Origin of the sequence: Aquibium carbonis (assembly GCF_003970795.1) — a bacterium.
Taxonomy (GTDB): Bacteria; Pseudomonadota; Alphaproteobacteria; order Rhizobiales; family Rhizobiaceae; genus Aquibium; species Aquibium carbonis.
Window position 1 is genome coordinate 1 of the sequence record NZ_RWKW01000042.1, and the last position, 56937, is coordinate 56937.

The following is a 56937-nucleotide window of genomic DNA, read 5'->3' on the forward strand; positions in this document are numbered from 1 at the left end:
ACATCGACCCGCGCCATCCTTCTCGTGGATCACCTCGCCAAACGAGAAACAGAATGAATCGGTTTGGGCGCGACACGCTCTAGGCGAACGGAACCGCGGTGGTGCCCGGCGGCAGCTTGGCCTCGTCGTCCGGCTCGACATGGATGATGACCCGCACCGACGGGAGTTCATCCTGGAGCGCCGTCTCGATCCGGTCGCAGATCACATGGCTCTCGCCGACGGTCATGGTGCTGTCGACCACGAGATGGAACTCGATGAAGGTCGCCCGACCCGCGATGCGGGTCTTCAGATCGTGGACCTCGAGCGCGCCTTTCGAATTGACCGAGATGATATCGCGGATCTTGCGCGTCTCGACCGGATCGGCGGCGACGTCCATCAGGCCCTGCACCGACTGGCCGATCACCTTCCAGCCCTGCCAGAGGATGTTCAGCGCGACGATGATGGCGAGCAGCGGGTCGAGGATGGCCCAGCCGGTGAGGATGGCGCCGACGAGCCCCACGATCACGCCAACCGAGGTGACGACGTCGGTCATGATGTGGCGGCCGTCGGCTTCCAGCGCCGGCGACCGCTCTTTCCGGCCCGTGCGGATCAGCACCGTCGCCCAGACGGCATTGGCCACGGCGGCCGCGCCGTTGATGGCCAAGCCAAGCGCCGGTTCTTCCATCATGCGCGGCGCCTGCAGGGCCGACCAGGCCTCACGCATGATGAGGAGGCTGGCAAGAACGATCAGTACGCCTTCGAGCACCGCGGAGAAATACTCCGCCTTGTGGTGCCCATGCGGGTGGTCTGCATCCGCAGGCTTGTGGCTGACGCGGATCGCCCAATAGGCGGCACCGGCCGCGATCACGTTGACGATCGATTCCAGCGCATCGGAATAGAGCGCGACAGACCCCGTCACCCGCCACGCCGCGAATTTGAGCGCCATCACGCCGAAGGCAACGAAGATCGAGGCGAAGGCGAGCCGCCGTATGCGCTGCTTGACCGGCATCGTCAGTTTCTCCAGGCACCGGCGCCCGACAGGCCGCCCATCGTCACGCCGCCTTGACCTTGGCCTTGCGCGGCAGGTGCGCCACGACGTTCTCGATCATCCGCATGCCGGCGTTCTGGCCCAGCGACATGATGGATTCGGGATGGAACTGCACCGCAGCGATCGGTTCGCGCTTGTGCTCGAAGGCCATGATGACGCCGTCCTCGGTTTCCGCCGTGACCATGAACTCGTCGGGAAGCCGAACCGGATCGGCGAAGATGGAGTGGTAGCGGCCGACGGTCACCTCCTTCGGCAGACCGGAGAAGACGACGCCCGGCTTCGTCACCCGGATGCGCGACGGCTTGCCGTGCATGGGGATGTGGAGCTGGCGCAGTTCGCCGCCATAGGCCTCGGCCAGAGCCTGCAGCCCGAGACAGACGCCGAAGATTGGAAGGTCCCGCCCGCGCGCCTTGCGGATCGTGGCCGCGCAGTCGAAGTCCTTGGGCGAGCCGGGTCCGGGCGACAGTACCACGAGGTCTGGCCGAACCGAGTCGAACACCTCGTCGGCGACCGGCGTGCGCACGGTGGTGACGCTGGCGCCGGTCTGGCGGAAATAATTCGCGAGCGTGTGAACGAAACTGTCCTCGTGGTCGACGAGCAGGATACGCACACCCTCGCCCACCCGCGCGGTCTGGCGTTCCTGGCGTGCGGCGTTGCTGGAGCCGGCTTCGCGGATGGCCGACAACATGGCCGAAGCCTTGAGTTCCGTCTCGGCCTCTTCCTCGTCGGGCACGGAATCGTACAGGAGCGTTGCGCCGGCCCGCACCTCGGCGATACCGTCCTGGATGCGGATGGTGCGCAGCGTCAGGCCCGTGTTCATGTCGCCGTTGAAGTGGACCATGCCGATCGCCCCGCCGTACCAGCAGCGCGGGCTTTTCTCGTTCTGCTCGATGAAGCGCATCGCCCAGAGCTTCGGCGCCCCGGTCACGGTGACCGCCCAGGCATGCGAGAGAAAAGCGTCGAACGCGTCCATGCCTTCGCGCAGCCGTCCCTCGATATGGTCGACCGTGTGGATCAGGCGGGAATACATCTCGATCTGGCGGCGCCCGATGACGCGCACCGATCCGGGCTCGCAGACACGGCTCTTGTCGTTGCGGTCGACATCCGAGCACATGGTGAGCTCGGACTCGTCCTTCTTCGAGTTCAGGAGCTTCAGGATCTGCTCCGAATCCGAGATCGCGTCGTCCCCGCGCTTGATCGTGCCCGAGATCGGGCAGGTCTCCACGCGCCGGCCCGAAACGCGCACGAACATTTCGGGCGAGGCGCCGATGAGATACTCGCCCTGGCCGAGATTGATGAAGAAGGAATAGGGCGACGGGTTGATCGCCTTCAGTCGGCGCGAGATTTCCGACGGCTGGGTTTCGCAGCGTTCGTAGAACATCTGCCCCGGCACGACCTCGAAGAGGTCGCCGCGGCGGAAGCTTTCCATGGCCTTGCGCACGAGCTTGGCATATTCGCCGGGCTCATGATCGCCGCGAGGCGGAACACGCTCGCTCGGCCGGAACGGCTCCTCGACCGAATCGCGCGGCAGTCCTTCCGTGGTCCAGCCGTCACCAGCGTAGTCGTAGCGGTCATGCCATGCTCGCGCGGCATGGTGATCGACCACCAGAACCTCGTCGGGCAGGAACAGCACCATGTCGCGCTGGCTCTCCTTGCGCTCCAGGGTGTGCTTGACCGGATCGAACTGGAAGGCGAGATCGTAGCCGAACGCGCCGTAGAGACCGAGGCTCGGGTCATTGTCGGTGCGAAACAGGCCGACGATGGCCCGAAGCACGGTGAACACCGAGGGCACCCGCGAGCGTTCCTCCTCGGCGAAGACACGCCCCGGCACGGCGATGTCCATCGCCAGCAACCGGGCGCCACGCTCGCTGACGGTGATCTCGGGCAGGCCGGCAACGACGTCGGCGATCGCGGGCAGCATGGCCTCGCCCCTGCCGTTCAGCGCCTCGATGCGCATGGTGCGCTCACGCGAGGAAATCACCAGCGGCGGGTCGATGATGGCCGTGTCCCAGCGCGTATAGCGGCCGGGATACTCGTAATTGGACGAGAAGACCGCGCCGCGCCGCGTATTGAGACCATCGACATAGGTCTCGATCGCGCCGCCGTAATCCGTTTCATGGCGCCGGCGGGTGATCGCGACGCCTCCGGCGGTCAGGAAACGCTCCGCCCCGTTTTCAAGCACTTCCACCGTCATTTCCGTCTCCATCGTGGTTGGCGGAAGCGCCGGGAGCCCAAAAAATCGAAGGCCGCCCGGAGTATCCGAAGCGGCCATATCGTTTTACGTGAACGCGCGTCGATGGCCGCTAGTTTGCGGGCCACCACCAGTTCGCGATCGTCGAAGCGTTGTTCATGGCTGCATGCTTAGCGGCGGATCGTCGACCGCGCAACTGGGATTCTCGCGACCCCGACGAAGCGCGTCCGCGTCCGCGATCCGGTCGCTTCGTCACGAGCCGGAAGGCCCCTGTCGCCAGGCGCGCAACCCCGTCACCACCAGCCATGCCAGACAGGCCCAGGATACGCCGAACGCCCATCCGGCGGCGACGTCCGACGGCCAGTGGACGCCGAGATAGACGCGGCTCACGCCGATGCCCAGCGTGAGAAGCAGGGCAACCACGAGCACGTAGGCACGCACGGCCATGCTGTCGACGAAACGGATGATGACGGTCGCGAGAGTGAGGTAGACCACCGCGCTCATCGACGCATGACCGCTCGGAAAACTCGGCGTCTGGACGCTGACCAATTGCTCGACGAGATCGGGCCGCGGACGGTCGTAGAGCAGCTTGAGGCCATGCGACAGGGACGTGCCGAGCACGATCGACAAGATGGTGTAGAGCGCTGGACCGTAGCGTTCCGACACGACGAGAAAACCGGCGACGGCGAGAACGATGAGGGTCAGCAGCGGATAGCCGCCGAGCGCTGTCAACTCGATCATGAATTCCTCGAGCCATGGGGGACCGATGGGATCCGCCATGTCCCCGGGGGTTCGAAACGCCAACAGGAGCCAGCGGTCGAACTGGCCGAGTTCCGCCTCCGACACCTCCTCCGCGATCTGGAGAAAGGCGAAGACACCGAAGCCGAAAAGCGCTGCGACGGCCACCGGCAGTGTGGCCAGCCGCATGTCGCGCATACCTCGAACGAGCTCCCGAAGGGCAGCCACATTGCTCACGCCAGAACCTCCGCCGCTGCTTTCCTGACCCGCTCCCTGTCCGGGTCGAACGTCATTGCATGCTCGGCCCGACCGAGCGCCATCCGGCTGTGGCGACCCGCGGCCGTCCTGCACCGCCCGCCTTGCTGCCTCGCCAGCGCGCCGAACGCCTTCTGCAGACGGATCTGCACCTCGACGATGCCGGCGCCGTCTCGCGCGATCGGCGTGAACACGTCATCGAGCAGTTCCTCCGTGGTCAGGGCGGGTACGAAGAGCCGGGGATAGGCAGGCGTGCCGCTCACCTGGGCCTTGTCCCACACGGTGAGAAGCCGGATCGCCCTCGAGATCACGTCGATGGCCGTTCCGGGGTCGTTGATCGCCGGCGACAGCGCCCGGGAAGCGATCTCGGCGAGCACGGAGAAACCGAAGCGCGGATCCTGGTCGAAGCTGCGTTCCTTGCCCAGCATGAAAACCTCGCAAATGGCGGCGACGTCGTCGTCGTCAGGAGCGAACGTCAGATAGGCGACCGGTCTCGTTGGATCGACCAGCGTGCCCGGGAGGGCGGCCACACTGACGGTTGCCTGCCTTGCATCCGCCCATTCCGCCAGCGCGGCCACGTCGATGTGTCGGACGTAGCCCACCGCCGGTATGAAGACGGGATGGTCATGACCCACCTGCCGGTCCGCTTCGGCGGGAAGCGACCCTCCGCCGAGATTGGGACGCTCGATCCAGGCAACGAGCGCCTTCTCGGTCGCCTCTTCCACCTCGCGGGTCGTCTCGTTGACCCGGCCGAGGCGCACCACATAGTCGATCCACCGGACCAGCGTGACAACGATGATCATGACGACGATGAGCGTGAAGACGAACAGCACGAGACGGCCGTTCTCGCCCTGCAGGTTCATCGCCAGCGTGATGATGCCGACGAGACTGAAAAGGAAGGAGCCGAGAAACGCCGCCAGCACGTTCTGCGACGTCGTGTCTTCGATCATCAGCTTCGTCGCCCGCGGGGTGACGCTGGTGGTGGCCGCGGAATAGGCCGAAACCATCGTCGTCAGCGAGAATGTCGTGACCGCGAGCATGCTCGACGCGAGGATGTCGAGGATCTGCCCGACGGAATCCGCCCCGATCTTCTGGGACACGCCCGAAGGGATGTAAGGGCCGGTCAGGATGGCCACGATCGGGGCGAGGACGGCCAGGAGGGAAATCAACGCCGCCCTGAACCAGAGTTGTCGCCCCAGCAGGGACACGAGCCAGGACCAGCGCGACGTCATGTATTCATCCCCGAATTTCCGGTTGGAGCGTGCCCGAAACTAGCGCGTCCGGCCCGAAATCAAAGGCCGGACGCATCTCCGAGGGGATTATTGTAACGAAACCAGGTCAGAAAAGGCCTTCGATGTAGCCCTGATCGTTGAGGAAAATCTTTTCCGACGAAGGGCTCCTCGGCAGACCCGGCATGGTCATGATCTCACCGCAGATCGCCACGACGAAGCCGGCGCCGGCCGAAAGACGGACCTCGCGAACCGGCACCGTGTGCCCCGTGGGCGCGCCGCGAAGATTGGGATCGGTCGAGAAGGAATATTGCGTCTTGGCCATGCAGACCGGCAGGTGGCCATAGCCCGCCTCTTCCCACTGCCTCAGCTGGTCGCGCACGCTCTTGTCGGCAATGGCCTCGGAGCCGCGGTAGATGCGCTTGACCACGGTGTCGATCTTCTCGAACAGGGACATCTCGTCGGGATAGAGCGGCGAAAACTGCGCAGCACCCGACTCGGCGAGGGCCACGACCTTGCGGGCCAGATCCTCGATACCCGCCGATCCATGCGCCCAGTGCTTGCACAGGATGGCCTCAGAGCCCTGGCCGGCGACGTATTCCTTCATCGCCGCGATCTCGGCATCGGTATCGGTGGTGAAATGGTTCATCGCCACGACCACCGGCACGCCGAACTGCTTCACGTTCTCGATGTGGCGGCCGAGATTGGCGCAGCCCTTCTTGACCGCCTCGACGTTCTCGGCGCCCAGATCCTCCTTCTTGACGCCGCCATTCATCTTCATCGCCCGCACCGTGGCGACAATGACCGCCGCCGCCGGCTTCAGGCCGGCCTTGCGGCACTTGATGTCGAAGAATTTTTCCGCGCCGAGATCAGCGCCGAAGCCTGCTTCGGTCACGACATAGTCGGCGAGCTTGAGCGCCGTCGTGGTGGCGATCACCGAATTGCATCCATGCGCGATGTTGGCGAAAGGGCCGCCATGCACGAAGGCCGGATTGTTCTCCAGCGTCTGCACGAGGTTGGGCTGCATGGCGTCCTTGAGCAGGACGGCCATCGCCCCGTCGGCCTTGAGGTCGCGGGCATAGACCGGGGTCTTGTCGCGACGGTAGGCGACGATGATGTCGCCCAGCCGCTTTTGCAGGTCCTTCAGGTCCGTCGACAGGCAAAGAATGGCCATGACCTCGGACGCCACGGTGATGTCGAAACCCGCCTCGCGCGGATAGCCGTTGGCGACGCCGCCGAGCGAACAGATGATCTCGCGCAAGGCGCGGTCGTTCATGTCCATGACGCGCCGCCAGACAACGCGGCGGGTGTCGATGCCGAGGTCGTTGCCCCAGTAGATGTGATTGTCGATCAGCGCCGACAGGAGGTTGTGGGCGGTGGTGATCGCATGGAAATCGCCGGTGAAATGGAGGTTCATGTCCTCCATCGGCACCACCTGCGCATAGCCGCCGCCGGCAGCCCCGCCCTTGACGCCGAAATTGGGTCCAAGGGACGCTTCGCGAATGCAGGTGATGGCGCGCTTGCCGATTCGGTTGAGCCCGTCGCCGAGACCGACGGTGGTCGTCGTCTTTCCCTCACCGGCCGGGGTGGGGTTGATCGCCGTCACGAGAATGAGCTTGCCGTCCGCACCGCCCTTCTTCGAGGCGATGAACTCGGCGGAAATCTTGGCCTTGTCATGCCCGTAGGGCAGCAGGTGCTCGGACGGTATGCCGAGCTTTGCGCCGATCTCCATGATCGGCTTCTTCTTCGCTGCGCGCGCGATCTCGATATCGGACTTCACGTCGGCCATTGCGTCTCCCCCGCATTCGTTGTCCGAGCGGAGACCTCCCTCCGCCCGGCCGCGATAAGAGCGCGGGCAGCCCAGCGCCGCCGTCCCAAAACAGCCGCCCAATGCGCCGATTGCGACAGGCCGGCCGGTCGACGGCGACGAATCGGCCGTCGCGGGCTGCGTGTCGTCAGCCGACGCGTCCCCACATCTCCGCTGCCTTGATGGTGGCCTCGACGCGGTTGCGCACCTGGAGCTTCTGGAGGATGTTGGTCATGTAGTGCTTGACGGTCTTCTCCTGGAGATTGAGCGAGCGTCCGACCTCCTTGTTGCTCAGGCCCTTGGCCACGAGGCGCAGGATCTGCTCTTCCCGCGCCGTCAGTTCGGTATTGGCCGGCCCGCCATTGGTGCGGGTCCGCATGCCGACGAGAAGCCGGGCCGCGAGGCCGGGCGCGACATAGGACTGGCCCGCCGCGATTCCCCGGGCGACCCGCACCAGTTCGGGTCCGCCGATCCCCTTCTGGATGTAGCCGGCCGCCCCCAGATCGAGCGCACGGACGATGTCGTCGTCGGCCTCCGAGACGGTGAGCATCGCGATGCGCGTGCGCGGAACGACCTCGGCGATGCGCTTGGCCGCCTCCAGCCCGCTGCCGGGCATGGAGATGTCGAGGATGATCAGGTCGGGCTTGTGAAGCATGGCCAGCTGCACGGCGTTGGCGGCATCGCTGCCCTCCGCCACCACGTCGAAGCCTCCGTCGTCCTCGAGCGTTCGCACGACGCCGCTCCGGTAGAGCGGATGATCGTCGACGACGATGACGGTGATCTTCCTAGTCATCAAGTTCTCCCGTTCCGAACGGCAAAGCCATCCACATTTCCACCGGTGCGTCCTGCCTTGCGGAAAAGCCGAAGGTTCCCCCCAGCACTTCCACGCGCTCGCGCAGCCCAATCAGGCCGAGCGGCCGCTTGTCCTCGTCGAGGCAAGGGCAGACCGCCGGACCATTCCTCAGCAGGATGAAAAGCTCGCCGTCGCGTGTTCCGCACTCGATCGACTGGTCGCGCCCTTCAGCATGCCTGTAGGCATTGTTCAGCCCTTCCTGAACGAACCTGTATGCGCAATATTTCATAGAAGGTGCAACGAACCCGTCGATTTCGCCGATTTCGATCGAGACGCGCGTGTCCGTGCGCCTTTCGTGGGCCTGGGCGGCCTTGCGGATGACCGCGCCGAGGTCGAGCCCGCCGATTTCGGGCAGCGACATGCCAGAGCAGATGGCGCGGATCTCCCGCATGGCCTCGTCGAGCGTCTGCTTGATGGTCGTGCATTCAGCTTCCCAAGCGGGCGGCACGTCCTTGAGGCTGCTGATGCGCAACGCTGCGAAGCCGATGAGCTGCGCGGGACCGTCGTGGAGATCGGCGCTCAGCTGTCGCACGTGGCGCTCGTTCAGGGCGAGGCCCCGGGACGCCGCTCGCTGGACGCGAAGCCGCAACTCCCTGTTGACCTCCGAGACGCGCTCGGCCTCGTCGGTGCGGGCCCGAAGATCGTGGCGCTGCCGTTCGATGGTCCGGCTGGCCTGATGCACGATGCCGAACAGGGTCGTTCCGATCAGGAGCGTCGCGCCGATGGTGATGGCGATCACCAGAAGCGTCGCCTGTCGAAGCGTCTCGCGAAGGCCGCTGGCGTTCTCGTAGAACTCGGCAACACCCAGGACACGCCCCGTCCATGGATCGCGGATCGGCGTGTAGACCTCAAGAAGCGGGACGCCGAGCCGCCGCTCATAGGCGCTTTCTTCGTGATCCAGTTCCTCGATTTCGGCCACCAGCTCCCCGCGCAGCGAGCGCTCCAGCGCATCGAACAGCGGGAACTTCCGGCCGATCAGGCTCGGGTCATGCGAATAGGCGACCACGCCATCCGGCCGCCACAGCTTGATCGAATGGATCCGCCCGCCGAGCGCACCCCTCGACAGCAGATCGCGCAGCGCCTCGCTCGGATTGATCGGCAGGGTCTTGGTCTCTTCCATCTCGCGGGCGATCGGCAGCAGCAGACCGTCCATCACGATCGCGGTCGCCGCCGCCGCGTTCGAGATCGCACTTTGTGTGATGACCCTGTTCACCACAGTGCCGGCGATGAGGCCGGAGAGCGCCATCGCGACAGTCACCGCGATCGCAAAACGCGTCGAGAGATTCATCGTGAACGCGCCACGATCAAACAGGCTGGAAAGCCTCGGAACCGGCCTGCTCATGATCTCGTCACGGCCACCGCTGCTAGGCCGGCGCGATTGGCCGGCGCGGGCCGCTCCGCACGCGTATCAGGCCTCGAGCCGCACTCGCGAAGAGACGGAGGATGCAAGGCTCGTCTCTTGCGCCGCGACGGTCGGATCAGCACGAGAGATCCCATCAACGACGCAGGACGGCCCGCAGCACGTCGCGGACCCCGATCGAACCGATGAAGCGGGCTTGTTCGTCGAAGATCGCAACGGGCGCGGTCTGCGATTGATGCATGGCGTGCATGACCGTCTTCAAGGAGGTTCCGGGCTTGGCCCAGAAGACCGGCGGACGCTCGCGCGGCAACGTCTCCACGTCGTCGCACGACGACCATATGGCCGGCTCGCCGTTGTTCTCGGCGGCCACCACCAAGTAGTTTTCGTCGAGCTGGAACCGCGTCGTCTGCCGCCTGTCCAGCCAGACCCAGCCGTCGCCGGCCGTCGTCAGGTCGCGCCGGTCGCGCATCACGTTCCAGGCGGTCAGGACCGACAGCGGATTGACGTTGGCGATGAAGTCGCGAACGTAGTCGTTGGCGGGATTGAGCACGATGTCCTCGGGTGCGCCGGACTGGACGATGCGCCCGCTCTCCATGATGGTGATGCGGTTGCCGATCTTGAGCGCTTCCTCGAGGTCGTGGCTGACGAAGATGATCGTCTTCTTCAGATCGGCCTGAAGCTGGAGCAGTTCGTCCTGCAACTTGGTCCTGATCAGTGGATCGAGCGCGGAAAACGGCTCGTCCATGAGCAGGATCGGCGCTTCCGTGGCGAAAGCGCGGGCCAGGCCCACGCGCTGCTGCATGCCGCCCGAGAGTTCGTGCGCGTACTTGCCTGCCCATTGCGAGAGGCCGACGAGATCGAGCTGCGCTTTCACCCGCTCGCGCCGCTCCTTTTCGGGAACGCCGGCGAGTTCGAGGCCGAAACCGACGTTCTCCGCCACCGTGCGCCAGGGCAACAGAGCGAACTGCTGGAACACCATCGCCACGCATTCGCGGCGGATCTTTCGCAGCTTGTCCGGCCCGCAGGAAACGACGTCGGCCGACCAGTCGCCGTCATGCACGATCACCTCGCCGCGCGTGACCTCGTTCAGACCGTTCACGGCCCTGAGCAGGGTGGACTTGCCGGAGCCCGACAGCCCCATCAGCACGGAAATCTCGCCCTCTTCCACCGTCAGGTTGCAGTCGGCGCAGCCGAGCACCGAGCCGGTCTTCTCGAGGATTTCCTGGCGCGTGGAACCGCCGTCGAGAAGCTCCAGCGCCCCCCGCTGGTCCTCGCCGAAGATGATGTCGACGTGACGGAACTCGACGGCCGTGCTCATTTGGCGCCTGCCGTCCCGATGCGCGACATGCGGTCGAGCGAGATGGCGAGGATCACGATGGCCAGCCCCGCCTCGATGCCGAGCGGGATTCCCCGCGGCCCGGAATTCAGCGCCCTGACCACCTCCGTGCCGAGGCCGCCCGCTCCGATCAGCCCGGCGATCACCACCATGGACAGGCAAAGCATGATACATTGGGTCAGGCCCGCCATGATCGTGGGGAGCGCTGCGGGCATCTCGACCTTCCAGAGCAACTGTCGGCCTGTCGCGCCGAACGCCTCGCCAGCTTCGATCATCGGTTTCGGCACCGAGGTGATGCCGAGATAGGTGAGCCGGATCGGCGCGGGCGCCGCAAAAATGATGGTCACGATGACACCGGGCGCGACCCCGAGGCCGAACAGGATCAGCACCGGAATGAGATAGACGAAGGTCGGCATGGTCTGCATCAGGTCGAGCACCGGATTCAGCCATCGCCAGACTTTTTCGTTGTGCGCGGCCCAGATGCCCAGCGGCACGCCGATCGCCATCGACGCGGTGGTGGACGCCACGACGAGCACGAGCGTCTCGACGGTCTGTTTCCAAAGGTCCTGGTTCACGATGAAGAGGAGGCCGACCAGAATGCCCAGAGCCAGCTTCCACGAGCGCTGAAGATACCAGGCCAGACCGGCGATGGCCAAGGCGAGCAGGACCGGCGGAACCGCGAGGAGCACGCCGGCCAGGCCCTCGAGAACCGACTTGAGCGCATCGGCGATCGAATCGAAGAACCACTCGAAATTGTCCGTCAGGAAGTCGAAGAACTGCTTGCCCCATCGACCGATCGGAATCTTGTAACCGGCGATCCAACCCGAAACCGGATCCATGTCGACCTGCCCCTCGTGGTCCTTCGTGATCGAGCGGCGACCGGACCGAAATCGGGCCGCCGCGCGCTTTCAGTGAATGTTGCTCACATGCCCAGCGAAGACTTGACTGCCGCCATGGCGTCGCCACCATCGAGCGTCGTCACGCCCTCGAGCCAGGGACCGACCGCCTCGGGATTGGCCTTGAGCCAGTCCGTCGCGGCATCGGCCGGATCACGGTCCTCGTCCAGGATGGCGCCCATGATCTCGTTTTCCATATCGAGCGAAAAGACCATGTTGGTCAAGAGCTTGCCAAGATTGGGGCATTCCTCGACGAGTCCCTTGCGGACATTGGTGTGCACGGTCGCACCGCCGTAATCCGGGCCGAAGACGTCGTCGCCACCCGAAAGATATGCCATCTCCACGTTGGAGTTCATCGGGTGCGGTTCCCAGCCGAGGAAGACGATGTCCTTCTGTCCGCCGGCCGCCTTCTTGACCGCCGACAGCATGCCCGCCTCCGAGCTCTCCACCACGTCGAACCCGGCAAGGTCGAACTGGTTCGCCGCGATCATGTCCAGGATCAGGCGATTGCCGTCGTTGCCGGCCTCGATGCCGTAGATCTTGCCTTCGAGCTCGTCCTTGAACTTCGCGATGTCGGCGAAGCTCTGCAGGCCCTTGTCAAACGTGTATTTCGGCACCGCCAGCGTGTATTTCGCGCCTTCGAGATTGGTCACCAGGGTGACGACAGAGCCGTCATCGCGATAGGGCGCGATGTCGGCTTCCATCGTCGGCATCCAGTTCCCGAGGAAGACGTCGATGTCGCCGCTCTTGAGCGACGCGTAGGTGACCGGCACCGACAGGATTCGGGTCGTCGGCGCATAGCCGAGCGCTTCGAGCACGACGGATGCCGTCGCCGTCGTGGCGGTGATGTCGGTCCAGCCGACGTCGGAGAAGGTCACGTTCCGGCAGCTTTGCGGATCGGAGGCATAGGCGGCGGACGCCATCGCCGCCGTCAGCCCGATCGCGAGCGCGGTGGTCCTTGCGTGAATCATCGAGGTTACTCCCATCGTTCGGATATCGAAAAGGACGGAACGTCCACATGCTGGCATTGCATGCGTGGAGCCAAACACCATTTAGTCGACGTTTCAAGCCGCATACCGCCATGTGGTGGCCATCTTACGCCAAGGATCGCGATCAGCCCGCATTTGCCCGTGGATGACCGCCGGCCAGGCCGACTTCGTCGACCCGACGGACTCCCCTCCCCGCGGATTCTGCGCTTTAAGGCGCCATGGCCAAGCTCTACTTCCACTACGCGACGATGAATGCCGGGAAATCGACAATGCTGCTGCAGGCGTCGTACAACTACCGGGAGCGCGGCATGTCGACCATGCTTTTCGTCGCCGGCCACTACCGCAAGGAGGATGCAGGCTACATCTCGTCCCGGATCGGCCTCGAATCGGACGCCCGTCTGTTTCGGGACGGCGACGATCTGTTCGCCGCCATCGCCGAGCATCACGAGCACGCTTCCGTCCATTGCGTGTTCATCGACGAGGCACAGTTCCTGGAGGATGCACAGGTGTGGCAGCTGGCGCGGGTCGCCGACAGGCTCGGCATTCCGGTCATGTGCTACGGCCTGCGCACCGACTTCCAGGGAAACCTGTTTTCCGGCTCACGCGCGCTTCTGGCGATCGCCGACGAGTTGCGGGAGGTGCGCACCATCTGCCGCTGCGGCCACAAGGCGACCATGGTCGTCCGGCTCGACGCGAACGGCAAGGTGGCAAGACAGGGCGAACAGGTGGCGATCGGCAAGGAGGTCTATGTCTCGCTGTGCCGAAAGCACTGGGAGGAGGAGATGGGCCGCTGGGCGCCGGAAGATTTCATCGGCTTTGCAGGCGGTTGACGACGGTCGGCCCCGATCCCTGGTTACCGCGAATTAATGGAACGATCCGAGCCGGAACGCGTAAATGGGGTCTAGGGACATCGCTTGGAAAGGTACATCATGAAAAAGTTCACGACAGCGCTTTGCGCCACACTCGCATTTGCCATGGCGGCATCGTCGGCGGTTCCCGCTGCTGCGGCTCCGGTGTTTTCGCCGAGCGTTCCGCAGGCCAGCAACGACATCACGCAGGTTCAGTCCCGCCGTGACGCCCGTCGTGGCCAGGAACTGCGCCGCGGTGACCGCAACCGGAACAACCGTGGCCGCTTCGAACGCCGTGGCAACTATGCCTACTACAACAACCATCGCGGCTATCGCGAGCGTCGCCCCGGCTATCGCCAGCACAACGGATTCTGGTTCCCGCCGGCTGCCTTCATTGCGGGCGCCATCATCGGCGGCGCGCTGAGCAACAACGTGGTGCGGCCGATGGGCAGCGCGCATGTGCAGTGGTGCCACAACCGTTGGCGGTCGTATCGCGCCTCGGACAACACCTACCAGCCGTACAACGGTCCGCGTCGCCAGTGCGTGTCGCCCTATAGCTGACCCGCAGCATCGCAAGGATTGATGCCAGGCCCGCCCCTCGCCGAGGGACGGGCCTTCTCTTGCGTGGCGGCATGAGTCGGCTCGACCGAAGGCGGTCTTTCAATCGATACGTTCGATCCATATATTCGCCCCACAGAAGCACCCGGCTGGAGGGGATCCATGGCGACGCTGCAGAAATTCGATGCCGAGATTGCGCGCACCAAGCAGGTGGTCGACGAGATGCGATCCCGCATCGAACAGTCGGGCATCGTGCTCGAAAAGTTCGCAACCGCGGACCAGGCCATCGGCGACGCCGACTTCGACATCGAGAACGCCCGCATCCAGGACGTGCTCAAGCAGCAGAAGGTGATGGAAGGCAACATCGCCGACCTCATCATCGGGCTGGAGGACGCGACCAATGTCTTCGGCTCCGAGTTCGAGAGCATGAAGAACTACACCGGCTGGGAGAGCTTCGTCGGCATCTTCTCCAAGCAGCGCCAGCAGCGCATGCGCACGGAGCGCGTCCGCAACATGTCGCTGGCCGGCAATCTCCAGGAACTGCTGGCGAAATCGGACACGATCGTCGGGATTCTGAAGGCGCAGAAGCAGGTGCTGGACCAGCGATACGCAACGTCCGAAGCCAGTCTTTCGCAGGTCATCGAACGGCGTAAGGTGACGATCGCCAACCTGACCGCCACGCAGAAGCGCATCGAGGAGTTGAACCCGATGCTGCTCGACATCGAGAACCGCATCGCCGCCTCGACCGACCAGACCATGCGCACGGAACTGGAGGCCGAGCGGTCGAAGCTGGCGACCGAATACAATGAGCGGCAGGCCAAGGAGCAGGAACTTTTGGCCGAGAGCCAGACGCTCGAGCGTTACACCTCGATGTTCCAGACCTTCGTGGATTCGCTCAACAACCAGATCGCGGCGCAGAACACGCTGATCAACAAGCTGACCATCGACACCGAGCAGCGCATCGTTCTCTACAAGGCGCTGGAGGACTCGCTGAAGACCGCCGCCCAGCAGGACGTGGCCCACAAGATCAACACGCTCGGCAGCCAGGTCGACACCACCGCCGAGCAGACCATGGCGGGCATCGGCGCCGCCGCGCAGAAGCACATCGGCGACCTGCTCGAACTGCATGAGAAGAACATGGTCGCCACGGCCGACATCCAGCGCCGCAAGAAGCTCGCCGACGACGCCTTCGCGCGCCGCTTCGAGGAGGTGCTGCGCAAGCACAACGCCGCCGACTACGTGAAGACGGGCGCCTGAACAGCAGCAGCCGGGCTCACAGAAATGGCGACGCCATGACACCCGCCGACACGGCCGCCGGCCGCTATTTCGACGCGATCGCGGCCGCCCTCGCCGGACTGGACATCTTCCTGCGCGACGAGCGCTCGAAGCTACAGGCCCACGGCCTGATCGCGCAGATCGTCTCCGAGTACATCGTGCGACTGGAGAACTCCTTCGCCTGCTGGCGAAACCGGCTGGGGTTCACCGAGAGTTTCCGCATCTCGCGCGCCGAGAGCGGCTTTCCCGTGTTCCAGAACGTGCTGGAGCTGGAGAACGACCGGCGCACGGCCGACAAGCGGTTGGCCGGAATTCCGCAGCCCGGCGAACTGCGCGCCGAGATGGTGGACTTCATCCTCCGCCACAAGGAGTTTCCAAGGACGCTCCAGCGCATGATGGCCGAGCGGCTCTATCTGGAGGAGGCGAGCACAGGGCTCGTCTTCGCGCCTTTCGTGCTGCCCAAGACGGTCCGCGTCTCGGTCAATCCCAAGACCGGCCGACCCTTCTACCTCGTCCACTGGGGCGCGTTCGACGGGGCGGCCAACCTGCCCTTGGTCTACATGGCGATGGTGGAAGACAGCTCGCCCGACCTGACCGCCATGCTGGTGACGCGCGATGGCAAGCTGAACGACAAGATTCCGATCCCGTTGCCCGTCGAAGGCCTGCTCAACCCGGCTCTCGCCCGCCGTTTCGACGATTTCGCTGAGCGGAATTCGGCCTACTCGCTGTCGCCGGCCACGATCGCGGGCAATCTCGACAAGGACTTCGAGAACCTGCACCCCAAACAGTTGCGGCGCGTCGTGCTCGGCCCGTTCTATTCGGCCGGGATCACCGAGCACAACTCGACCGTGGCGGCGGTGCTCGACCGGGTGCGCCGCCCGCAGAACGCCTGGCTGCTGACCTGGACGATACAGGAGGTGTTTTCCAGGACCGAGAAGCCGGCACGGCGCGGCCTTTGGTCCAGCGAACCGGCACGCGAGGAGTTCCATATCGAAACCGACGATCTGCAGGCGGCGCGCCAGGGCGTTTCCGCCTACGAGAAGCACGCGCTGATCCCGCACGAGGCCTATCAGGCGCTCTATGCAGCCGGCGAGGCGCAGAAGATTTTTTCGGGCTACAAGGTTCATGTCCTGTCGGGCTCCGGCGTGATCAGCGATGTGTAGCCCGTCGGGAAGGGAGTGACGCTCATGGACGCCGGCCTGACCACCATCACCGAGAAGGACATCGAGAAACACCGCGCGACCGCACAATCCCTGGTCACGCGCATCATCGTTCTGGAGGACGATGGAGGGCGTTCGGCCACCGCGCTCGCCGGCACCGGGCGGCGCTTCGTCTCGACGGTCTCGACTGGCGGCGCAAGGCGCACGCGCGAGGTGGAACTGGGCAAGACGATCGCGGCGCTGCGCCCCGGCGACCAGTTGCTGTCGATCCCGCAGCACACGCTGCTCTTCCGCGCCCGTCGCGGTCTGGAGGTGTCGCTGGCCATTGGCGACGTCTTCGCGCAGGCCTCCGACCTCGAGAGCCTTCAGGCCCGGAACCTGCACGCGCCGCTGCAGGGCGAGGACGCGGCCCGCTACAAGAAGCTTCTGTCGGCATCGGCCTATGTCGCCGCCTTCGCCTTCGCCTCCTACCTGCTGCAACTGGTCGACGGTGAGAGCGAACCGGTCAACGACACGGTCGAGCCCGACTTCCTGTTCGACACGCAACAGGACGCGCTGAAGTCGATGGTCTCGGGCCTGGACCGGGCCATCGCGGGAGCGAAGGACGAACAGGAAATGACGGCGCGCGCGCGCGCCTTCGCCCGGGAGGCGATCGAGGGGCTGCTCGCCCGCAAGGGCCGCTTCGACGGGCTGGGCGCTTTCGAGGACGCGCATATCCGGCTCGATGCCGACGACTTCACGCTCGATGGCTTCGACGTGACGCCGGGACAGAAGCGCAAGCCTTTGTCGATGACCTTCAAGAAGCCGGAAGACATCGTCGGCAACCAGATCGCCAAGTACCAGGCGATGCGGCTGGCCAAGATGATCATGGCCTATGATTTCGACCGGCAGATGAACCCTTTCGTGGAACTCGGCGGCTTCCTCTTCACTTTCATCGGCGACGGCGCGCCCGGCACCGGCAAGACCATGCTGATCCAGATGACCGCGGGCCTGATCAACGACTACTGCCAGGTCGCCGGTTATCCGTTCCACTACGAGAATTTCGGCGTCGACCAGATCTCGTCCTATCAGGGCAAGTCGGGGCAGAACTGCCGGCAATTCGTCAACAACATCATCAACCCGCGCGCCATCGGCTTCGGCACCATCGACGACATCGACCAGGTGGCGGCCAAGCGCTCCGACGACCGCGCGTCGGCAGGACAGCACGAGATCACCGGCGTCTTGATGGCGGCCTTCGCCGGCGCGGAGACCGTGGTGCGGGGCAACTGCTCGTTCGGCATGTTCTCCAACTATCCCGAGAACGTCGACGACGCGCTGCGCCAGCGCGCTGGCGCCCGCTGGCTGGTCGACGGCCCGCAGACCCGCGACGACTACATCGACATTTTCGTGCTGCTTGCCGGCAAGAACCACAAGATCCCGCTTGGCGACCATGCCCTTCTCCAGAACCAAGCAATCCAGAAGGCGGTGTCGGTGGCTTACAAAGAGCACGCCAAGCCGCAGGAAGAGGGTCTGCGGAAGGTTTACGACCGCTTCCTCGACCGGTTCGGCGAGCCGAAGACGATGGCCGACGTCGGCACCTACCTTCACATGATCCGGGAGGCCGAGCCCCGCTTCACGGGCCGCGCGATCAAGAACGTCACCGACGCCATCAAGATGCGCGCCATGGATTTCGACCTGCCCGACGAATGGTTCGAGGCGCCCGACGCGTTCATGCGCAAGCCCTACGACGAGAAGAAGGCGATGATCGAAGACCTGCGCGGCCCATTCTCGATGGATATGGTCATGCAGGAGATCAACCGCTACGCCGACTCGGAATTCCGCTACTCCGACCGCTCGGACGACACGGCTGTGTCGAAGATCGTGCGCGACGCGAAACTGCGCGAGCGGGCGATCGGCGAGATCGAGGCTCTGAAGGCGAAAGGGCTGTGGGGCTAACCTCCTTCTCCCCGTGAACGGAGAGATGGGGAGTTCGGCGGGCGCGGATCGCGATTGCAGAGGTCGATCCGAGGCACTAGATTCTGGCGTGGCTGGCTAGAAGGGCAAGGACATGCACGAGGTCGGGACACTGGAAGCTCGCAACTCGCTGAGCGCGCTCTTGGAGCGCGTGGAGAAGGGCGAGGAGATTACCATCACGCGGCACGGCAAGCCCGTCGCGCGGCTGGTGCCGCCTGCGCGGTCCGAGGAGCAGAAGGCCAGGGCACGAGAGGCCGCTCTTGCAATCATCGAGATGCGCAAAGCAGTAAAACCCGATCCCGACGGACTCACGATCCGCGACTACATCGAGATGGGTCGGCGCTATTGACCATCGTCGTCGACAGTTCCATCGCCTTGGCCTGGTTCCTGCCGGACGAGAACAGTCCTTTGGCCCTAGATGTTCTGATGCAGGTGACCGAAAGCGGGGCTCTGGTGCCGCAGCACTTTCAGGTCGAGTTTGGAAACGCGTTGGTGATCGCCGCCCGCCACAAGCGGATCGACCGGGACTATCGGCGCCGGACATTCGAACGCATATCGGGTTTGGAATTGACGACCGATCGCGCAGGCAGTGATAGGATGTGGATCGATACAGTCGAACTGGCGGATGAGCACGGGCTTACGCTCTATGACGGGGTCTACCTGGAACTCGCCCTCCGCACGGGACTGCCGCTTGCAACCCTCGACAAACGGCTCGCGAAGGCAGCACTCGACGTCGGCCGACTCCGCAAATGACAGGGTGGCGAAATCCGGCATGAACTTGCTCCGCGACAGCGAACTCATCTACGGCCGCCTCCTCACGGTGGAGGAGCCGCACCTCATCGCGCGTTACAACAAGGCGCTGGCGGCGTTCGGCCTCGCGCCGACGAAGCTCGAAAGCTTCGAGATCGACCGCACCGGTTTTTCGCCGCAGGTGGCGGAGGACCTGGGCGACTACGGCTATCTCGATCCGAACGGGGTGAACCGGCGCTTCATCGTGCTGACACCATCCCAGATCGAACTGCCGGTCGTGCACACCGCCTTTTCGAACACCTCGCAGCTCATGTACGAGTTCCTGACGCGCAACCGACGCGCCATCGACGCCCTGACCATCAAGGACGTTATCTACGGCGAGATCGAGGATGCGGTCGCCAAGGTAGGCGACATCGAGGACCTCCTGTCGATCAACCAGGTCGAGTTCAAGGTGCTGTCGGCCGAAGACGTGCTGGGCAAGGCCGCTGAACTCGGCCGGCTTGCCGACCGACTGAAGCAGGAGCCGGAGGCCTGGCGCGACAGCGCCATGCTGGAGAAGATGGTGGAACTCGCGAAGGTCTGCGGTGACATCCGCGAGAATGCGCTCGTCCCCGACCAGGTGATCTTCCGCCACAACGCCTACTGGACGAGCCATTTCGGCGGTCTCTACGTCTTTGTCGATCCGGACATGACGACGGTGATTTCGGATCCTTCCGCGCCGGGTTTTCGCCGGTCCCGTCCCTGGCAGGTGAGTTACCTGTCGATCCACGACGCCGATCGGGTCTTCCAGTTCCTGCTGTCGACCGGCCGGCTCGACCTTCCGCGGGAATCCTGGCTCGACGAGTCGGGCTACCTGGAACACCGTGCGGACATGGCGGTCCGCAACCTGGTCCGCCGCACCGATCCGGACGCGGAACTCGCCAAGGCCGACAAGGTGTGGCTGCAAGCCTGGATCCACGGCCGCGCCGATCTCGTCAATCGCGAGGGCACCTTCCCCTTCCTCAATGCGGCGAAACGGCAGGCGGCCCGCACCGGCCGGGTGGATCTCGACGAAATCGACCCCGCACGGCGTTTCCTGGTCGTACGCGCCAAGCCGGAGCATCCCGACGCCTGGCTCACGAACATGCTGATCTCCGACTTCGTGCCGGACGATTTCATCTCCCGCTACGTCTTTAACAAGCAGGCATTCTACAAGGATTACGAATCCTACGAGCCGAACTGGCGGCGCCACGTTGTGGACACGCTCAAGACCGCCTATCTCTCCGACAAGGCCGGTCTTCGCCGGAAGCTCTACGGGCTGACCGACTAGGGGGAACGAATGCTCGATCCGATCGTCGACTTCTTTTCGCGGGTCTTCCAGGCCATCGGCCGCGGTATCGGCTGGGTCGTGGGCATCATCCTGTGGCCCTTCATGGCGGCAAGCCGCTGGTATGCACGACGCGGTTGGCTGATCAAGGGGCCGATCGGCATCGTGCTTCTCGTGCTGTTCGCGCTTTATGCGAACTTCTTCTACCAGACCCAGCGCTGGGCGGGCTTCGATCCCGACTACGTCCAGGCCTATGACCTGACCACCCGCAACGTGTCAGCCGGCGAACAGATCACCGCCGGCGGTGCCGGGGACACGACCAGAACATGCGGCCGCTCCGCCATCGCCGACGTGACGGCCGACCTGATCGACTTCAACGTCAACGAGAACTCCTGGATCTCGTCGATGCTGCTCTACAAGATGGGCTTTTTCGGAATCCGTTGGGACAACACGCCCTTTCTCGACAACCAGGCCTCTTTCCAGCGCGGCGTGAACCAGGCGATCCGGCGCACCTCGATCGAACTGGTCGATTCGCTCGGACGCATTCGCGGCACGTCGCAGATCGATGGCGACCTGCAGAAAGCCCGCGAGAACATGCAGTTCAGCGAGGACGCCTGGTATTTCGGCATCAACCCGTTCGGCCCCAAGACCCCGACACCGAGCTTCTACCGCACGGCGATCGGTTCGCTGCGGGTATTCAACGACCGGCTGGAGCGTTGCCAGGCGGTGTTCGACGCCCGCGCCGACAACCTGATCCAGTTCATCGACCGCATCGCCAACGACATCGGCTCGACCTCGGCGATCCTGCGGGAACGCTCGGAAAACTACGACCTCGGCTGGTTCGATACCCGCGCCGACGATCGCTTCTGGTTCGCCTACGGCCAGCTCTACGGCTATTACGGCATCCTGCATGCGGCCGGAGCCGACTTCGAGGATGTCATCGCCCAGCGCTCGATCAAGCCGCTTTGGGACACGACCGAGGACCAGCTTCGCTCGGCGCTCAGGATCCAGCCCTTCATCATCTCGAACGGCAACGAGGCCGGCTGGATCATGCCGACCCATCTCGCGACCATGGGTTTCTACGTCCTTCGAGTCCGCTCGAACCTGGTCGAATTGCGTTCCGTCCTCGACCGCTGAGGAAAAACCGGGGCCGGCTTGGCCGGCCCGCCATCCTCGTCATGCGAATGGCACCCGGCCGAGCCGATCGCTTCGTGGCCGATCTTGCAAAAGCGACCTCGCTGCCGCTACGATGAGACGATATTGTTTTGCTTCATAACATTCTGGGAGGACATCTCATGGACGCATCGGGTCAGGTCGCCATCGTTACCGGCGGTGGTTCGGGTCTCGGCGAGGCGACGGCGCGTGCTCTTGCAGCGCGCGGCGCCAAGGTTGCCATCTTCGACGTCGGCATGGAACGGGCCGAGAAGGTGGCGGCCGACATCGGCGGCATCGCGGTCAAGTGCGACGTCTCGAGCGCAGAGAGCGGCGAAGCCGCCTTTGCCACCGTCGTCGAAAAGCTCGGCACGCCGCGCATCCTGGTGAACTGCGCCGGGATCGCCATCGCCATGAAGACGACGAGCAAGGACGGCGTTCACCCGCTCGACATGTTCAAGAAGGTCCTCGACGTCAACCTCGCCGGTTCCTTCAACATGATCCGCCTGTTCGCCGGGCTTTGCGAGAAGTCGGAGCCGCTGGACGGCGGCGAGCGCGGCGTGATCATCAACACGGCGTCCGTTGCCGCCTATGACGGCCAGATCGGCCAGGCCGCCTATTCGGCATCGAAGGGCGGCATCGTCGGCATGACCCTGCCGGTTGCGCGCGACCTGTCGCGCGCCGGAATCCGCGTCTGCACCATCGCGCCCGGCATCTTCAAGACGCCGATGCTGGCGGGTCTGCCGGAAGACGCGCAGCGGTCGCTCGGCCAGCAGGTACCCTTCCCGTCGCGGCTGGGCGAGCCGTCCGAGTATGGCGCGCTCGCCTGCCACATCGTCGAGAACCAGATGCTGAACGCCGAGACGATCCGCCTCGACGGTGCCATCCGCATGGCGCCGCGCTAGGCGCGACATGCCATGGGGGAGGAGAAGCGGACCGGCCCGCTCGCGGGACTGAAGGTCATCGAGATGGCCGGGCTCGGCCCGGTCCCGCTTGCGGCCCTGATCCTGGCGGAGATGGGGGCGACGGTTCTCCGTGTCGACCGGCTGAAGGCCGGCGCTTCCTTCCTCAATCTTCCACCCGAATTCGATCTCGACCGGCATGGTCGCGAGACGCTCCGGCTGGACCTGAAGGCGCCGGACGGCCTCGCCCTCATGCGCGACCTCGCCGCCGGCGCCGATGTGCTGATCGAAGGATTTCGTCCAGGCGTCATGGAGCGGCTATCGCTCGGCCCCGACGATCTGCTTGCCGTCAACCCCGGACTGATCTTCGGCCGCATGACGGGCTTCGGCCAGGAGGGGCCGCTCGCTGAACGCGCCGGCCATGACCTGACCTATCTGGCGTTGAGCGGCATGCTGCACGCCATCGGCCCCAAGGGGGGCAAGCCCGTGCCGCCGCTCAATCTCGTCGCCGACTATGGCGGGGGAACGATGTTCCTGATCGCGGGCGTTCTGGCCGCGCTCTTCGAGCGCTCGCGATCCGGTCGTGGTCAGGTCGTCGATGCCGCCATGATCGATGGCGCCGCGACGCTCGGCAACCTCCCCTTCGCGCTCCTGGCGGCCGGACTGTGGCAAGACCGGCGCGGCAGCAACCTGCTGGATTCCGGCGCTCCATTCTACGACACCTACGAAACCGCAGATCGAAGACACATCGCCGTCGCCTGCCTGGAACCGCAGTTCTTCGACGCGTTCGCGCGCCTGCTGCCGCTGGACGAAACTTTTGCCAGGTCCCAGTACGACGTTCGCCTGTGGCCCGCCATGCGCGTCGCGATCGCCGCGCGCGTCGCGGAAAAGAACCGCGACGAATGGTGGGCCGTGTTCGCCGATACCGACGCCTGCGTCGCCCCGGTCCTGTCGATGGGCGAGGCTCCCGACCATCCGCACAATGTGGCGCGCGGAACCTTCCGGCGCGCAGGCAAGCTGGTGCGCGCAGCTCCCGCGCCCCGTTTCTCTCGGTCGGCCTCGACGCCTGCCCTCGAGCCTGCGAGCGGGCGCGGGCGTATCACCACTCTCGAAGCGTTCGGCATTGCACCGAGCCGCGCCGAGGCCCTTGCCATCGGCGGCGTGATCGGAGAATAAGGTGAGCAAACGAGTCTTCTTTTAAGAGTCCTCACGACACGAACCGTGCTGGACCCGTGGAGCCGGAGTTCGAGACGTGACAGACCAGAAGAAGGACGTGTTGCGGCCTACGGACGGCGACGCGATCCGTCTCGCGCGGCGTCTCCTGCGCGCGTCCCGCTTCGGATCGCTCGCGGTGCTGGAGCCCGAAACCGGTGCTCCCTCGGCCAGTCGGGTCGCGACCGCCACCGATCCAGACGGCTCGCCGCTGATCCTCGTCTCGACCTTATCGTCCCACACCGGCGGCCTGATCGCGGATCCGAGATGCTCCCTCCTGCTCGGGGAGCCCGGCAAGGGCGACCCTCTGGCGCATCCGCGCATCACCATCGCCTGCGTGGCGGAGAAGCTCGACCGCGAGAGCGAGGACGGAAAGAGGGCGCGGCGGCGTTTTCTGAACCGCCACCCGAAGGCCGAGCTCTATGTCGACTTCGGCGACTTCTCGTTCTTCAGGCTCGCGCCGCAACGCGCCAGCCTGAACGGCGGATTCGGCAAGGCCTATGCCCTGACCCGCAGCGATCTGCTGGTCTCGGGCACGGCGATCGACGAGATCGCAGCCGCCGAACAGGGCGCCATTTCCCACATGAACAGCGACCACCGCGACGCCATCGAGCTCTACGCCCGCCATTTCGCCAAGGCCAAGCCAGGCGACTGGATCATGACGGGGCTGGACGTGGACGGGTTCGACCTCGCCTGCGGCGATGATTCGCGCCGCGTCTTCTTCCCCGAGCCGTTGACGGGCGTGGCGGCGATGCGGAAGACCCTCGTCTCCATGGCCAGGACCGCTCGTGAAAGCGAATAAGTCCCGCGCCATGCAGTTGCCAGCGGAAAATCGCCAAGGGTGCGCTTCCACCCGGATTCGATCTGGACTAAAATTTGTTAAGTTTGCGATGGGAGGCTCCGCGAACGGAGAACTTCGGACAACTCGTGCGCCAGCCACGCGCCACGAGGTGGCATGATCGCAGGAGGCAGTGTTTGAGCATGGACGATTTGCGCTTGCATGCGGACGAAGCAGCGGTGTTTCTCGCTGCGTTCGCGAATGGAAAGCGCATACAGATCATCTGCGAGCTGCTCCAATCGGAACTGCCCGTCGGAGTGATCGCGGAAAAGGTCGGCCTCAGCCAATCCGCGCTGTCGCAACATCTGTCGCGCCTGCGCGGCCTGCGCCTCGTGACGACCCGGCGCGACAAGCAGACCATTTACTATTCGTGCACCTCCGAACAGGTTCAGCGGCTCTTCGGAACCCTCGACGACATCTTCGTCGCCCACGGCGCCGAGTTGAGCGTGCCCGCCTGATTGGCCTGCGATCCCGGATGAGCCGCCCGGATGCTCTCGACCTGCCGTCGCCGGATCGCCCCTTCCGGCGCTCCGAATCCTTCACGGAAAGGGTCATGCCCTGATGCGCCACGCGAAAAGCATCAGCACGGCGCCGAGGCCGCGTCGGAGTATGCCGCGCAGTGCCTGACATCATCCGCATCGACGACCCGGGCGACCCCCGACTGGCGGACTACCGGCACATACGGGAACGGGATCTCGTGGGGCGCGAAGGACGTTTCATCGCGGAAGGGCGCGTCGTTCTCAACGTTCTTCTTGGGGCTTCCCGTTTCCAGGCGGAATCGCTTCTCCTCTTGGAGAATCGGTTGGATGGGGCGTCCGACCTGCTCGAGCGGGCAGCGGACCGTCTGCCGGTCTATGTCGCAAGCCAGCCGGTTCTGGATGCGATCGCGGGATTTCACGTCCATCGCGGGATCCTCGGCATCGGACGCCGAACGGACGAGCCCAGCCTGGACGGGTTTCTCGCCGAACTGCCTCCCCGGGCGCTGGTCCTGGTACTGGTCGGCATCTCGAACCACGACAATGTCGGCGCCATCTTCCGCAACGCATCCGCATTCGAAGCCGACGCCATCCTGCTCGACGAGACGAGTTGCGATCCACTCTATCGCAAGGCGATCCGCGTCTCCGTCGGCGGAGCGCTGAAGGTTCCATACTGGCGCGGCGGCTCCGTCGACGCCATTCTCGCCAGCCTGGGGGACAGAGGTTTCGATTGCCTGGCGCTGAGCCCGGCCGGCGCGACGGACATCGCGGCGTTTCAGGCTGGGGAACGTACCGCGCTGCTGCTCGGCAGCGAGGGCACCGGACTTCCGCCGGAACTTCTGGGACCTCTCTCGACCATCCGGATCGCCATGTCGAAAGGGTTCGACAGCCTCAACGTGGCGACCGCCGCCGCTATCGCGCTGCACCGGCTGTGGGCCGGCGCCCTGGTTCGGGAATGATGCAACCCGGGTCCGTTGCGCCCTTCAGCGCGCGGCCGCAGCCTGCTTGAGGGCACGAACACGCTCGGCAAGGCTCGTCGGCCGGGTCTCGCCGGGCGAAGCGGATCGTGCGGGTTCCCTCGCATCGAGCGCAAGGGCCGCGGTGATAGCCGACTCCGGCCCGTCGAGCGTTTCGGTCAAGCGCACGACCTCGGCGGCGAGATCATTGATCTGTTCGCGCAGCATCGCGTTTTCGCGTCGCTGCTGGTCCCAGTCCTCCGACTTGTCGCGCTCGTAGATCGCGAGATCGGCCTTCAGCTTCTTGTTTTCCCGCAGGAGCGTGCCCAGGCGCTCCTCCAGCCGGTCCCGCTCCTCGTTCAAGGTCGCCATCGCCTTTTCGACGTCGCCGCCCGTCGCATTCGACAACAGGGTCGACATCTGAAGGGTGAGGTCGGCGAGGTCGGCCTCGAGCTTGACGCGCTGGCTTTCGGAGGCCGACAGGCGCGCGTTGAGATCGCTCTCGTTGCTGGCGCCGTTGCGAGCCTGCTCGCGAAAACGGGCGAGATCCTTCTCGCGCCGATCGAGCCGTTCCTCGCGATCGGCAAGCGTCGATCCCAAGCGGTCGACCTTCTTTTCGAGCTCCGTGACCTTCAGTCGTTCCGCCTTGAGCAGATCCTGGTTCTGCTTGTTTTCCAACTGCGCCTCGCGCAACTGGCGTTCGATGTCCCTGCGCTTGCCGCGCAAGGCATCGAGGTCGCCGGTCATTCGATCATATTCGGCTTCACGCGCCACCAGTTCGATCTGGCGTGTGCTGGAGTTGAAGGCCGCGTCATCGTAGAGGCGGCCGAGCTTGTCGAGTTCGAGCGCCTTCTCGTCGATCCTTCGGGTAGCTTCATCGAGCCGGCCGGACAGAACCTGCAACTGCTCTTCCCGCCGGCGCAACTCGGCCCTCAGCTCGCTGCCCTGGCTTTCCAGGGCCGTGATCGACGCGTTCTTCTCGGCGATTTCGTCGGTCAGTTCCTTCAGCTGCGACTGATGACGATTGATCTCGACGATCTGGCTCGACGCCTTGTCGCGGAACGACTTGATGCTCATCTCCAGGCGGCGCGTCGACATCGCGAACTCGGCCCGCATGCGGTCCTTGTCGGCCTGGATCTCGTTCAACGACAAGGGAACGGAAGCCTCGATGCGCTTCCTCGTCAAGACGACCGCGCGCCGCCAGATGGCCGGCGCGACCATGAGGGCCAGAAACCCGGCGCACAAAAAGCCGAGCGAAAAGAACAGAATGGATTCAATCACGCCAAACGTCCGCCCATCGCCAAACCGCGGTCCACAATGTGCGCCAAAGCAGCGCGCAGTGGAGCCATATCGTGGGTTTTTACTTTGCCTTAACGTTGAGCGCCAGCGGCGGAGAACTTTTCTTCGCCTTGCGGAGCACTCGAACCCTCAGAACGGGTTCCAGGTCGGACGCGACGTGATCTTCAGATAGCCGATGTTGACACCAAGGCGAGCGCCGACGCCGGTGCGCACGGGAATGAGGAGCACGTTGCCGCTGCGCATGACGTTGAAGCCGACCCCCGCCACGAGATAGGCCGAGCCCGCCACGCCCACGAAGCGGCGGTAGATCTCGTCGATGCGGTTGAGATCGTAGACCAGCATCATGGTCCGCGACCCTTGCCCCCCAAAATCCCAGCCGATCGACGGCCCCTGCCAGAACAAGGTGTGATCGCCCGCGTTCTTGGTGAAGAGCGTGCCCTCGCCATAGGTCAGGCCACCGACGATGGCGCCGGAGCCTTCCTCCCCCAGAATGTATCCGTTGGGCACGCCGTAGCGGGCGAAGATCGTCTCGATCGCGGTAGCGACGCCCCCGGACGCCGCCCCGAAGAACGTGTGGCCCTGATCGATGATTTCCTGAGCCGTATATTCGGAGGACGCCTGCGCCGGAGCCGGGGCGAGATGCGCTGCCGCGAACATCAATCCGAGCGCGAGGAGCGTATGCCGAACCTTCTGCGCCAGTCTCGAGAGTGCCATGTCCATTCTCCTTCCGAAGCTGCTGCCGCGTGCAGCCGTGCTTCTTCGGTCGACGCCCGTCCACCTGCCTGATTCACCATGAAACTAGGCCTAAATCGTTTTCCTTTCGTTAAGCATCTTTGCGTCACAGCGGCCGTCCATCGATGAGCGAACGAGAGGGATGATCGGCAATTCTTGCGACCGAAGCCGCCTTGTGTAACGTCGAGGCCCGGCAGGTACGCTGATTCGAGTGGCGTGCCGCCGCGCATTTTTCGCATCACGAGCCGATTGCGCTGGAGACCCGTATGTCCGAGCTTTTTTCACTGTCCGCGCCCGACCTTGCGGCTCTTCTGTGCAGCAAGGTGTGCCACGACATCATATCGCCGGTCGGCGCGCTCAACAACGGGCTTGAACTGCTGGACGAAGGCGGCGCGGACGAAGACGCGATGAAGCTGATCCGTGCCAGCGCCCTGACAGCGTCCGCACGCCTCCAGTTCGCGCGGATTGCCTTCGGCGCGGCGGGTTCGGCCGGCATGCAGATCGACACCGGGGATGCGGAGTCGGTCGCCACCGCCTATTTCCGCAACGAGAAGCCGAACCTCGAATGGTCGGGGACCCGCGCGTTGCTGCCGAAGAACATGGTCAAGCTGCTCCTGAACATGCTTCTCATCGCAGCCGGCGCCATCCCGCGCGGCGGTACGATGAAGGTCGAACTGCTCGACCTCATGACGGAACCGAAGTTCACGATCATCTCGACCGGGCCGATGGTGCGGGTCCCGCCGAAGTTTCTGGAACTCCATTCGGGCTCCCGCCCGGACGAGCCCATCGATGCGCACACGGTCCAGCCGTACTACACGTTGCTGATGGCGCGGGAGGCCGGGATGACGATTTCCATTCATGCTTCGGCAGAAGAAATCACGCTCACGGCGGCTTGATTTCGTCTTTGGGCAGACGACGAGGCCCTTGTTTCGAAGTTTACCGATCTGTTTCGGCTTTTATTTTCACATCCTGATTACTCTGCAACCTGGGGCAGAAAAGGGTTTCCGCATGATGCGGTCGCTACTCAGGGAATGTGAACATGAAACGCTGCATGATCGTCGATGATTCCAGTATCATCAGGAAAGTGGTGAAGCGCATCCTGGGCGGCCCCGACATGATCGTCGTCGAGGCCGGAAACGGGCGCGACGCCCTGGCCATGTGTGCGGCGGACCTCCCCGACGCCATCATTCTCGACGGCACGCTTCCCGACATGCAGGCGCCCGAGTTCATTCACGCGTTCAAGGCGATACCCGGCGCCAAGGACGTGCGCATTCTCGTCGCCATCCTTGAATTCGACATCGGCGCCATCATGCGCGCCAAGCGCGCCGGCGCACACGGCTACATGCTGAAGCCCTTCAACCGGGCCCAGCTGATGGATCGTTTCCGCGAACTCAAGATCGCCGCCTGAGCGATCGACCCGGCCGGGCGAACAGCCACGCGCCGGAACAATGAAAACCGCCCGCCGATCGAGAGCGATCGCCGGGCGGCACGACTTTCGATGGATCGAAACTCAGGCGCTGACGCGCACGTCCTCCGGCTCGCGCAGCACGTAGCCGCGCCCCCAGACCGTCTCGATGTAGTTCTGTCCGCCCGAGGCCGCGTCGAGTTTCTTGCGCAGCTTGCAGATGAACACGTCGATGATCTTGAGTTCGGGCTCGTCCATGCCGCCGTAAAGGTGGTTCAGGAACATTTCCTTGGTGAGCGTGGTGCCCTTGCGCAGCGAGAGCAGCTCGAGCATCTGGTATTCCTTGCCGGTCAGATGCACGCGCTGGCCGCCGACCTCGACCGTCTTGGCGTCGAGATTGACGATCAGATCGCCCGTCGTGATGACCGACTGCGCATGCCCCTTCGATCGACGCACGATTGCGTGGATACGAGCAACCAGTTCGTCCTTGTGGAAGGGCTTGGTCATGTAGTCGTCGGCGCCGAAGCCCAGGCCGCGCACCTTGTCCTCGATGCCGGCCATGCCCGACAGGATCAGGATCGGCGTCTTGACCTTCGACAGGCGCAGCGTGCGCAACACTTCGTAGCCGGACATGTCCGGAAGGTTCAGGTCGAGGAGAATGATGTCGTAATCGTACAGCTTCCCGAGGTCGACGCCCTCTTCGCCTAGGTCCGTCGTGTAGACGTTGAAGCTCTCCGACTTGAGCATCAACTCGATGCTCTGAGCCGTGGCACTATCGTCTTCAATCAGCAGGACGCGCATTTCAATCCCCTCTTCTGCAGCCGAGCCGGGTATGCCGACATGCCGGCCCGGGAGCAGTCGTTACGTGACTCGAAAGCTGCCACGAAATGGTTAACAAAATCTGATTCCGCATTGCAAGCGCAATCGTCATCCCGAAGTATCAAACCCACCCCATTGAATCCAAACATGAATCTTCACGTGAATTCGTTAAGGTTCAAGCTTAAGAAACTGCGTCAACCGACTCTGGCGACTCGCCTTGTCGATTTCCGGAAAAGGCGCACGGCTTTTTTTACCGCCCCTTAAGCCCTCGACGTTATGATTAACGGTGCGCGTAAACGAATGGTTACCGACATCGAAAATCCTTACGATTTCGTTTGCCATGGACCGTTGTCGTGCAGAGGCGTGGGTCGGGCGTGACTTTTTCCGGCTGGGTACGCGTATTCGGGAGTAAGCGGACATGAAGTCACGTGGAAATCTGGTTCGATTGAAGCAATTTCAGGTCAATGAGAAGCGCCGGCAGCTGGCGCAGCTGGACATGATGATCGCGGAATTCGACCGAATGGCCGCCGAACTCGACGCGCAGGTCTCCATCGAGGAGAAGAAGTCGGGAATCACCGACACCAGCCATTTCGCCTATCCGACCTTCGCCAAGGCGGCCAGGCAGCGGCGCGACAACCTGAACAACTCCCGTCTGGACCTGCTCCAGCAGAAGGGCGCAGCAGAAATGGCCCTGGAGGAAGCCGAGGCGGAACTGGCGAAGGCCGAACAGCTCGAGAATCGCGATGCGCGCGTGCGCGACGCCGAAACCGACCTGCGCCGCGCCGTGGCGGGCTGACGCACGCCGGCACGCCGACCACGACCGCCCCGGACGCATTGCCCCGCAGCATCCTTCCGAAGCGACCCGTCTTCATCTATAGGGCGCGAATGCGCCTGGTCCCACCCATCCTCCTGTTTCTTGCGACGGTTGCCTTTGCGCTCGGCGTCACCTTGCCGCTGATCCGTGTCGAACGGCTCTATTTCTTTACTGAGGAACCCTCGCTGGCCGGCATCATCGCGGCGCTGTGGCGCGGCGGCGACCCGTTCCTCGCCACCGTCATCGCGCTGTTCTCGGTTGTCTTCCCGTCCATCAAGCTTCTGTTGCTGCATGTCGCCGCGCATTCGGGACGCGCCGCCCACGACCGTCTTCCGGCCTGGCTGCGTGGCTTGTCGAACTGGTCGATGCTGGATGTGGTGCTGGTGGCGCTGGTGATCTTCACCGCCAAGACGAGCGGCCTGGCAACGGCCTTTACCAGGCCCGGACTGTGGTTCTTCGCGCTGTCTGTGGTGCTGACGGTCGCGGTCTCGGCAACGCTTCGACGCGAGCAACCGGGAGACGACACTCGCGCCGACTGACCCGGTTCCGCTGCATCGAGCGTGGAGCCAGCGTCCACGCCAAGATCGAGGTCGATGCCTCGGCAAGCCTGTGGAGCCCCGCCGCGAACCTCCGGGCCAGCGCTACCACGAGCGAGGCCTGTACGCTCAGGGCGGCGGACTAATGTCTGTATTGCTGGATGCGGGTGGTGCGAAGGCCGGCCAGGCCATACTCGTCGATCGAGGCCTGCCACGAGAGGAATTCCTCGACGGTGAGCTTGTAGCGCTGACAGGCTTCCTCGAGGCTGAGGAGGCCGCCCCGAACAGCGGCGACGACTTCCGCCTTGCGACGGATGACCCAGCGACGCGTGTTGCTCGGCGGCAGATCGGCTATCGTCAGCGGGCTGCCATCTGGCCCTATCACGTACTTGACCCGCGGTCTCACCAGATCGGTCATTTTACTCTCTACACCCGACACAAACTCGGCACCAACAGACTGCACACTACCGGCCTAGCTTTAAAAATTGGCTAAGCTCGCGGTAAGTGAATCGTAACGAATCGGGACTTGCTAAAATGCGATGGATTCGCAGGCCCGCCAGCATCATTCCGGGCGCGATGCTGGTATCCCGACAATTCTTGACCTATCTGTCGAACATGGGCATTGGACCCCTGATCTAGACAGAAAGAAGCGAACCAGCCGATGAACAGCCTGGACCTTCCCGGCCGTCCGGAAGACACCCGCGTCGTCGTGGCGATGTCGGGCGGCGTCGACTCGTCCGTCGTTGCGGGCCTGCTCAAGAAGGAAGGCTACGACGTCGTCGGCGTGACCTTGCAGCTCTATGACCATGGCGCAGCCGTCCATCGCGCGGGTTCGTGCTGCGCGGGCCGCGACATCGAGGATGCGCGCCGCGTCGCCGAGACGCTCGGGATTCCGCATTACGTGCTGAACTACGAGCAGCGCTTTCGCGAGGCCGTCATCGATCCTTTCGCCCGCAGCTACCTGTCGGGCGAGACGCCGATTCCGTGCGTGGCCTGCAACCAGACGGTCAAGTTTGCCGACCTGCTCGGCACCGCCCGGGATCTCGGCGCCGAAGCGCTCGCCACCGGCCACTACATTCGCAGCCGCGCCAACGGCGCGCACCGGGCGCTCTACCGTCCGCTCGATGCCGATCGCGACCAGAGCTACTTCCTGTTCGCGACGACGCAGGACCAGCTGGACTACCTGCGCTTTCCGCTCGGTAGCCGGTCCAAGCCCGAGGTTCGCGCGATGGCCGAGGAGATGGGGCTGTCGGTCGCCGGCAAGCAGGACAGCCAGGACATCTGCTTCGTGCCCCAGGGCAAGTATTCCGACATGATCGCCAAGCTGAACCCGAATGCGGCCACGGCGGGCGACATCGTCCACATCGACGGACGACTGCTCGGCCGCCACCAGGGCATCATGCACTACACGGTCGGCCAGCGCCGCGGCATCGGCATCGCGGCGGGCGAACCGCTATACGTCGTGCACCTCGACGCCAGTGGCGCGCGCGTGGTCGTCGGCCCGCGCGAGGCGCTGGAGACACGTCGCCTTTCGTTGCGGGATTTCAACTGGCTCGGAGACGGCCCCCTGGCCGATCTCGCCGGCTCCGGTCTCGAGCTGTTCGCCAAGGTCCGGTCGACCCGTCCGCCACGGCCGGCGATCCTGCATGTCGGGCCGGACGGTCGCGCCGAAGTGGAGCTTGCCGATGGCGAGACCGGCGTCGCACCTGGGCAAGCCTGCGTGCTCTACGCGGACGATGGCAACGAAGCGCGCGTCCTTGGCGGCGGCTTCATCGAGCGGGCCCGCCGCTCGGGTGCGGCGGAGTCCATGCTGGAGAAGCTCGCCGAGAATTCGCTCGCCTGAGCGCCGGCGCGGAACGACGCGCCACCCCATCGATCACGTCGACTGGCCGGTTATCCAACCTTGCGATGTTGATCCTCTCTCCGGAGGGCGTTATCGTTCATGTCTCCGAATGTTCGATCTGAGGGGATTCAATGCTTGCGATCAACTCTGCGCTCGGCGAAGAACTCGTCGGTCACGCGGTTCGCAGCGTCGAGGCCGCCGAAACCTTCAGCGACCCGTTTCCGCACATTTTCTTCCGCGATTTCTTTCCCACAGACTTCTACGCACGTCTGCTCGAGGCTTTCCCACCAGACGACCGCTTCGACCGCCTGAAGGGAGACGGGACGCGCCTTGCGCTACGGCTATACGGCGATCACGTCGATCGGATCGACAACGAACAGCGCGCGCTCTGGTCGGCGGTTTCGGCCGTCCTCGTCTCCGAGCGCCTGGAAGCTGCCGTGCGCGCGAAGCTCGCCGAGGGGCTGGAGATCCGCCGAAGGGGCGAAAAGGTCGCAAGCGTCGATGACCTGCGCACGATCGCCAAGCCGGTGATCTACAAGGATGTCGATGGCTACGAGATCAAGCCGCATCCGGACACGCGCAAGAAGGTCATCACGATGCAGCTCTACTGTCCGGCGGACGAGAGCCAGATGGACCTTGGCACCACCCTCTATCGCGCCTCGGCGAAAGGGTTGCTCAATCCGGGTTCCTATTTCCTGGAACCGACGAAAACCCTGCCCTTCGCGCCCAATGTCGGCTACGCTTTCGTGGTCCTGAAGGCCTACCACACGCTTACACGCATGAGCTGGCATGGCCGTCCGAAGATCACGGCGCCGGTCGAGCGGCCCCGCATGTCGATCCTGAACACGTTCTACACCGACGAAACGCTCGGCTTTTGAGTGGGCGAGGCCGCATGCGGCCCGGATGGCGCGCCGTGCGTGCCGTGCCCACCCTCGGGACGGGTCAATCGTGGATGACGCTGCCGGCAGTGAGGATGCGAAGCACGGTGATCGCTTCCTCGCCGCTCGTGCGCGGCTCGGCGCGCGTTTCGATGCACTCGATGAAATGTTCGAGCTCGCGCGTCAGCGGCATTCCTGAATTGTCGAAATCGACATAGGCCGGCTCGTTGGCCGTAAACGCCCATTGCCCGCTATCCTGCCAGACCGCGTGCCGGTAGACGGCGAGCTTGCGCGGCCCGGGCTCCACGTCGTCGAACACCGCCATGGCCTTGGTGCCGACCACCGTGAGCCGCCGCTCGCGATAGGGATTGAGCCGCGAGGTGAACAGGTGCCCGCGCACGCCGCCGGGAAAACGCATGTGGAGATGCGCGAAGTCGCTGAGATTGTCGAGGATAGCCGCCCCCTCCCCGCGCACCTCCAGCGGCGCCTGGCCGGTGATGGCCAGGATCATCGACAGGTCATGCGGGGCGAGATCCCACAGCGCATCGTTCTCGGTGTGGAATTTTCCGAGACCGAGCCGGTGCGAATGGATGTACTTGACCTCGCCGAGTTCGCCCGCGTCGATCAGCGCCTTCAGCTTCTCGAACGCCGGATGAAAACGCAGCACATGGCCGACCATGAAGATGCGGCCGTTCGCCTTGGCCGCCGCCACCGCGCGTTCGGCATCGCTCACCGTCAGGGCGATCGGCTTCTCGACCAGCACATCCTTGCCGGCTTCGACGGCGGCGACGGCGAATTCGGCATGAAACTGCGGCGGCAGCGCCAGCACGATCGCGTCGACCTCGTCGCTGCGGACGAGATCCTCCGGCGCGATGGCCAGGCATTCCTGCTCCGAGGCAAAGCCTTCGGCGCGCGCGGCATTGGCGTCGGAAACGGCGTAGAGAGCATCCAGCGACTTCAGGGTGCGAATGTGGTTGCTGCCCCAGTAGCCACAACCGAGGACTGCTAAACGTGGCGCCATGTGCGAAATGTCCGAAAGAATCTGGCCTGACATATCGGGCTGCCCGTGGGAACTCAACCCCCGTGCGGCCCCGGGACGAATCTGAAGCCGTCAAAACGCAACGGAGCGTTGCGGCAAGGCGTTTTCCGGGCCGGCTGGTTCCCACATCGGCCGCCCCGAGCAGCACGCGCGGGACATCTGCCGATTAACGCCGTGCAAGACGCGGCAGCAGGGCGCCGATGTCGTCGATCCGGCACAGTTCCGTGCCCGGCGTCATGGCGGCGGCGGCGCCGGCGGCGATGCCGAAGCGGAACGCCTCGATTGCGTCCTGCCCTTCCATCAGCGCCCAGACCATACCGGCCAGGAAGCTGTCGCCCGCCCCGACCGCCGAGCGCACCCTGACAGGGATCGTCGGCAGGCGGGTCACGCCATCCCGGCCGGCCAGGATCGCCCCGTCGGCGCCGAGCGTCACGGCGATGAACTCGGCGCCACCTCGCGAAACGATGTCGGAAGCAACGCCGGCCGCGTCGTCAGGCGCCAGCCGGCGTCCCGCGAAATGCTCCAGTTCGCTCAGGCTTGGCTTGGCGAGGAAGACCCTGGTGCGTTCGAGCGTGGCCTTGAGGGCAGGGCCGGAGGTGTCGAGAACGAAGCGGGCGCCGCGGCGGGTGGCGGCCTGCGCGGCTCGGGCATAGAAATCCTCCGGCGCGCCGGCTGGAAGGCTGCCCGAACCGACCACGTAGTCGCTGTCATGGTCGGCCACGACGGCCAGCACATCCTCAAGCCGGGCTGCCGGGACGGCCGGGCCTTCCGGCACGAATCGGTATTCGAGGCCCGTCGAGGTTTCATGGACGATGAAGCCCAGCCGCGTCTGCCCGTCGATGGCGATGCGCCGGGTAGCAACGCCTTGTTCGGCCAACAGCCGATCGAGCATCTGGCCCACCTCGCCGCCCGCCAGATAGACGGCTTCGACCGCCCTGCCGAGCTTCGCCGTCACGCGCGCGACATTGATGCCGCCGCCACCCGGATCGAAGCGTCCATGGGTGGTGCGCACCTTGCGCACCGGGCGGATCACCTCGGCGTCTCCGGAAACGTCGACCGTGGGGTTGAGCGTGATCGTGAGGACCTTGGCCATGCGTGTTCCTGTCTGCCTGTGTTCCACCAACCCGGCGATGCGGCGCAATGTTCCGTCCTCGTGGGCGCGAACCGGTCCTGCCGCTCCCCGGCAACCGAATCCTGCTGAAAAGGCCGCTCCGCATCCGATCGTTTCGGTTGTCGACGCGTCGCCGCGATGACGCCATCAAGCGCACTTGACCTCGTGGAGCATTGATTGCGGTCAAGTTGCGGGCCGGCAGGCTTTGACCCGGATCAAGGTCGCCTGGCCCGTATTTGCTAGGAAGCGAGGCCGGAAGGCAGCGGCAGCCGCCGCCGCGAACCGGCGTTTGGACAAGGGAGAACCAGCATGAAGGCCGGGGACATCATGACGGCGGGCGCCGCCACCATCGGCGCCGAGGCAAGCGTTGCCGACGCGGCGCAGATGATGGTGCGGCACCGGATCAGCGGCCTTCCCGTCGTCGATGCGGACGGCCAGCTGATCGGAGTGGTGACCGAGCGCGATCTCCTGCGCCGTGCCGAGCTCGGCACCGAAAGGCAGCGGCCGCGCTGGTTCGACCTGTGGGTGATGCCGGGCGACGCCGCCGACGACTACGTTCACGCGCACGGTCGTTCGGTGCGCGACGTGATGAGCCGCCAAGTGGTTTCCGTCGCCGCGGAGACCCCGCTGGAGGAGGTCGTTTCGATCATGGAGAAGCGCGGCTTCAAGCGCTTGCCGGTTCTGCGTGACGGAAGGATCGTCGGCATCGTCAGCCGCGCAAACTTCCTGGTAGCCCTGGCGCACCGGCTGTCCGACGACGAACCGCCCGCCGCCGACGACCTTGCCGTGCGCCGCATGATCCTCGACGAGATCGAGGACCAGACCTGGAGCGGACTTGCCATGGTCGACGTCGAGGTGGTCGCCGGTGCGGTCTCCCTGCGCGGCACCGTCACCGACGAGCGCGTTCGCCGCGCCGTGGTCGTGGCGGCACAGACCGCGGCCGGCACCCGACCGGTGACCGACAGCCTGACCGTGGTTCCCTTCACGCCGATCGGCGTGTAGAGGCGCGCCGCCGCCCGGGCGCGCGAGCCTCCGAGACGGGGTTTGCAAGGCCCCTCCGCAGCCCCCCGCCCAAGGGCGGTGCCGGGTCGCATTGCGCCTCGGCTCCAGCGCAACAGTGACCGCGATGCCGAGGCCGCGCCAGGATCGGGGAGCCAGGCGGCAAGGCGCGCGGCGCCGCCACCGCGCCCGACGACAGGGATGGACACCCAGCCGGGGGCGGTCTCCGATCTTGCCGGTGATCGGATGGGAAACCGTTCCCTTCGTGCTTGACAGCGCGCGCGGCCGCCCACTATATCCGCCCAGCCTCGGCGCAAGCCGGTGCGGCGCCACGCCTCGCGGCGCCGTATCGAAAGGGGCGGAGTAGCTCAGTTGGTTAGAGCAGAGGAATCATAATCCTTGTGTCGGGGGTTCGAATCCCTCCTCCGCTACCATTGATCAAAAGCCAGAAAAATCAGACAGTTGGAACCAAACAGGGGTTCGAACGACTGTGAGACATCTCGCGCTGATGTACGCGGAGAAGTCCATGGCCAGAGTCTCCTATCTCATGCGGCGTGAGGGGCGGCACTACGTGCAGGCACGCATGTCGCCGCACGCCGCGGCCGTTTTCGAAACCTTGGCTGCTCGCCCATAATTGGTCTGCCTATGACGAGGGAAAGCTACTGAACAGCCCTGGAGCCTGACGGTGCTGGACGGCCGGTTATCATTGCGAGCCACAACCCTCGAGACCGAAGATCGGGGGGGCCAACGTTGGCGAAGGCAAACTCTGCCTTCAACGGTACGTGGGGCCAGTAGATGATAGGCTCGCCCGCCAGATAGGGCGAGTTGGTCCAACCGCGGTGGCACCCGGCCACCAACTAGCACAGTGCCGTTACAATGGTCACCCGATGACGGCAATTGGGCCGTGATCGGACAGGCAGCTTCTGAACAATGATCCGGGGAAACCGGACGGTATGCGCGGACCATCCCACCGGCAGTCCGATCCTGATCTGTGTCCGGTCGTGCACGACTCTCTGGCAGGCAGCGGGCATGCAAGCCCCCTCACGACCTGTCCGACAGCGGTGACCAGGCAGCGGAAGGCTGGAACGTCAGCTTCACGAACTCGCGCAGAAGAAGGATCTGCCGTGGCAGGATCGCGGGATCCTCGAGAGCTTTCGACATGACGATGGCACCTTCCAGCACGGTCGAGACCATGTCGGCAAAATCGTTGCCGTCAATCGCCGTTCTAGGTGGGTAGGAGGCCGCGATGTCGTCGAACATGGCGCGAAAGCGCCTGCGCCACATCAGCGCGGCTTCCCGGTTCACTTCTCGCACCGACCCGTCGAATTGGCGCTCATGGTAGCAGCTCAGTGCGACCAGACAGCCAGGGTGACCGCGTGGCAGGTCAGCCATCGCATCGGCGAGGAAGCGCAGGCCCAGCAGGAAAACCTGCAGCGGGTCGTCCACTAGCTCCCGCGCGCGCGCGAATATCGAGTCGTAGACCCTTTCATCTTCTTCGATGTATCGTTCAATGAGTGCCCTCGCCAACTCGGTCTTGTCTCGGAAGTGGTAGAAGAAGCCACTCTTCGAGACGCCAGTGACGGCAAGCAGTTCGTCGATCGAGGTTGCCCCGAAGCCTTTTGCGACGACGCCCTCCTGCGCTGCGTCCAGGATTCGGGTTCGCGTATCCTCGCCTCTGGCCATCACCACCTCCCTGTCAACTGTACCGACGGTGCGGACCCTGTGCCGCCAACCGAATTGCGAAACGAGCCAGATCCAAGCAAGCCATTGAAAAACATCGGCCATGGTGATTTTCGGCAAGAGTACCGCAAGTCGGGTGGTCCCGACAGTGCCGATCCTGTCAGAAGCTGCACGAACATCTGACGGAAGGATCGGATCCATGACCACTGCCTTGCCTCACATCAACGGCCCACTCGTTCTGAATGACAGCGGGCTCGAGACGACCCTTGTTTTCCACGAAGGCCGGGACTTGCCGGCTTTCGCCGCATTCCCGCTCCTGGAGAACGAAGAGGATCGCGCCTGGCTCGACCGGTACTACAATCGGCATCTGGAACTGGCGGAGTTGCATGGCGCCGGCTTCGTGATCGACACGCCGACATGGCGTGCGAACCCGGATTGGGGCGCGCAACTGGGCTACGGCGCGGCGGAACTCGACCGCATCAACCGCGACGCCGTCGCCTTCTGCCGAAGAATCGCGAAACGCTGGAAAGGACGCGTGGGGCCGATCGCGGTGGCCGGCATCATCGGACCACGCGGCGACGGCTATCTGGCCGGGCAAGCATCTGCAGCGGAGGCGGAGGACTATCATGCGCCGCAAATCGCTTCCTTCGCCGCGGGCGGCGCTGATCTCGCCACAGCCTACACGCTCGGAAGCGTCGAAGAGGCGGTTGGCATAGCGCGTGCTGCCAAAGCGGCCGGTGTTGCGATTGCGATCTCTTTCACCGTCGAAACCGACGGCCGCCTAGCATCCGGCTGCGAACTTGGCGCGGCGATCACGTCCGTCGATAGCGAGACAGGCGGCTATCCCGCCTATTTCATGGTGAACTGTGCCCATCCGCTGCATTTCGCGCACCTCTTCTCGGATGGTCCCCGCTGGGCGTCGCGCATCCGCGGCGTCAAGGCGAACGCATCCACACTCAGCCATGCAGAGCTCGACGAACGGCAAACGCTGGACGAGGGGGATCCAGAGGATCTCGGCCAGCGCGTTGCGGGTCTAAGGCGAATGCTCCCGGCACTGACGCTCCTCGGCGGATGCTGCGGCACCGATCACCGTCATGTTGGCGAAATCGCCCTGGCTTGCTGCGGCCACACGAAGCAGGCGCGCCATGCCTGATGGCGAAACTCAAGACGCGATAGGTCGCAACGGGACGACAGCGGCCAGGGTCTCGCGCTCCGCGGCCGCGCCGACCTTCCGTGCCTGCTGCCGCCGACAAGCCCCTCGACCACGGCCGTCAACATATCAACGACCGGGACACGCCGTCGGCATGGGCGACGGTCTGCACACCACGAATTGGAGAGAAAAATGAACGAGATGTTCCAGTCCGCCACACCCCTGGAGAAGGAATTCCTCCTGCGCGATGCCACACCCACCGATGCACGCTCCCTCGCCGAACTGATCGCCATCGCTGGTGCGGGCATTCCCGAATGGCTATGGACTCAGATGGCTGGTCCCAACGAGGATGCGCTCGATGTCGGCATCCGACGCGCGAAACGAGACGAGGGCGGATTCTCGTGGACGAACGCGATCGTCGCCGAAGTCGACGGATCGGTGATCGGCATGATACTCGGCTACCGGCTCGAAGACGAAGACCACGATCTCGAGCGATTGCCGGAAATCCTGCGTCCCTTTCTCGAGCTCGAGCGGCGGGTTCCGGGAAGCTGGTACATCAACGCCTTCGCCCTCTACGCCCCATGGCGCGGCCGAGGCATCGGCACGCGCCTACTCGCCGCAGCCTCGAAGCGCGCGCGCGATGCCGGTTGCCGGCAGATGAGCGTTCAGACCTTCTCGGAGACGCCACGGTCGGAAGCATTCTACAACCGTCATGGATTTCGCAGGTTGGACACACGTCGTCTTCCCACGCCCTCGCCGTGCCACCATGGTGGTGACACGGTCCTTCTTCAAGGAGCGAGCTAACAACACTCCCGCGCATTGGTAAGGCTGCATCATTCATCGAGACCGGCACTTGGAGAGCTGGCTCGGGAAATCTGCACAGGGGTTATGAGTGGAGTTTGCGCCTGAACGCGGCATAGATGCCGGGAACAGGAGAGACCATGACGAAACGCCCCCGTCGTAATCACAGCGCCGACTTCAAGGCGAAGGTGGCGCTTGCCGCGATCCGCGGCGAGAAGACGCTGATCGAGCTTTCGCAGCAGTTCGACGTGCACCCGAACCAGATCAAGCAATGGAAGGACCAGCTCCTGGCGGGTGCTTCCGGGGTCTTTGGCGGCGAGGCGAAGTTCGACGCCGCGGTGCCGCTGGTGGACGTGAAGACGCTTCACGCCAAGATCGGGGAGCTCGCGCTGGAGAACGATTTTTTAGCCGGCGCGCTCAACAAGGCCGGGTTGCTGAGCGCAAGGAAATGATCGACCGAGGCCACGCTCTTTCGGTCACCCGCTAGGCCAGCGTTCTGGGGATCAGCCGGGGCAGCGTCTACTACCTGCCCCGCCCCGTCCCAGCCGCCGATCTGGCTCTGATGCGCCGGATAGACGAACTGCATCTCGACTACCCGTTCGCGGGAAGCCGGATGCTGCAGGGGCTCTTGAGGGCGGAGGGACATTGCGTGGGCCGGCGTCACGTCGCCACGCTCATGAAGAAGATGGGCATCGAGGCGCTCTACCGCCGCCCCAACACCTCGAAGCCGGCGCCGGGGCACAAGATCTATCCCTATCTGCTGCGCAATCTCCCAGTCATCCGCCCCAACCAGGTCTGGGCGATGGACATCACCTACATCCCCATGGCGCGCGGCTTCGTCTACCTGGCCGCCGTCGTCGACTGGTTCAGCCGCCGCGTCCTGTCGTGGCGACTCTCGATCACGCTGGAAGCGAGCTTCTGCATCGATGCCGTCGAGGAAACGCTGGCCCGCCACGGCGAGCCCGACATCTTCAACACCGACCAGGGCAGCCAGTTCACCTCCCTCGACTTCACCAAGGTGTTGAAGGAGGCCGAGATCGCCATCTCCATGGACGGCAAAGGCGCATGGCGCGACAACGTCTTCGTCGAACGACTGTGGCGGACCGTCAAATACGAGGAGGTCTATCTGCACGCCTATGCCAGCGTGCCGGAGGCGCGAGCGGCCCTAGCCCGGTACCTGACCTTCTACAACACCAGAAGTCCTCATTCATCGCTTGACCGACGAACGCCCGATCAGGCCTACTTCAACCCGCCGCAGCCAATCCCGGTCGCGGCATGACCGAGGCGGAAATCCACTTAAGAAACCCCGCCAAACTGTTCAGACGAGTGGCGCCAGCTCTGTCGCCCCGTGCTGTCCGGCATTGCCGGGCTGATCGAACGTAGCGCCCACGCGCACGTGCCCATCTTCGCTGTCCGGCACTGCTGTGCCGCGCTGCGTGGGTTCAGAAACCGTGACGGCGCAGTTCCTTCTCGATGCGTGCACGAGATTTCGTTTCGCGCGTCGGAAAGGCGGCGAAATAATCAGCCGACGTAGCGTCGGGCTTTAGGCGGCGGATCGTCTGACGCCACCGGGCCGCCTGATCGTGACGCTCGGCCAGCCCGTTGGCGACGAGTGCGATCATGGCGATCAGGTAATGGGCTCCCGGCGTGGTCGCCGCACGGTCGGCCCAGCCGGCGGCGGCTTCATAATCCTCCTGTTGGATCAGTATCTGCGCCCGCACGCCGTGAATGCCGTAGAGTAGCGGATCGAGCGGACTGAGATGCAGCGATGTATCCAACGCGGAGAACGCGACAGACGCCTTTCCTATCAGCATTGACGTGAAAGCCGACGCGTAGAAGCCTTGCGCATAGTTCGGGTTCAGCGCCGTTGCCCGTGCCAGCCAGTCGGCGGCGATATCGGGCTCGTCGGAGAGCCAGTAGGTGCGGCCCATGGTGAAGTTCGCGAAAGGGTCGAGTGGGTCCAGTTCCAAGCCACGCTCGGCATGGCGCCGCGCCTCTCGCGCGGACAGCTCCGGATCGGGTGTCAGGCGCAGGAACGCTTCAAGGAAGCTGGTGAAGGACAGCCCCACATGGGCGCGCGCGAGTTGAGGATCCGCCATGATCGCCTGCTCGAAACACCGCTTCGCCAGTGCATTGTCGGCTGCCGTGAAGCGATAAAGATGGCCGAGGCCGATGTGATAAATAGCCCAGGCATCCAGCCTGGCTGGATCGCTCAGTCGCGCAATGCGCGCTTCGTTGAATGGTATGTGCGCCTCGAGCGCCGATACCAGATGAGTCACGATCCGCGACCTCAACTCGCCAACCCCGTCTACGGAAGACGCGAGCCTGTCCGCCCAGATGATCTCGCGTGAGATGGAGTCGGTCAGTTCGAGTGTCACCGCGATGGTGCGGCCGGGGCTTTCAATCACCCCGGATAGGACGTAGCGCGCGGCCAGTGCTGTCGACACCAGATCAAGGTCGTCGGCGACCTGCCGGAAGCGGAAGGTTGATCCTCGCGCTATCACCGCCAGCCAACGCAGCCGCGACAATGCCTCGATGATCTCGTGGGGGATGGCGTCGCCAAGGATGGTGAGTTCCGGCGGCATGCCGAGTCGCTCGAAGGGCAGCACCGCGATCGAAGGCCGCCCGCCGGGGTGGCCTGACGCCGAAGGGATGAAACCTTCCGACGACGCACGCGCGGGCGACGAGGTGGTCACCTCGGGGACGAAGCGGAACCCGCGTCCGTGGACCGTGCGGATCACGGCCTGTTTCTCGCCATCGTCGCCGACCGCCCGGCGGGCGGAGCGAATGCGACTGGAAATGCTGGCGTCCGAGACAGCCTCGCCCTGCCAGACCGCAGCAATGATGTCGTCCTTCGTGACCATGTGATCACGGTTTCGAACAAGATGAATGAGCAGCGAAAGAACCTGCGGCTCGACCCGCACCCGCTCGCCGCGGCAGCTAAGCTGGAATCGCTCCGGGTCGAGTCGAAAGTCGCCGAATGACCAAGTCATGACAGAGGATACAGCACAATCGCCGGCTTCTACAGAAATTCTTCAGAACTCCTTCAAGCCTGCTCGAAGCGATCGGTGCAGATTTAGGAGCGAAACCTGCCTCACGCGTCAGAGGCTAGCAGAGAAGGAGCGAAACGATGCAAGACAACGCGATACAGACCAGACGTTTCGAAACGCCGGACCAGCGCCTCGACATGAAGGAGCGCGGTGGCATCTCCATCGTCAAGCTGGCCGACGGCAGCGCGGGAATGCACGCGATCTTCGAGCCCGGCTGGTCGTGGGAAGTCGACGAGAAGCCGCTGCTCGGCTCGCCGGACTCCTGCCCGATGCGACACACGGGATACTGCATTTCGGGCAGGCTCGTCGTCCGTATGATTGACACCGGCATCGAGACCCACATCAGCACCGGCGACTTCTTCGAAATTCCGCCGGGACATGACGCCTATGTCGATGGTGACGAACGAGTCGAACTGATCCTGTTCGCGCCGCCCGAACACCAGCACTGAATGGCTCCCGCTGATTTGGACCCGCCTTGGCTTTTGACAGCAAACGGAGAGATTTGATGGACGCGAGGACAATGCGCACGACACAGGGGCGTGGGAGGCTTTACACCAGCGTCCTTGAAACCGTGGGCGACACCCCCACAATCCGGATCAACAATCTCGCCCCGGCCGGTGTCGAACTCTACGTCAAGGCGGAAGCCTTCAACCCTGCCGGTTCGGTCAAGGATCGGTTGGCGCTCAACATCATCGAGGAAGCCGAACGCGACGGAACCTTGAGCCCGGGGCAGACGGTGGTCGAGGCGACGTCTGGCAATACGGGCGTCGGCCTGGCAATGGTCTGCGCGGCCAGGGGCTACCCGCTCGTCGTGACGATGGCTGACAGCTTCTCCATCGAACGCCGCAAGCTGATGAGGATGCTTGGCGCCAAAGTGGTGCTGACGCCGCGCGCGCAGAAGGGACTTGGTATGTACCAGAAGGCCGTCGAGCTGGCTGAAGCGAACGGCTGGTTCCTGGCGCGCCAGTTTGAGACCAAGGCCAACGCCGCCATTCACGAAGCGACGACCGCGCGCGAGATCATCAACGATTTTGCCGGATCGCGTCTGGACTGGTTCGTCACCGGCTATGGCACCGGCGGAACCGTCGTGGGCATAGGCCGCGTGCTGCGTCGCGAGCGGCCGGAGACACGGATAGTGTTAGCCGAGCCGGCAAACGCGCAGCTGATCGCCAGTGGTCATCTGCAAGACCGTGACTCCGGTGGGTCGCCGACGTCAAGCCACCCCGCCTTCGAACCTCATCCGATCCAGGGCTGGACCCCCGATTTCATTCCGAATGTCCTGCAGGAGGCGATCGACTCCGGCCTCTACGACGACGTGACTCCTGTCGCCGGCGCGGAGGGCATCAAATGGGCAAGGGCCCTCGCGCAGAGGGAGGGAATCCTGACCGGGATCTCCGGCGGTGCCAGCTTCGCGGTAGCCCATCAGATAGCAGAACGGTCGCCAGCCGGCTCCATCATCCTCTGCATGCTCCCCGACACCGGCGAGCGGTACATGACGACGCCGCTTTTCGACGGGATCGAGGCCGATATGGACGATGAAGAGCGCGCCCTCTCGTTGTCGACACCCGGATTCCAGCTTGCTGCCGCGTGACCACGCTTCAGGGGAAAGACGAAATGAATGCGCTGCCCGGTCCCGCGACCTTGGACGCGGAGGAAACCCTCGACCCGGCCGAGTGGGGCGATGTCCGGACGCTCGCGCATCGGATGATCGACGATTCGATCGGCTATCTCCGCGGCGTCCGGGAGCGGCCCGTGTGGCAGCAGATGCCGGTCGAGGTGAAAGCCTCGTTCGAGCGGCCCGTGCCCCATGCTCCGACACCGCTCGATGAAGTGTATCGGCAGGTGACCGAGAACCTGATGCCCTATCCGATGGGCAACATCCATCCGCGCTTCTGGTCCTGGTACATGGGATCGGGCAATTTCACCGGCGCCCTGGCGGACTTCCTGGCCGCCGTCCAGGGATCTAACCTCGGCGGCGGCAATCATGCCGCCGCCTCTTTGGACATCCAGGTCGTGAACTGGTGCAAGGAGATGATTGGGTTTCCTTCATCGGCCAGCGGAACACTGGTCAGCGGCGGCTCGATGGCCAATCTGATTGCGCTCATCGTCGCGCGCAACGTCAAGGCGGGCGTGAATGTCCGCGAAGATGGTGTTGCCGCGATCGAAAAGCCCCTGCGCTTCTACGCTTCCGATCAGGTGCATAGCTGCCATCGCAAGGCGATGGAGGCGCTAGGGCTTGGCAACAAGGCGCTTCGGCGCATCCCTTCGGATGCCGATCTGCGGATCGATATCGCCGCGCTTCGGGCGGCGATTGCAGAGGATCGCGCGGCCGGAAATCAGCCCGCCTGCCTGATCGCCACGGCCGGCACGGTCAACACCGGCGCCATCGATGATCTGGAAGCCCTCGCCGACTTTGCGGCAGAGGAAGCGCTTTGGCTCCACGTCGACGGCTGCATCGGCGCGTTGCTGGCGATCGCACCCGCGAATGCCGATCGCGTCTCCGGCATAGAGCGCGCCGATTCGGTGGCACTTGACCCGCACAAATGGCTGCACGCCCCTTTTGAAGTCGGCTGCGTCCTGATCCGCGACGCGGTCGCGCATCGCGGCGCCTTCGCAGTGACGCAGGAATATCTCGAATCGACGCCGCGCGGTCTCGCATCCGCCGAGTGGCTTTACGAACTCGGCTTGCAGACGACGCGCGGCTTCCGGGCCTTGAAGGTTTGGATGGCGCTGAAGGAACACGGCGTCGAAAAGTTCGGCCGGCTGATCGACCAGAACATCGCACAGGCGCACCACCTTACGGGGTTGATTGAGCAGGAACCGCTGTTCGAGCTGGTCGCGCCGACCAGCATCAACATCGTGTGTTTCCGCTACAGCCCGAAAGGTATGGGCGATGCCGCGCGCAAGGCGCTCAACATCGAGATCATGCTGCGGCTCCAGGAGGAAGGGATCGCCGCCTTGTCCGACACGACCGTCCATGGCGAACATTGCCTTCGCGTGGCGATCAACAACCACCGGACACGGCGCGAGGATCTGGACATCCTCGTGCGCGAAACGCTGCGTCTCGGCGCGCTGCTGGCGCCTTGACACGACGGTGGGTGGGGGATGAACGAGGGGGAGCACACATCCCCAGGGCATCGATTAAGTCGAGACGGGCGACGGCCGACCGTGCGCTTCGTTCCTGGTTCCTACGGCACCCATGCCGCCTGCCGGAAGATGCTGAGATTGCTGGCACCCATGCCGCCTGCCGGCAGAATGCTGGGATTGCTGGCGCCGGGCCGCCAGATGGTCGGCACCAGCCTCTGGGGCTACGGAACCTCGAGCGAGACCCGGACCCGCGACGATTTCGACATGCGCTTCCATCAGGCCCTGATGGCGGTCGACAAGGTCTTCAACCGGTTCCGCACGTCCTTCCTCGGCAAGTCCAGCCCCGTTCACCTGTTCTGGGGCGCGCTCGACCTCGCCGTGACCCGGTTCTCGGGTCGGCGCGCGCCGCTCCATCCGGCTGGCATTCCGGCCCTTCCGGACGACGTGGCGCAGGAGGCCTATGACCGCGAGGTCTCCTCGGCGGGCTTCTGGCCGGGCGGCAACGGCATCGATTACCCCGCCTTCTACGCCTACGCCTATCCGGCCCCGGCCGGTTATCGCGCGGCGGCGGTGCGGCCCGACGCGGCATTCTGGCACGAAGGCCTGTCGGAATTCGTCCTGCCTTACGATGCGGTGCAGTCGGCGGCCGACCCCGACGGGGCGCTGATGGCGTTCCTCGTCTCGACCTACGAGGCGGCGGCCAATCTGGGCGCATGGGACCGCGACCTCCTCGAATGCGCGCATGGAGCGCCGCGGCAGGTCCGCCGGCCCGACGCCGAAACGGTCAGGCCTGCGGCCGCGATCGACGACGGAAATGTCGAGCGGGAAGATGGTCCATCGAAGGGGCGCTACCGCCTCGTCGTCGACGGCGTGGAGGCGGAGATGACCTACAGCCGCGCCGGCGAGGGCCTGATCATCATCGACCACACGGAGGTGCCCGCGGCCCTGCGCGGCCGCAAGGTCGGCGAGCGACTGGTGCGCCAGGCCGTCGAGGACGCCCGTCGTGATCGCGTCGCCATCATGCCGCTCTGCCCCTTCGCGAAAGCGCAGATCGGACGGCATCCGGAATGGCAGGACGTCGTGCGACGCTGAAGCGACGGGCGGCGGATCTGCGCGGCTCTGCACATCTTCCGGATCTTCCTCCCGGATGGACGGCAACCGAAACGCCCGGCACGAGGAGGCCGGGCGCTTTCAGTTCAGTCCTTGCGGCGTTCAGCGGGCGGAGAGTTTCTCGTAGGCATCGGAGCAGACTTCGCCGCAACGGTTCAGCCAGCCCGGCAGGACGCCCTTCTCGAAGGCTTCCTTCTGCAGAGCGAGGTCGGCTTCCGTCGGCGTGACGATGGTCTGCATCGCAGGCTCACCGATCGAGCACGGACCGGCGCCGTTGCAGGCGATGCCTTCACGGTCTTCCCGACGGTTCTGGGCCCACATTTCGGCTGACAGCGCGCCGACTTCCTTGGTCAGGAAAGCCTGCACCGCCGGGTCGAGTGCGTCCCACCACGCCGCATTGGCGACGGTGGCACCGGCGCCGAAGTTGACCGGAAGGTCATAGACGAACTTCGAACCCTCATACCAGCGCGAGGTATAGCCGCCGACGGTGCTGGTGATGGCGCAGTCGATCACGCCCTGCTCCAGCGCCTGCTGGACTTCGCCGAACGGCATGTTGACCGGCGCGCCGCCGAGATAGGCGATGAAATCGGACTGCGATGCGCCCGAGGTGCGCACGCGCTTGCCCTTGATGTCCGCCAGGTTCTCGACCGGCACGCGGCAGTAGACCACCTGGCTCTGGTAGGATTGCAGCGCGAGCAGGTGCAGGCCGAGCTTCGTGCGATAGTACTCGGCGAGGATCGGGAAGAAGGCCGTCGATGCGGCTTCGAACTCGTCGTAGTTCGAGGACATGCCGGCGAGGTCGCTGCCGTCGTTGATCGGATCGTGACCCGAATGGTGGCCGAGCTGGCCGGTGGCGATGTTCATGACCCCGTCGGTCACCATGCCGAACATTTCGGGGCCCTTGAGGCCGAGTTCGTTCATCGGGCGGAACCGTGCCTTGACCGAGCCGCCGGAAAGTTCGGTGACCTTCGTGGTCCAGAACGGCGCCTCGAGCACCCTGCTCTGCGTGGTGGTTCCGAGATTGCCGACGACGGTGATCTCGGTCGCCGGCAAGGTTTGCGCAAAGGCGGGTGTGGCGAGCCCCGCGATCAGCATGGCGACAATTGCAGCATTCTTTTTCATGGTGTTCCCTTTGTTTGTTTCTTGTTCGAAAACCCCGCCTGTCATCCCCGCATGAAGGTGGGAAGCCAAGTGGCGAGAGACGGAAAGGCGGTGAGGATGGCGATCATCGCCAGCATCGCGGCCACGAAGGGCACGGCCCCGAGCGTGACGTCGCGGAAACTGCCTTCGCCGCGCACCGACTGGACGACGAAGAGGTTCATGCCGATCGGCGGCGTGATCAGCGCCATCTCGATCATGATCATGAAGATCACCCCGAACCAGAGGGGGTCGTATCCGATCGCGACGATGATCGGCACCACGATGGGGGTCGTGGCGATCATCAGAGACAGCGTTTCCATGAAGCAGCCGAGGACGAGGTAGATCACGACGATGGCCATCAGGATGACCACAGGCGGAGCGTCGATGGCGCCGACGGCATTCCGGATCTGGTCGGCGAGGCCGACGGAGACCATCACGAAGTTGAGGAGCTGCGCCGCCAGCACGATCAGCATGACCATGCAGGTGGTGCGCATGGTGCGCTCGAACGCGCCCATCAGAAGCGCGAAGGTGAGCTTGCCGCGCATCGCCGTCATGACCAGCGCCGCCAGGAAGCCCAGCGCCGCGGCTTCCGTCGGCGTCGCCACCCCGAGATAGATCGAGCCGACCATCAGGATGAAAAGGAGCAGCGGCGGCAGCAGGCCCGGCAAGGTCTGGAAACGCTCCCGCCAGGTCGGCATGGCTTCCTTCCTGCCGCGCGCTGCCGGATACCAGATGCAGACGCCGAGGATCAAAAGCGAGAAGAGCAGCGCGAGCAGGAGCCCGGGGATCAGGCCGGCCAGGTAGAGCCGCCCGATCGAGACGTCGGCCAGTACCCCGTAGATGATCATGTTGATGGACGGCGGGATGAGAATTCCGAGCGTCCCGCCGGCTGCGATGGAGCCCAGGAACAGCGGCGGCGAATAGCCTCCCGCTTTCATCTGCGGGATCGCGACGGTACCGATCGTCGCCGCCGTCGCGACGGAAGAGCCCGACGTCGCCGAAAACAGCGCGCTGGAGCCGATGATCGTGTGCAGGAGCCCACCCGGCACAACCCGTACCCAGCGGTCGATCGCGACGAACATGCCTGCCGCGATGCCGGAATTCAGCAGCAGTTCGCCGGTGAGGATGAAGAGCGGCACCGCCACCAGCGAAAAGCTGGTCGAGCCGCCCCAGAGCATCTCGCCGCTCGCCGGCAGGACCGGGAAAAACGAGAAGAAGTGGTCGAGGACGAGTGTGACGATGACCAGGACCGCGCCGACCGGCAGTCCGATCGCGATCAGTCCGAACAGCAGGAGCACCAGGGTGGGTATCATCTCAAGTCTCCCTGTGCCGTGCTTCGGCAACCGCTTCGGCGACCTCCTGGTCCTGCCCGAACCGGCCCAGATTGTCGGCGTCGACACCGCGGCCCCTCAGAAGGTGGGCGGCATGTCGGACGGTGAGCAGAATGCCGGTCAACGCGAAGATGGCGAAGCCCAGGGCCCAGACGGATTGCGGCAGCCCTTGCGGGAAGGCGAGCGCGGAGCTGGACGTGACGCCCCGCGACGTGCTCGCCCAGGCGAGCTTGACGGACAGGTAGGCGAACAGAACGGCGAGCGCGGCGAGCGCCAGGAAGGAGAGGAAATCCAGTCCGCGACGGACCGGCGTGGGGAGCTTTGTGACCAGCACGTCGACCCGGATATGCGCGCCGCAGAGCGCAGTGTAGGACATGCCGAAACTGATCGAGATCGCGAACAGGTAGGTGCTGAACTCGTAGGAGTTGAGGATCGTGCGTCCCAGCAGGTTGCGCGTCACGACGTCGACGGAGACGCCGACGGCGATCAGCACGATCATCGCGCCGCCGAGCCGCGCAAAGAGCGCGGAGACGCGGTGGACGAGTGTATCGATGGCTTCCATCGTCAGACCAGCCGCCCACCAGATGCGGGTGCGACCAGGATCCGGGTCAGCGCGGCAATGTCGGGCACACCCTCGATCGCCTCGATCGTGGCAATCAGTTCCTCGCCGGCGGCGTCGGCCATGCCCTCGGCGCGCCGCCAGCAGCGCCAGAACTTGTCGAGGTTTTCCTCGCGGCTGAGCGGATTGTCCGGATGGCCATAGGCCGCCTCGACGACCACGCTGTGCGTCACGCCCGATTTCAGCGTGACGCTGATCGTCTGGGGCGTCATCGCGCTGTGACTGGTGACGTCGTTCTGCGTTACCGTCACCCGACCGGCAAGATCGTGGGTCCGCGCGTTTCGCAGCATCTCGTCGCCGATGAAATGCTCGACGTCCACCTTGCCATGAACAAGATAGGTCGCCGCAACGAAGCCGAGGCAGAGCTTGGCATAGTTCGGTGCGGGATCGGGAATGTCCGGACGTCCGACCAGCCGATTGACGAGTTGCGGCACATCGCAGGCGATGGCAGCAACGTCGTCGGCCGAGAATCCATGGGTTTTTTGCAGGCGGTGCAGCCCGTCGATCGCGCCATGGGTGAGGCGTCCCGACGGAAACGGCTTGTGCGACATCCGCTCGATCTGGAAGCTCGCCTCCAGCTCGCGCCTGCCGTGCTCGACGTCGAACTCGTCGTTCTCGAACAGGCGGAAATAGCCGTAGCGGCCGGTCAGCACGTCGCTGGGGCCGAGAATGCCTTCGCGAGCAAAATCCAAGGAAGCGATCGCGGCGCGGGAGTTGAAGCCGACCTGCATGCCGAGCATGGGCGAACCCTCGACATGCGGCTGCAGCGTTCCGCTGGTCTGCCCATACTGGTTGCCGATCGCGCGGATGATCGTCTCGACATCCATGCCTTCGAGCTTGCCCAGCGCCGCGACGGCGCCGAAGCCGCCGGCCGCGGCGGGACGGAAGAAGCGGATCGGTCCGGTCGAGGATTTGCCAAGGAAGATCGACACGTCGACGCTCATCGCGACCGCCGTCAGGAAGTCGCGGCCGTTGACGGGATTGCCCTGCTTGGAACGCCGTTCGCAGTAGGCCATGACCGCGGACAGGATCGTCGCGAAGGGATGCAGCACGGCATCCTCGTTCACGCAGTCGAACTCCAGAGTGTGGATCTGGTAGGCATTGACGAAGGCCGCAGCCGGAGCCGGGACGCGCTGCCCGCCAGCCCAGATGGTCGCCTCGTCGCCGCTGCCCCAGCTCGACGCCACCTTGATGATGTGATCGAGGCCGAAACCCTTGCAGCCGGCCACGCCGACGCCGAACGTATCGATCAGGAATGTCTTGGCCTTCTCGACCGCGTTGTCCGGCAGGTCGTCATAGCCTGTTGCGACCACGCGCTCGATCAGCCACGGCAAAGGATTTTCGGAGACCGTCAACGCATTGCCCCTCTGTCTCGGGGCCGGGCGAATGATGCATGGAGAGGCATTGCCACCCCTTGCGCCAGGCCCGCGCTCTCGCCCCGCGCAGCTGGAGGCTGCACGCCGAAATCGCCTGCCAATATCGTCCTGACCTCGGGCACCACCTCCGTCAGGCGATGCTTGCATTCGTATTCAAAACTCCGATCCGAAGCATGTCAACTGGGAAATCCGCGGCACCCTGGTTTTTGTCAGATCGAGTTTATCTCCAACGAAATCAGCCAAATCATATTGGATACAGAGACATGACTTGACAGCATCGCGTCGTCATAAAATGATGAATTCGTATTCAACCGGGGCTCCAGTCCCGATCGTGGCAGCGGCGGGCGGCAAGCCCGAAGCGATGTGTCGCGGTGCAGCCAGCCGAAGGAAGTCTCCATGCCGCTCGCCCAAACGCCACAGGACGGATTCGATCTCGACGTCGCTGTGGTCATCGTCGGAGCAGGCGCCGCGGGCCTCACCGCGGCACTTGCCGCGCGGGACGGCGGCGCGGACGTGTTGCTTCTGGAACGCGATGAAAACCCGCGCGGCAGCACCAGCATGTCCCAGGGTTACGCCTGCGCGGCCGGCACGAAGTTTCAGAAAGAACGCGGGATCGACGACGACGCCGACCGCTTCTACGCCGACATCATGGCGCGGACCAAGGGAAAGGCCGACCCGCGCATCGCCCGGACGGTCGCCGAGAATTCGGGCATCGCGATCGACTGGCTGGTCGAAAAGCATGACATACCGTTCCGGATGAACATCGCCTGGGCGGGCTTCTTTGGCCACTCCGTCAACAGGATGCACGGAATGCCGACAAAGACCGGCGAGGAACTGCACGGCGCGCTGATCCGGGCCGCCGCCAACGCAGGCGTCGACCTCGTGACGGGGGCCCATGTCGATCTGGTCTATGCCGACCCGGACGGGCGCGCGACCGGCGTGCGCGTCCGCCGCTCGGACGACACGGTCGAGACGATCGGCTGCAAGGCGCTGGTGCTGGCAACCTGCGGCTTTGGCGCCAACCACGAGATGGTGCGCAACCACATCACGTCCTTCGGAGAGGCCCCCTACTACCGGTACTTCGGCCACGAAGGGAACGAGGGCGAAGGCATCCAGTGGGGCGTCGAACTCGGCGGCGCAATCGGCTGCATGGATGCATTCCAGGGCTATGGCGCGCTGGCCGAGCCCTACGGGATCATCGTCAACTATGAGACGGTCATGCATGGCGGCTTCACCGTCAATGTCGAGGGCAAACGCTTCTCCAACGAGGTTGCCGACATTTCCGGCCAGGCACTGAACGTGCTGCGCCAACCGCAGGGAACGGGGTGGATCGTGTTCGACGATGCGCGGCGCGCATTGGTCGAGGACTTGCCCGAATTCCGCGATCTCGCCTCGCTCGGCGCGGTCCGCAGCGCAGACACGCCTGCAGACCTCGCGAAGCTGATGAACATCCCCGCCGACGCGTTCCTCCAGACCTGGGCTGAGGTGGAACGACTGGCCGCCGGCGCCGCTCAATGCCCGTTCGGCCGCGACTTCACCGGCAAGGCGCCCCTGTCGGGCCGCCTGCATGCCATCCGCACCACGGGCGCGCTTTTCCATACGCAGGGCGGATTGATGGTTGACGAAGGGGCGCAGGTGCTGCGTCCGGACGGCTCGCGCCTGCCGAACCTTTTCGCGGGCGGCGGCACGGCCTGCAGCATTTCGGGCACCGGCGTCGACGGCTACCTGCCGGCAGCGGGACTGGGAACGGCCATCACGCTCGGCCGACTGGCCGGCATCTCCGCAGCACAACTCGCGAAGGACTGATCACAAGACTTCGCCAAAGGCGCCAAGCAGGCGGGCTGAACTTCGCTTCTGGAAAGCAAATAATGTAAGAGTTATATGTTCCATTTATCAAGCCTATCAGAATCTGACTAATCTATCTTTGATCTTATTCGATTTTATATTTTGAGGTTAAATCACGAAGCCAACGGGCATCCATAACCGGATGCACAGCTCAGGGAGATCAGGATCGATGACGATTTCAGTGGCGAGAACAGCATTGCTGGGGGCCGCCTGCGTGGTCGCGCTGTCGCTGTCCGGATGGAACGCGGTCGCTGCCGACCTCCGGCTGGGTTCGAACTTCGGCGACACGCATTCATCGACCCGGGCCCTCAAGGACGTCTTCGCGACCAAGGTCGAAGAACTCACGCAAGGCCGTCACACCGTATCGGTGTTCGCCAACAGCGAGCTCGGCCAGACATCGGAGATGGTGAACCAGGCACAGAGCGGCATCAATTTCGGCGTTTACGTCTCCACCGCCTTCTACAATTCGCAGGTACCCCAACTCGGCGTGACCAACCTCCCCTTCGTCTTCTCAGACCGCGAGACCGCGTTCAAGGTCATCGATGGGCCAATGGGCGAGCAATTGAAGCCATTGTTCGAAGAGAAGGGTCTGGTGGTCCTCGGCTTCATGGAACTGGGCTTCCGGCACATCACGAACTCGAAGCGTGCGATCGTCGAGCCGGACGACGTGGCAGGGCTGAAGATCCGGCTGCAAAGCAATCCGGTCCACATCGCGACGTTCAACCTGCTTGGCGCCAGCCCGGTGGCGCTGGACGGAACCGAGATCTTCGCAGCGCTCAGCCAGGGTGTGATCGACGGACAGGAAAACCCCTATTCCGTCATCAACAATCTTCGGCTCTACGACGCCAGGCAGCGCTACGTCTCCGAAACGGGGCACTTCTTCGACATCATCGTGTTTGCGGTCTCCAAATCGGTGCTCGAGGGCATGACACCGGAGGACCGCGAAGCGGTGATCGAGGCGGGCCGCCTCGCCACCGCCGAGCAACGTCGGATCGCAGCCGAGGACGAGGCGGCCAATCGCGCGGCAGTCGAAGCCAAGGGCGTCGAAATCACGGTGCTGACGCCCGAACAGCGCGAGGCATTCCAGGCGGCGACAGCGCCGGTCTACGACCAGGTGCGCGAGGCGCTCGGTCAGGACCTGGTGGATACCTTCCTGTCCGCGATCGCAGCGGCGAAGTAACCGCGATCCCGCCCTGGCGCGATCCGATCGCACCAGGGCGCTCGGCCTGGCCGTCGCAGTCCAGATTCACCTTGACATCAGTTCGCCCGAATTAAATATTGAATACGTATTCAATCATTCGACGCAAGCCCGGGGAACGGCGAGCGCGAAGGCTGGGAGTTGCACAATTGAAAAGCTTTAAGCACACGATCCGCGCACTTGCATGCGCTTTCACCATTGCTGCTGTTTCGACGACGGCACATGCCGCCGAACTCCGACTTGGATCGGGTTTCGGCGACAATCATTCGTCCACCCGCGCCATGCGGGACGTCTTCGCGGCCAAGGTCGAAGAGCTGACCGCCGGCCGCCACACCGTATCGGTGTTCGCCAACAGCGAGCTCGGCCAGGCGCCGGAAATGGTGAACCAGGCGCAGAGCGGCATCAATTTCGGCGTCTTCGTGTCGTCGGCCTTCTTCAATTCGCAAGTGCCGGAGATCGGCGTCACCAACATGCCGTTCATCTTTTCGGACCGCGAGACGGCGTTCAAGGTGTTCGACGGCCCGTTCGGCGAGAAGATGAAGCCGCTGTTCGAGGCAAAGGGCCTCGTGGTCCTGGGCTTCATGGAACTGGGTTTCCGCAACATCACCAATTCCGTCCGCCCGATCACGCAGCCCGAAGACCTTCAGGGCCTGAAGATCCGCCTGCAAAACAACCCCGTGCACATCGCAACCTTCAACCTGCTCGGCGCCAGCCCGACCTCGATCGATGCGAGCGAAATGTTTGCGGCGCTCAGCCAGGGCGTGGTCGACGCACAGGAAAACCCCTATGCGGTCATCAACAGCTTCCGCCTCTACGACGCCAAGCAGAAGTACGTCACCGACACCGGGCACTTCTTCGACGTCATCGTCTTCGCCGTCAGCAAGACCGCGCTCGACGCCATGACCGAGGAGGACCGCGAGGCCGTGATCGAGGCCGGCCGGCTCGCGACGCTCGAGCAGCGCAGCTATGCCGCAGCAGACGAGGCGACCAACCTCGAGACGGTGCTCT

At 64.4% G+C, this 56937-nt stretch carries 52 protein-coding genes, 1 tRNA gene and 1 pseudogene (1 of these 54 only partly in view); 32 read left to right on the top strand and 22 right to left on the bottom strand.

What is annotated here, in order from left to right:
- Window positions 1-79: 79 nt before the first annotated feature.
- The 10 genes from EJC49_RS12230 to EJC49_RS12275 all read right to left on the bottom strand — a co-directional run bounded on the left by EJC49_RS12230 (window position 80) and on the right by EJC49_RS12275 (window position 12663).
- Window positions 80-988: a cation diffusion facilitator family transporter gene (locus EJC49_RS12230; protein ID WP_126700219.1), complete on the bottom strand. Its 909-nt coding sequence runs from the start codon at window positions 986-988 to the stop codon at window positions 80-82.
- A 43-nt stretch (window positions 989-1031) separates the two neighbouring features.
- Complete coding sequence (locus tag EJC49_RS12235) at window positions 1032-3221, bottom strand: anthranilate synthase (RefSeq protein ID WP_126700220.1); 2190 nt, start codon at window positions 3219-3221, stop codon at window positions 1032-1034.
- A gap of 249 nt (window positions 3222-3470) precedes the next feature.
- Window positions 3471-4193 (bottom strand): phosphatase PAP2 family protein, encoded by a 723-nt coding sequence (locus EJC49_RS12240; RefSeq protein WP_245453381.1) that lies wholly within the window; start codon window positions 4191-4193, stop codon window positions 3471-3473.
- The gene (locus EJC49_RS12245; protein WP_126700221.1) at window positions 4190-5443 is read right to left on the bottom strand and encodes a DUF2254 domain-containing protein; all 1254 of its coding nucleotides are present in this window, start codon (window positions 5441-5443) and stop codon (window positions 4190-4192) included. The genes EJC49_RS12240 and EJC49_RS12245 overlap by 4 nt, the downstream gene beginning before the upstream one ends.
- 106 nt (window positions 5444-5549) lie before the next feature.
- On the bottom strand, window positions 5550-7229 hold the full coding sequence (locus EJC49_RS12250) for a formate--tetrahydrofolate ligase (RefSeq protein ID WP_126700222.1): 1680 nt from the start codon (window positions 7227-7229) through the stop codon (window positions 5550-5552).
- A gap of 166 nt (window positions 7230-7395) precedes the next feature.
- Window positions 7396-8040 (bottom strand): response regulator, encoded by a 645-nt coding sequence (locus tag EJC49_RS12255; protein WP_126700223.1) that lies wholly within the window; start codon window positions 8038-8040, stop codon window positions 7396-7398.
- Window positions 8033-9442, bottom strand: a complete 1410-nt coding sequence (locus EJC49_RS12260) for a sensor histidine kinase (protein ID WP_126700224.1) — start codon at window positions 9440-9442, stop codon at window positions 8033-8035. Before EJC49_RS12260 ends, EJC49_RS12255 begins: the two co-directional genes overlap by 8 nt.
- Window positions 9443-9596: 154 nt before the next feature.
- Window positions 9597-10778 carry a choline ABC transporter ATP-binding protein gene (gene choV, locus EJC49_RS12265; RefSeq protein ID WP_126700225.1) on the bottom strand — a complete coding sequence of 394 codons (1182 nt, stop codon included), beginning with the start codon at window positions 10776-10778 and terminating at the stop codon, window positions 9597-9599.
- Complete coding sequence (choW, locus tag EJC49_RS12270; protein WP_126700226.1) at window positions 10775-11635, bottom strand: choline ABC transporter permease subunit; 861 nt, start codon at window positions 11633-11635, stop codon at window positions 10775-10777. The genes choV and choW overlap by 4 nt, the downstream gene beginning before the upstream one ends.
- An 83-nt stretch (window positions 11636-11718) precedes the next feature.
- Window positions 11719-12663 (bottom strand): choline ABC transporter substrate-binding protein, encoded by a 945-nt coding sequence (locus tag EJC49_RS12275; protein WP_126700227.1) that lies wholly within the window; start codon window positions 12661-12663, stop codon window positions 11719-11721.
- Window positions 12664-12899: 236 nt separating this feature from the next.
- Here EJC49_RS12275 and EJC49_RS12280 point away from each other — a divergent pair, with 236 nt between their 5' ends.
- The 14 genes from EJC49_RS12280 (at window position 12900) to EJC49_RS12345 (ending at window position 26070) form a co-directional block, all read left to right on the top strand.
- Window positions 12900-13511, top strand: coding sequence for a thymidine kinase (locus tag EJC49_RS12280; RefSeq protein ID WP_126700228.1), 612 nt, complete (start codon window positions 12900-12902; stop codon window positions 13509-13511).
- 99 nt (window positions 13512-13610) lie between these two features.
- Window positions 13611-14090, top strand: coding sequence for a BA14K family protein (locus EJC49_RS12285; protein ID WP_126700229.1), 480 nt, complete (start codon window positions 13611-13613; stop codon window positions 14088-14090).
- Between the two features lie 159 nt (window positions 14091-14249).
- Window positions 14250-15344 (top strand): hypothetical protein, encoded by a 1095-nt coding sequence (locus tag EJC49_RS12290; protein WP_126700230.1) that lies wholly within the window; start codon window positions 14250-14252, stop codon window positions 15342-15344.
- 35 nt (window positions 15345-15379) lie between these two features.
- Complete coding sequence (locus EJC49_RS12295; protein ID WP_126700231.1) at window positions 15380-16525, top strand: hypothetical protein; 1146 nt, start codon at window positions 15380-15382, stop codon at window positions 16523-16525.
- Window positions 16526-16549: 24 nt separating this feature from the next.
- Complete coding sequence (locus EJC49_RS12300; RefSeq protein WP_126700232.1) at window positions 16550-18457, top strand: AAA family ATPase; 1908 nt, start codon at window positions 16550-16552, stop codon at window positions 18455-18457.
- Window positions 18458-18569: 112 nt separating this feature from the next.
- Window positions 18570-18824 carry a type II toxin-antitoxin system Phd/YefM family antitoxin gene (locus EJC49_RS12305; protein WP_126700233.1) on the top strand — a complete coding sequence of 85 codons (255 nt, stop codon included), beginning with the start codon at window positions 18570-18572 and terminating at the stop codon, window positions 18822-18824.
- On the top strand, window positions 18821-19228 hold the full coding sequence (locus tag EJC49_RS12310) for a type II toxin-antitoxin system VapC family toxin (RefSeq protein WP_126700234.1): 408 nt from the start codon (window positions 18821-18823) through the stop codon (window positions 19226-19228). The genes EJC49_RS12305 and EJC49_RS12310 overlap by 4 nt, the downstream gene beginning before the upstream one ends.
- Before the next feature lie 19 nt (window positions 19229-19247).
- Complete coding sequence (locus EJC49_RS12315; protein WP_126700235.1) at window positions 19248-20534, top strand: DUF6638 family protein; 1287 nt, start codon at window positions 19248-19250, stop codon at window positions 20532-20534.
- Window positions 20535-20543: 9 nt separating this feature from the next.
- Window positions 20544-21668, top strand: a complete 1125-nt coding sequence (locus tag EJC49_RS12320) for a DUF2333 family protein (protein WP_126700236.1) — start codon at window positions 20544-20546, stop codon at window positions 21666-21668.
- 158 nt (window positions 21669-21826) lie between these two features.
- A complete protein-coding gene (locus EJC49_RS12325) occupies window positions 21827-22588 on the top strand; it encodes a 3-hydroxyacyl-CoA dehydrogenase (RefSeq protein WP_126700237.1) in 762 nt (253 codons plus the stop codon).
- Window positions 22589-22600: 12 nt separating this feature from the next.
- Window positions 22601-23761: a CaiB/BaiF CoA transferase family protein gene (locus EJC49_RS12330; RefSeq protein ID WP_126700238.1), complete on the top strand. Its 1161-nt coding sequence runs from the start codon at window positions 22601-22603 to the stop codon at window positions 23759-23761.
- Between the two features lie 76 nt (window positions 23762-23837).
- Window positions 23838-24599, top strand: a complete 762-nt coding sequence (locus EJC49_RS12335) for a HugZ family pyridoxamine 5'-phosphate oxidase (protein WP_126700239.1) — start codon at window positions 23838-23840, stop codon at window positions 24597-24599.
- Window positions 24600-24772: 173 nt separating this feature from the next.
- Window positions 24773-25093 (top strand): ArsR/SmtB family transcription factor, encoded by a 321-nt coding sequence (locus EJC49_RS12340; RefSeq protein ID WP_245453382.1) that lies wholly within the window; start codon window positions 24773-24775, stop codon window positions 25091-25093.
- Window positions 25094-25254: 161 nt separating this feature from the next.
- Window positions 25255-26070 (top strand): TrmH family RNA methyltransferase, encoded by an 816-nt coding sequence (locus EJC49_RS12345; RefSeq protein ID WP_126700240.1) that lies wholly within the window; start codon window positions 25255-25257, stop codon window positions 26068-26070.
- Between the two features lie 24 nt (window positions 26071-26094).
- Here the strand turns inward: EJC49_RS12345 and EJC49_RS12350 are convergent, their stop codons facing one another.
- Both EJC49_RS12350 and EJC49_RS12355 read right to left on the bottom strand, forming a co-directional pair.
- Window positions 26095-27348, bottom strand: a complete 1254-nt coding sequence (locus tag EJC49_RS12350) for a coiled-coil domain-containing protein (protein ID WP_126700241.1) — start codon at window positions 27346-27348, stop codon at window positions 26095-26097.
- Window positions 27349-27495: 147 nt separating this feature from the next.
- A complete protein-coding gene (locus EJC49_RS12355; RefSeq protein WP_126700242.1) occupies window positions 27496-28080 on the bottom strand; it encodes a DUF1134 domain-containing protein in 585 nt (194 codons plus the stop codon).
- Between the two features lie 284 nt (window positions 28081-28364).
- Between EJC49_RS12355 and chpT the strand changes: the two genes are divergently transcribed.
- Entirely contained in the window at window positions 28365-28994 is a 630-nt protein-coding gene (gene chpT / locus EJC49_RS12360) for a histidine phosphotransferase ChpT (protein WP_126700243.1), read from the top strand.
- A gap of 143 nt (window positions 28995-29137) precedes the next feature.
- On the top strand, window positions 29138-29506 hold the full coding sequence (locus EJC49_RS12365; protein ID WP_126700244.1) for a response regulator: 369 nt from the start codon (window positions 29138-29140) through the stop codon (window positions 29504-29506).
- A 102-nt stretch (window positions 29507-29608) separates the two neighbouring features.
- Here the strand turns inward: EJC49_RS12365 and ctrA are convergent, their stop codons facing one another.
- Window positions 29609-30304 (bottom strand): response regulator transcription factor CtrA, encoded by a 696-nt coding sequence (ctrA, locus tag EJC49_RS12370; RefSeq protein ID WP_126700245.1) that lies wholly within the window; start codon window positions 30302-30304, stop codon window positions 29609-29611.
- 436 nt (window positions 30305-30740) lie between these two features.
- On the opposite strand from ctrA, the gene EJC49_RS12375 reads away from it, so the two are divergent.
- Both EJC49_RS12375 and EJC49_RS12380 read left to right on the top strand, forming a co-directional pair.
- Entirely contained in the window at window positions 30741-31118 is a 378-nt protein-coding gene (locus tag EJC49_RS12375; protein ID WP_126700246.1) for a flagellar export protein FliJ, read from the top strand.
- A gap of 89 nt (window positions 31119-31207) precedes the next feature.
- Window positions 31208-31675 (top strand): paraquat-inducible protein A, encoded by a 468-nt coding sequence (locus EJC49_RS12380; RefSeq protein WP_126700247.1) that lies wholly within the window; start codon window positions 31208-31210, stop codon window positions 31673-31675.
- A gap of 139 nt (window positions 31676-31814) precedes the next feature.
- Here the strand turns inward: EJC49_RS12380 and sciP are convergent, their stop codons facing one another.
- A complete protein-coding gene (gene sciP, locus EJC49_RS12385; RefSeq protein ID WP_024849925.1) occupies window positions 31815-32090 on the bottom strand; it encodes a CtrA inhibitor SciP in 276 nt (91 codons plus the stop codon).
- A gap of 243 nt (window positions 32091-32333) precedes the next feature.
- Between sciP and mnmA the strand changes: the two genes are divergently transcribed.
- Together mnmA and EJC49_RS12395 are read left to right on the top strand one after the other, a co-directional pair.
- Window positions 32334-33515 carry a tRNA 2-thiouridine(34) synthase MnmA gene (mnmA, locus tag EJC49_RS12390; protein ID WP_126700248.1) on the top strand — a complete coding sequence of 394 codons (1182 nt, stop codon included), beginning with the start codon at window positions 32334-32336 and terminating at the stop codon, window positions 33513-33515.
- 131 nt (window positions 33516-33646) lie between these two features.
- On the top strand, window positions 33647-34393 hold the full coding sequence (locus tag EJC49_RS12395) for a hypothetical protein (RefSeq protein WP_126700249.1): 747 nt from the start codon (window positions 33647-33649) through the stop codon (window positions 34391-34393).
- 64 nt (window positions 34394-34457) lie between these two features.
- On the opposite strand, the gene EJC49_RS12400 is transcribed toward EJC49_RS12395, so the two are convergent.
- Entirely contained in the window at window positions 34458-35414 is a 957-nt protein-coding gene (locus tag EJC49_RS12400) for a Gfo/Idh/MocA family protein (RefSeq protein WP_126700250.1), read from the bottom strand.
- A gap of 184 nt (window positions 35415-35598) precedes the next feature.
- Complete coding sequence (locus EJC49_RS12405; protein ID WP_126700251.1) at window positions 35599-36525, bottom strand: 1-phosphofructokinase family hexose kinase; 927 nt, start codon at window positions 36523-36525, stop codon at window positions 35599-35601.
- 327 nt (window positions 36526-36852) lie between these two features.
- Between EJC49_RS12405 and EJC49_RS12410 the strand changes: the two genes are divergently transcribed.
- Both EJC49_RS12410 and EJC49_RS12415 read left to right on the top strand, forming a co-directional pair.
- Window positions 36853-37545 (top strand): CBS domain-containing protein, encoded by a 693-nt coding sequence (locus tag EJC49_RS12410; protein WP_126700252.1) that lies wholly within the window; start codon window positions 36853-36855, stop codon window positions 37543-37545.
- Between the two features lie 354 nt (window positions 37546-37899).
- Window positions 37900-37976, top strand: a tRNA-Met gene (locus tag EJC49_RS12415).
- Between the two features lie 607 nt (window positions 37977-38583).
- On the opposite strand, the gene EJC49_RS12420 is transcribed toward EJC49_RS12415, so the two are convergent.
- The gene (locus EJC49_RS12420) at window positions 38584-39225 is read right to left on the bottom strand and encodes a TetR/AcrR family transcriptional regulator (RefSeq protein ID WP_126700269.1); all 642 of its coding nucleotides are present in this window, start codon (window positions 39223-39225) and stop codon (window positions 38584-38586) included.
- A 196-nt stretch (window positions 39226-39421) separates the two neighbouring features.
- Between EJC49_RS12420 and EJC49_RS12425 the strand changes: the two genes are divergently transcribed.
- From EJC49_RS12425 to EJC49_RS12435, 3 genes and pseudogenes are all read left to right on the top strand, one after another.
- Window positions 39422-40375: a homocysteine S-methyltransferase family protein gene (locus EJC49_RS12425; protein ID WP_126700270.1), complete on the top strand. Its 954-nt coding sequence runs from the start codon at window positions 39422-39424 to the stop codon at window positions 40373-40375.
- Window positions 40376-40564: 189 nt separating this feature from the next.
- Window positions 40565-41176 carry a GNAT family N-acetyltransferase gene (locus EJC49_RS12430; protein WP_126700253.1) on the top strand — a complete coding sequence of 204 codons (612 nt, stop codon included), beginning with the start codon at window positions 40565-40567 and terminating at the stop codon, window positions 41174-41176.
- A gap of 137 nt (window positions 41177-41313) precedes the next feature.
- Window positions 41314-42452: pseudogene (locus EJC49_RS12435) on the top strand (IS3 family transposase).
- A 163-nt stretch (window positions 42453-42615) separates the two neighbouring features.
- Here EJC49_RS12435 and EJC49_RS12440 read toward each other — a convergent pair.
- Window positions 42616-44166 (bottom strand): winged helix-turn-helix domain-containing tetratricopeptide repeat protein, encoded by a 1551-nt coding sequence (locus EJC49_RS12440; protein WP_126700254.1) that lies wholly within the window; start codon window positions 44164-44166, stop codon window positions 42616-42618.
- A gap of 137 nt (window positions 44167-44303) precedes the next feature.
- On the opposite strand from EJC49_RS12440, the gene EJC49_RS12445 reads away from it, so the two are divergent.
- The 4 genes from EJC49_RS12445 to EJC49_RS26070 all read left to right on the top strand — a co-directional run bounded on the left by EJC49_RS12445 (window position 44304) and on the right by EJC49_RS26070 (window position 48402).
- The gene (locus tag EJC49_RS12445; RefSeq protein WP_126700255.1) at window positions 44304-44672 is read left to right on the top strand and encodes a cupin domain-containing protein; all 369 of its coding nucleotides are present in this window, start codon (window positions 44304-44306) and stop codon (window positions 44670-44672) included.
- Between the two features lie 56 nt (window positions 44673-44728).
- Window positions 44729-45814 (top strand): PLP-dependent cysteine synthase family protein, encoded by a 1086-nt coding sequence (locus EJC49_RS12450; RefSeq protein WP_170314697.1) that lies wholly within the window; start codon window positions 44729-44731, stop codon window positions 45812-45814.
- A gap of 23 nt (window positions 45815-45837) precedes the next feature.
- The gene (locus EJC49_RS12455; RefSeq protein ID WP_126700256.1) at window positions 45838-47310 is read left to right on the top strand and encodes a pyridoxal phosphate-dependent decarboxylase family protein; all 1473 of its coding nucleotides are present in this window, start codon (window positions 45838-45840) and stop codon (window positions 47308-47310) included.
- 81 nt (window positions 47311-47391) lie between these two features.
- A complete protein-coding gene (locus EJC49_RS26070; RefSeq protein WP_245453383.1) occupies window positions 47392-48402 on the top strand; it encodes a DUF5996 family protein in 1011 nt (336 codons plus the stop codon).
- 120 nt (window positions 48403-48522) lie between these two features.
- On the opposite strand, the gene EJC49_RS12465 is transcribed toward EJC49_RS26070, so the two are convergent.
- Genes EJC49_RS12465 through EJC49_RS12480 form a run of 4 tightly spaced genes read right to left on the bottom strand, consistent with a single transcriptional unit; the run spans window position 48523 to window position 52865 of the window.
- Window positions 48523-49542, bottom strand: a complete 1020-nt coding sequence (locus tag EJC49_RS12465; protein WP_170314698.1) for a TRAP transporter substrate-binding protein — start codon at window positions 49540-49542, stop codon at window positions 48523-48525.
- Between the two features lie 41 nt (window positions 49543-49583).
- Window positions 49584-50873, bottom strand: coding sequence for a TRAP transporter large permease (locus EJC49_RS12470; protein ID WP_126700258.1), 1290 nt, complete (start codon window positions 50871-50873; stop codon window positions 49584-49586).
- A gap of 1 nt (window position 50874) precedes the next feature.
- Window positions 50875-51453, bottom strand: coding sequence for a TRAP transporter small permease subunit (locus tag EJC49_RS12475; RefSeq protein ID WP_126700259.1), 579 nt, complete (start codon window positions 51451-51453; stop codon window positions 50875-50877).
- Window positions 51454-51455: 2 nt separating this feature from the next.
- Window positions 51456-52865 carry an MmgE/PrpD family protein gene (locus EJC49_RS12480; RefSeq protein ID WP_170314699.1) on the bottom strand — a complete coding sequence of 470 codons (1410 nt, stop codon included), beginning with the start codon at window positions 52863-52865 and terminating at the stop codon, window positions 51456-51458.
- Between the two features lie 417 nt (window positions 52866-53282).
- Here EJC49_RS12480 and EJC49_RS12485 point away from each other — a divergent pair, with 417 nt between their 5' ends.
- The 3 genes from EJC49_RS12485 to EJC49_RS12495 form a co-directional block, all read left to right on the top strand.
- Window positions 53283-54692 (top strand): FAD-dependent oxidoreductase, encoded by a 1410-nt coding sequence (locus EJC49_RS12485; RefSeq protein ID WP_126700261.1) that lies wholly within the window; start codon window positions 53283-53285, stop codon window positions 54690-54692.
- Window positions 54693-54900: 208 nt separating this feature from the next.
- Window positions 54901-55911, top strand: coding sequence for a TRAP transporter substrate-binding protein (locus EJC49_RS12490; RefSeq protein ID WP_170314700.1), 1011 nt, complete (start codon window positions 54901-54903; stop codon window positions 55909-55911).
- A 167-nt stretch (window positions 55912-56078) separates the two neighbouring features.
- Window positions 56079-56937, top strand: the 5' portion of a protein-coding gene (locus EJC49_RS12495) for a TRAP transporter substrate-binding protein (RefSeq protein WP_126700263.1). The gene runs 146 nt beyond the window's last position; 859 of the gene's 1005 nt are visible here — the first part of the coding sequence; the start codon lies at window positions 56079-56081; the stop codon falls past the right edge of the window.

Coding starts and splice junctions, on each gene's coding strand:
- EJC49_RS12285 (WP_126700229.1), top strand. CDS start 13,611: ATGAAAAAGTTCACGACAGCGCTTTGCGCCACACTCGCATTTGCCATG.
- ctrA (WP_126700245.1), bottom strand. CDS start 30,304: ATGCGCGTCCTGCTGATTGAAGACGATAGTGCCACGGCTCAGAGCATC.
- EJC49_RS12230 (WP_126700219.1), bottom strand. CDS start 988: ATGCCGGTCAAGCAGCGCATACGGCGGCTCGCCTTCGCCTCGATCTTC.
- EJC49_RS12290 (WP_126700230.1), top strand. CDS start 14,250: ATGGCGACGCTGCAGAAATTCGATGCCGAGATTGCGCGCACCAAGCAG.
- EJC49_RS12260 (WP_126700224.1), bottom strand. CDS start 9,442: ATGAGCAGGCCGGTTCCGAGGCTTTCCAGCCTGTTTGATCGTGGCGCG.
- EJC49_RS12250 (WP_126700222.1), bottom strand. CDS start 7,229: ATGGCCGACGTGAAGTCCGATATCGAGATCGCGCGCGCAGCGAAGAAG.
- EJC49_RS12255 (WP_126700223.1), bottom strand. CDS start 8,040: ATGACTAGGAAGATCACCGTCATCGTCGTCGACGATCATCCGCTCTAC.
- mnmA (WP_126700248.1), top strand. CDS start 32,334: ATGAACAGCCTGGACCTTCCCGGCCGTCCGGAAGACACCCGCGTCGTC.
- EJC49_RS12355 (WP_126700242.1), bottom strand. CDS start 28,080: ATGGCACTCTCGAGACTGGCGCAGAAGGTTCGGCATACGCTCCTCGCG.
- EJC49_RS12470 (WP_126700258.1), bottom strand. CDS start 50,873: ATGATACCCACCCTGGTGCTCCTGCTGTTCGGACTGATCGCGATCGGA.
- chpT (WP_126700243.1), top strand. CDS start 28,365: ATGTCCGAGCTTTTTTCACTGTCCGCGCCCGACCTTGCGGCTCTTCTG.
- EJC49_RS12300 (WP_126700232.1), top strand. CDS start 16,550: ATGGACGCCGGCCTGACCACCATCACCGAGAAGGACATCGAGAAACAC.
- EJC49_RS12305 (WP_126700233.1), top strand. CDS start 18,570: ATGCACGAGGTCGGGACACTGGAAGCTCGCAACTCGCTGAGCGCGCTC.
- EJC49_RS12380 (WP_126700247.1), top strand. CDS start 31,208: ATGCGCCTGGTCCCACCCATCCTCCTGTTTCTTGCGACGGTTGCCTTT.
- EJC49_RS12295 (WP_126700231.1), top strand. CDS start 15,380: ATGACACCCGCCGACACGGCCGCCGGCCGCTATTTCGACGCGATCGCG.
- EJC49_RS12280 (WP_126700228.1), top strand. CDS start 12,900: ATGGCCAAGCTCTACTTCCACTACGCGACGATGAATGCCGGGAAATCG.
- EJC49_RS12445 (WP_126700255.1), top strand. CDS start 44,304: ATGCAAGACAACGCGATACAGACCAGACGTTTCGAAACGCCGGACCAG.
- EJC49_RS12330 (WP_126700238.1), top strand. CDS start 22,601: ATGGGGGAGGAGAAGCGGACCGGCCCGCTCGCGGGACTGAAGGTCATC.
- EJC49_RS12325 (WP_126700237.1), top strand. CDS start 21,827: ATGGACGCATCGGGTCAGGTCGCCATCGTTACCGGCGGTGGTTCGGGT.
- EJC49_RS12320 (WP_126700236.1), top strand. CDS start 20,544: ATGCTCGATCCGATCGTCGACTTCTTTTCGCGGGTCTTCCAGGCCATC.
- EJC49_RS12365 (WP_126700244.1), top strand. CDS start 29,138: ATGAAACGCTGCATGATCGTCGATGATTCCAGTATCATCAGGAAAGTG.
- choW (WP_126700226.1), bottom strand. CDS start 11,635: ATGGATCCGGTTTCGGGTTGGATCGCCGGTTACAAGATTCCGATCGGT.
- EJC49_RS12430 (WP_126700253.1), top strand. CDS start 40,565: ATGAACGAGATGTTCCAGTCCGCCACACCCCTGGAGAAGGAATTCCTC.
- EJC49_RS12465 (WP_170314698.1), bottom strand. CDS start 49,542: ATGAAAAAGAATGCTGCAATTGTCGCCATGCTGATCGCGGGGCTCGCC.
- EJC49_RS12400 (WP_126700250.1), bottom strand. CDS start 35,414: ATGGCGCCACGTTTAGCAGTCCTCGGTTGTGGCTACTGGGGCAGCAAC.
- EJC49_RS12440 (WP_126700254.1), bottom strand. CDS start 44,166: ATGACTTGGTCATTCGGCGACTTTCGACTCGACCCGGAGCGATTCCAG.
- EJC49_RS12425 (WP_126700270.1), top strand. CDS start 39,422: ATGACCACTGCCTTGCCTCACATCAACGGCCCACTCGTTCTGAATGAC.
- EJC49_RS12275 (WP_126700227.1), bottom strand. CDS start 12,663: ATGATTCACGCAAGGACCACCGCGCTCGCGATCGGGCTGACGGCGGCG.
- EJC49_RS12485 (WP_126700261.1), top strand. CDS start 53,283: ATGCCGCTCGCCCAAACGCCACAGGACGGATTCGATCTCGACGTCGCT.
- EJC49_RS12395 (WP_126700249.1), top strand. CDS start 33,647: ATGCTTGCGATCAACTCTGCGCTCGGCGAAGAACTCGTCGGTCACGCG.
- EJC49_RS12405 (WP_126700251.1), bottom strand. CDS start 36,525: ATGGCCAAGGTCCTCACGATCACGCTCAACCCCACGGTCGACGTTTCC.
- EJC49_RS12315 (WP_126700235.1), top strand. CDS start 19,248: ATGAACTTGCTCCGCGACAGCGAACTCATCTACGGCCGCCTCCTCACG.
- choV (WP_126700225.1), bottom strand. CDS start 10,778: ATGAGCACGGCCGTCGAGTTCCGTCACGTCGACATCATCTTCGGCGAG.
- EJC49_RS12375 (WP_126700246.1), top strand. CDS start 30,741: ATGAAGTCACGTGGAAATCTGGTTCGATTGAAGCAATTTCAGGTCAAT.
- EJC49_RS12450 (WP_170314697.1), top strand. CDS start 44,729: ATGGACGCGAGGACAATGCGCACGACACAGGGGCGTGGGAGGCTTTAC.
- EJC49_RS12455 (WP_126700256.1), top strand. CDS start 45,838: ATGAATGCGCTGCCCGGTCCCGCGACCTTGGACGCGGAGGAAACCCTC.
- EJC49_RS12490 (WP_170314700.1), top strand. CDS start 54,901: ATGACGATTTCAGTGGCGAGAACAGCATTGCTGGGGGCCGCCTGCGTG.
- sciP (WP_024849925.1), bottom strand. CDS start 32,090: ATGACCGATCTGGTGAGACCGCGGGTCAAGTACGTGATAGGGCCAGAT.
- EJC49_RS12235 (WP_126700220.1), bottom strand. CDS start 3,221: ATGACGGTGGAAGTGCTTGAAAACGGGGCGGAGCGTTTCCTGACCGCC.
- EJC49_RS12245 (WP_126700221.1), bottom strand. CDS start 5,443: ATGACGTCGCGCTGGTCCTGGCTCGTGTCCCTGCTGGGGCGACAACTC.
- EJC49_RS12475 (WP_126700259.1), bottom strand. CDS start 51,453: ATGGAAGCCATCGATACACTCGTCCACCGCGTCTCCGCGCTCTTTGCG.
- EJC49_RS12420 (WP_126700269.1), bottom strand. CDS start 39,225: ATGGCCAGAGGCGAGGATACGCGAACCCGAATCCTGGACGCAGCGCAG.
- EJC49_RS12410 (WP_126700252.1), top strand. CDS start 36,853: ATGAAGGCCGGGGACATCATGACGGCGGGCGCCGCCACCATCGGCGCC.